This is a genomic window from Kitasatospora sp. NPDC034533 (genome assembly GCF_055575155.1).
Genome location: NZ_JBVITE010000066.1, coordinates 1 through 47004 on the forward strand (window position 1 = coordinate 1; position 47004 = coordinate 47004).

The 47004-nt window shown below is 74.6% G+C and carries 46 protein-coding genes and 1 riboswitch; of the genes, 19 read left to right on the forward strand and 27 right to left on the reverse strand.

The features are described from left to right. Positions 1-127: 127 nt before the first annotated feature. Both ACZ55U_RS32175 and ACZ55U_RS32180 read right to left on the reverse strand, forming a co-directional pair. Positions 128-577, reverse strand: a complete 450-nt coding sequence (locus ACZ55U_RS32175; RefSeq protein WP_465531827.1) for a CBS domain-containing protein — start codon at positions 575-577, stop codon at positions 128-130. Positions 578-656: 79 nt separating this feature from the next. Then, complete coding sequence (locus tag ACZ55U_RS32180; protein WP_465531829.1) at positions 657-1685, reverse strand: slipin family protein; 1029 nt, start codon at positions 1683-1685, stop codon at positions 657-659. A gap of 158 nt (positions 1686-1843) precedes the next feature. On the opposite strand from ACZ55U_RS32180, the gene ACZ55U_RS32185 reads away from it, so the two are divergent. Then, a complete protein-coding gene (locus ACZ55U_RS32185) occupies positions 1844-2656 on the forward strand; it encodes a uracil-DNA glycosylase (RefSeq protein ID WP_465531831.1) in 813 nt (270 codons plus the stop codon). A 643-nt stretch (positions 2657-3299) separates the two neighbouring features. Here ACZ55U_RS32185 and ACZ55U_RS32190 read toward each other — a convergent pair. After that, positions 3300-4178: a CHAD domain-containing protein gene (locus ACZ55U_RS32190; protein WP_465531833.1), complete on the reverse strand. Its 879-nt coding sequence runs from the start codon at positions 4176-4178 to the stop codon at positions 3300-3302. A 175-nt stretch (positions 4179-4353) separates the two neighbouring features. Here ACZ55U_RS32190 and ACZ55U_RS32195 point away from each other — a divergent pair, with 175 nt between their 5' ends. From ACZ55U_RS32195 to ACZ55U_RS32205, 3 genes are all read left to right on the forward strand, one after another. Further along, positions 4354-5028, forward strand: a complete 675-nt coding sequence (locus ACZ55U_RS32195) for a hypothetical protein (protein ID WP_465531835.1) — start codon at positions 4354-4356, stop codon at positions 5026-5028. Between the two features lie 220 nt (positions 5029-5248). Continuing rightward, positions 5249-6052, forward strand: a complete 804-nt coding sequence (locus ACZ55U_RS32200; RefSeq protein ID WP_465531837.1) for a DsbA family protein — start codon at positions 5249-5251, stop codon at positions 6050-6052. 89 nt (positions 6053-6141) lie between these two features. Then, positions 6142-6807 carry a vitamin K epoxide reductase family protein gene (locus tag ACZ55U_RS32205; protein ID WP_465531839.1) on the forward strand — a complete coding sequence of 222 codons (666 nt, stop codon included), beginning with the start codon at positions 6142-6144 and terminating at the stop codon, positions 6805-6807. 7 nt (positions 6808-6814) lie between these two features. Here ACZ55U_RS32205 and ACZ55U_RS32210 read toward each other — a convergent pair whose 3' ends face one another. The 4 genes from ACZ55U_RS32210 to ACZ55U_RS32225 all read right to left on the reverse strand — a co-directional run bounded on the left by ACZ55U_RS32210 (position 6815) and on the right by ACZ55U_RS32225 (position 9537). Further along, positions 6815-7315: an NUDIX domain-containing protein gene (locus ACZ55U_RS32210; RefSeq protein ID WP_465531841.1), complete on the reverse strand. Its 501-nt coding sequence runs from the start codon at positions 7313-7315 to the stop codon at positions 6815-6817. Positions 7316-7423: 108 nt separating this feature from the next. Further along, positions 7424-8497 carry a serine hydrolase domain-containing protein gene (locus ACZ55U_RS32215; protein WP_465531843.1) on the reverse strand — a complete coding sequence of 358 codons (1074 nt, stop codon included), beginning with the start codon at positions 8495-8497 and terminating at the stop codon, positions 7424-7426. A gap of 74 nt (positions 8498-8571) precedes the next feature. Then, positions 8572-9087 (reverse strand): GNAT family N-acetyltransferase, encoded by a 516-nt coding sequence (locus ACZ55U_RS32220; RefSeq protein WP_465531845.1) that lies wholly within the window; start codon positions 9085-9087, stop codon positions 8572-8574. A 24-nt stretch (positions 9088-9111) separates the two neighbouring features. Continuing rightward, positions 9112-9537, reverse strand: a complete 426-nt coding sequence (locus ACZ55U_RS32225) for an ankyrin repeat domain-containing protein (protein WP_465531847.1) — start codon at positions 9535-9537, stop codon at positions 9112-9114. Positions 9538-9934: 397 nt separating this feature from the next. On the opposite strand from ACZ55U_RS32225, the gene ACZ55U_RS32230 reads away from it, so the two are divergent. The 3 genes from ACZ55U_RS32230 (at position 9935) to ACZ55U_RS32240 (ending at position 12500) form a co-directional block, all read left to right on the forward strand. After that, positions 9935-10129 carry a hypothetical protein gene (locus tag ACZ55U_RS32230; protein ID WP_465531849.1) on the forward strand — a complete coding sequence of 65 codons (195 nt, stop codon included), beginning with the start codon at positions 9935-9937 and terminating at the stop codon, positions 10127-10129. 105 nt (positions 10130-10234) lie between these two features. Next, on the forward strand, positions 10235-11848 hold the full coding sequence (locus tag ACZ55U_RS32235; RefSeq protein WP_465531851.1) for a hypothetical protein: 1614 nt from the start codon (positions 10235-10237) through the stop codon (positions 11846-11848). Between the two features lie 277 nt (positions 11849-12125). Next, the gene (locus ACZ55U_RS32240; RefSeq protein WP_031071348.1) at positions 12126-12500 is read left to right on the forward strand and encodes an RNA polymerase-binding protein RbpA; all 375 of its coding nucleotides are present in this window, start codon (positions 12126-12128) and stop codon (positions 12498-12500) included. 162 nt (positions 12501-12662) lie between these two features. On the opposite strand, the gene fxsA is transcribed toward ACZ55U_RS32240, so the two are convergent. The 5 genes from fxsA to ACZ55U_RS32265 all read right to left on the reverse strand — a co-directional run bounded on the left by fxsA (position 12663) and on the right by ACZ55U_RS32265 (position 17616). Then, complete coding sequence (gene fxsA, locus ACZ55U_RS32245; RefSeq protein ID WP_465531853.1) at positions 12663-13241, reverse strand: FxsA family membrane protein; 579 nt, start codon at positions 13239-13241, stop codon at positions 12663-12665. Positions 13242-13296: 55 nt separating this feature from the next. After that, positions 13297-14946 carry an apolipoprotein N-acyltransferase gene (lnt, locus tag ACZ55U_RS32250; RefSeq protein ID WP_465531855.1) on the reverse strand — a complete coding sequence of 550 codons (1650 nt, stop codon included), beginning with the start codon at positions 14944-14946 and terminating at the stop codon, positions 13297-13299. A 95-nt stretch (positions 14947-15041) separates the two neighbouring features. Further along, complete coding sequence (locus tag ACZ55U_RS32255; protein WP_465531857.1) at positions 15042-15494, reverse strand: N-acetyltransferase; 453 nt, start codon at positions 15492-15494, stop codon at positions 15042-15044. A 42-nt stretch (positions 15495-15536) separates the two neighbouring features. After that, entirely contained in the window at positions 15537-17144 is a 1608-nt protein-coding gene (locus tag ACZ55U_RS32260; protein ID WP_465531859.1) for an amidohydrolase, read from the reverse strand. Between the two features lie 31 nt (positions 17145-17175). After that, positions 17176-17616 carry an Lrp/AsnC family transcriptional regulator gene (locus ACZ55U_RS32265; protein WP_045694655.1) on the reverse strand — a complete coding sequence of 147 codons (441 nt, stop codon included), beginning with the start codon at positions 17614-17616 and terminating at the stop codon, positions 17176-17178. 228 nt (positions 17617-17844) lie between these two features. On the opposite strand from ACZ55U_RS32265, the gene ACZ55U_RS32270 reads away from it, so the two are divergent. Continuing rightward, positions 17845-18381 (forward strand): hypothetical protein, encoded by a 537-nt coding sequence (locus tag ACZ55U_RS32270; protein ID WP_465531861.1) that lies wholly within the window; start codon positions 17845-17847, stop codon positions 18379-18381. A 75-nt stretch (positions 18382-18456) separates the two neighbouring features. Here the strand turns inward: ACZ55U_RS32270 and ACZ55U_RS32275 are convergent, their stop codons facing one another. Next, the gene (locus ACZ55U_RS32275) at positions 18457-19620 is read right to left on the reverse strand and encodes an acyl-CoA dehydrogenase family protein (protein WP_465531863.1); all 1164 of its coding nucleotides are present in this window, start codon (positions 19618-19620) and stop codon (positions 18457-18459) included. A 287-nt stretch (positions 19621-19907) separates the two neighbouring features. Here ACZ55U_RS32275 and ACZ55U_RS32280 point away from each other — a divergent pair, with 287 nt between their 5' ends. Beyond that, positions 19908-20510, forward strand: coding sequence for a uridine kinase family protein (locus tag ACZ55U_RS32280; RefSeq protein ID WP_465531909.1), 603 nt, complete (start codon positions 19908-19910; stop codon positions 20508-20510). 390 nt (positions 20511-20900) lie between these two features. Continuing rightward, a complete protein-coding gene (locus ACZ55U_RS32285; protein ID WP_465531911.1) occupies positions 20901-22988 on the forward strand; it encodes an AAA family ATPase in 2088 nt (695 codons plus the stop codon). 92 nt (positions 22989-23080) lie between these two features. Here the strand turns inward: ACZ55U_RS32285 and ACZ55U_RS32290 are convergent, their stop codons facing one another. The 11 genes from ACZ55U_RS32290 to ACZ55U_RS32340 all read right to left on the reverse strand — a co-directional run bounded on the left by ACZ55U_RS32290 (position 23081) and on the right by ACZ55U_RS32340 (position 32810). Next, positions 23081-24067: an NAD-dependent epimerase/dehydratase family protein gene (locus ACZ55U_RS32290; RefSeq protein ID WP_465531865.1), complete on the reverse strand. Its 987-nt coding sequence runs from the start codon at positions 24065-24067 to the stop codon at positions 23081-23083. Between the two features lie 164 nt (positions 24068-24231). Then, positions 24232-25278: a hemolysin family protein gene (locus tag ACZ55U_RS32295; protein WP_465531867.1), complete on the reverse strand. Its 1047-nt coding sequence runs from the start codon at positions 25276-25278 to the stop codon at positions 24232-24234. Beyond that, complete coding sequence (locus tag ACZ55U_RS32300; protein WP_465531869.1) at positions 25275-26618, reverse strand: hemolysin family protein; 1344 nt, start codon at positions 26616-26618, stop codon at positions 25275-25277. Before ACZ55U_RS32300 ends, ACZ55U_RS32295 begins: the two co-directional genes overlap by 4 nt. Before the next feature lie 241 nt (positions 26619-26859). After that, a complete protein-coding gene (locus ACZ55U_RS32305) occupies positions 26860-27300 on the reverse strand; it encodes a PH domain-containing protein (protein ID WP_465531871.1) in 441 nt (146 codons plus the stop codon). A gap of 156 nt (positions 27301-27456) precedes the next feature. Beyond that, entirely contained in the window at positions 27457-28305 is an 849-nt protein-coding gene (gene hisG / locus ACZ55U_RS32310; protein ID WP_465531873.1) for an ATP phosphoribosyltransferase, read from the reverse strand. A gap of 98 nt (positions 28306-28403) precedes the next feature. Continuing rightward, entirely contained in the window at positions 28404-28676 is a 273-nt protein-coding gene (locus ACZ55U_RS32315; protein ID WP_270148771.1) for a phosphoribosyl-ATP diphosphatase, read from the reverse strand. Between the two features lie 102 nt (positions 28677-28778). After that, positions 28779-29252, reverse strand: coding sequence for a 6,7-dimethyl-8-ribityllumazine synthase (ribH, locus tag ACZ55U_RS32320; RefSeq protein WP_465531875.1), 474 nt, complete (start codon positions 29250-29252; stop codon positions 28779-28781). A 110-nt stretch (positions 29253-29362) separates the two neighbouring features. Then, a complete protein-coding gene (locus ACZ55U_RS32325) occupies positions 29363-30637 on the reverse strand; it encodes a bifunctional 3,4-dihydroxy-2-butanone-4-phosphate synthase/GTP cyclohydrolase II (RefSeq protein WP_465531877.1) in 1275 nt (424 codons plus the stop codon). After that, positions 30634-31281 carry a nicotinamide mononucleotide transporter family protein gene (locus ACZ55U_RS32330; RefSeq protein WP_465531879.1) on the reverse strand — a complete coding sequence of 216 codons (648 nt, stop codon included), beginning with the start codon at positions 31279-31281 and terminating at the stop codon, positions 30634-30636. Before ACZ55U_RS32330 ends, ACZ55U_RS32325 begins: the two co-directional genes overlap by 4 nt. Next, positions 31278-32006 (reverse strand): riboflavin synthase, encoded by a 729-nt coding sequence (locus ACZ55U_RS32335; RefSeq protein ID WP_465531881.1) that lies wholly within the window; start codon positions 32004-32006, stop codon positions 31278-31280. Before ACZ55U_RS32335 ends, ACZ55U_RS32330 begins: the two co-directional genes overlap by 4 nt. Before the next feature lie 224 nt (positions 32007-32230). Then, positions 32231-32358: riboswitch (FMN riboswitch) on the reverse strand. A 137-nt stretch (positions 32359-32495) separates the two neighbouring features. Then, positions 32496-32810 (reverse strand): antibiotic biosynthesis monooxygenase family protein, encoded by a 315-nt coding sequence (locus ACZ55U_RS32340; protein WP_465531883.1) that lies wholly within the window; start codon positions 32808-32810, stop codon positions 32496-32498. A gap of 135 nt (positions 32811-32945) precedes the next feature. Between ACZ55U_RS32340 and ACZ55U_RS32345 the strand changes: the two genes are divergently transcribed. Continuing rightward, on the forward strand, positions 32946-33641 hold the full coding sequence (locus tag ACZ55U_RS32345) for an MSMEG_1061 family FMN-dependent PPOX-type flavoprotein (protein ID WP_465531885.1): 696 nt from the start codon (positions 32946-32948) through the stop codon (positions 33639-33641). A gap of 94 nt (positions 33642-33735) precedes the next feature. Here ACZ55U_RS32345 and ACZ55U_RS32350 read toward each other — a convergent pair whose 3' ends face one another. Further along, the gene (locus ACZ55U_RS32350; RefSeq protein WP_465531887.1) at positions 33736-33924 is read right to left on the reverse strand and encodes a YegP family protein; all 189 of its coding nucleotides are present in this window, start codon (positions 33922-33924) and stop codon (positions 33736-33738) included. Positions 33925-34107: 183 nt separating this feature from the next. Here ACZ55U_RS32350 and ACZ55U_RS32355 point away from each other — a divergent pair, with 183 nt between their 5' ends. The 3 genes from ACZ55U_RS32355 to ACZ55U_RS32365 all read left to right on the forward strand — a co-directional run bounded on the left by ACZ55U_RS32355 (position 34108) and on the right by ACZ55U_RS32365 (position 36949). Further along, positions 34108-34521 (forward strand): HIT family protein, encoded by a 414-nt coding sequence (locus tag ACZ55U_RS32355; RefSeq protein ID WP_465531889.1) that lies wholly within the window; start codon positions 34108-34110, stop codon positions 34519-34521. 180 nt (positions 34522-34701) lie between these two features. Further along, the gene (locus ACZ55U_RS32360; RefSeq protein WP_465531891.1) at positions 34702-35766 is read left to right on the forward strand and encodes a serine hydrolase domain-containing protein; all 1065 of its coding nucleotides are present in this window, start codon (positions 34702-34704) and stop codon (positions 35764-35766) included. Positions 35767-36166: 400 nt separating this feature from the next. Beyond that, positions 36167-36949, forward strand: a complete 783-nt coding sequence (locus tag ACZ55U_RS32365; RefSeq protein WP_465531893.1) for a hypothetical protein — start codon at positions 36167-36169, stop codon at positions 36947-36949. A 295-nt stretch (positions 36950-37244) separates the two neighbouring features. Here the strand turns inward: ACZ55U_RS32365 and ACZ55U_RS32370 are convergent, their stop codons facing one another. Further along, entirely contained in the window at positions 37245-37787 is a 543-nt protein-coding gene (locus ACZ55U_RS32370; RefSeq protein ID WP_465531895.1) for a winged helix-turn-helix transcriptional regulator, read from the reverse strand. Positions 37788-37908: 121 nt separating this feature from the next. Between ACZ55U_RS32370 and ACZ55U_RS32375 the strand changes: the two genes are divergently transcribed. The 4 genes from ACZ55U_RS32375 to ACZ55U_RS32390 all read left to right on the forward strand — a co-directional run bounded on the left by ACZ55U_RS32375 (position 37909) and on the right by ACZ55U_RS32390 (position 44550). Continuing rightward, positions 37909-39375 (forward strand): MFS transporter, encoded by a 1467-nt coding sequence (locus ACZ55U_RS32375; protein ID WP_465531897.1) that lies wholly within the window; start codon positions 37909-37911, stop codon positions 39373-39375. Positions 39376-39795: 420 nt separating this feature from the next. After that, complete coding sequence (locus ACZ55U_RS32380; RefSeq protein ID WP_465531899.1) at positions 39796-43470, forward strand: SpoIIE family protein phosphatase; 3675 nt, start codon at positions 39796-39798, stop codon at positions 43468-43470. A 167-nt stretch (positions 43471-43637) separates the two neighbouring features. Beyond that, complete coding sequence (locus ACZ55U_RS32385) at positions 43638-44042, forward strand: nuclear transport factor 2 family protein (protein ID WP_465531901.1); 405 nt, start codon at positions 43638-43640, stop codon at positions 44040-44042. A 100-nt stretch (positions 44043-44142) separates the two neighbouring features. After that, positions 44143-44550, forward strand: coding sequence for a VOC family protein (locus tag ACZ55U_RS32390; protein ID WP_465531903.1), 408 nt, complete (start codon positions 44143-44145; stop codon positions 44548-44550). A gap of 27 nt (positions 44551-44577) precedes the next feature. On the opposite strand, the gene ACZ55U_RS32395 is transcribed toward ACZ55U_RS32390, so the two are convergent. After that, entirely contained in the window at positions 44578-45537 is a 960-nt protein-coding gene (locus ACZ55U_RS32395; RefSeq protein WP_465531905.1) for a pseudouridine synthase, read from the reverse strand. 261 nt (positions 45538-45798) lie between these two features. Between ACZ55U_RS32395 and ACZ55U_RS32400 the strand changes: the two genes are divergently transcribed. Next, positions 45799-46890 (forward strand): PP2C family protein-serine/threonine phosphatase, encoded by a 1092-nt coding sequence (locus ACZ55U_RS32400; protein WP_465531907.1) that lies wholly within the window; start codon positions 45799-45801, stop codon positions 46888-46890. Positions 46891-47004 lie beyond the last annotated feature (114 nt).

A 47004-nucleotide genomic window follows, 5' to 3' on the forward strand; every position in this document is an offset into this window, starting at 1 on the left:
TAAGCCCCCCCCCGCCTCCCCCCCCCCCCCCCCCCCCCCCCCCCCCCCCCCCTCCCCCCCCCCCCCCCCCCCCCCCCCCCCCCCCCCCCCCCCCCCCCCCCCCCGGCCCGGGTGCGTCCGGGGACGGTCAGCCCTGGGCGGCGCCCGCCGGCGCGTCCTCCGCACAGACCGCCGAGACGAACTCTGCGACCCGCGCCTGCGGCAGGCCGCGCGCGATGTCCGCCTCGCTGATCATGCCGACCAGCTTGTGATCCGGGTGGTCGATCACCGGAAGACGGCGCACCTGGTACTGCTCCATCACCCGCAGCACCTGGTCGCAGTCCTCGTCCGCCTCCACCGTCATCGGCCGCCCCTGCGCCAGTTCACCGGCCGTCACCGCGGCCGGGTCGCGGCCCTCGGCGACGCAGCGCAGCACGATGTCCCGGTCGGTCACGATGCCCACCAGCTTGTCGCCCGGCCCGCAGATGGGCAGGGCGCCCACGTGGCGTTCCCGCATGATCCGGGCGGCCGCCGCGAGCGTCTCGTGCTCGCGGATGCACTCGGCGCCCGGGTGCATGATGTCGCTGGCTCTGGTCATGGTCGGCCTCCTGACCTGGCTTCCCTTCCCCTCGTCCATCGTGGTCCGGGCCGGTGGCCGTCGCCACCGGACCCCATGCTCAGACCTCCTCCTCCGGCTCGACCCGGCCGGCCTGCTCGCCCCGGCAGGCCTCCTCAGGCCGCCTGTCCGGCTCGGGCCGCCCGTCCGGCGACTGCGCACCGGCCAGCGGGGACTTGCCCAACACCTCGTCCAAGGGCGGGAGTTCGTGCCGTGGCTGGTCCTGTTCCAGCCCCTCCTCCGGGACCTCGCCGCTCTCCACCGCCTCCTCCACGGCCTTCGCCCCGGCCGCCGCGGCGGCGGCCGTCAGCAGGTTCCGCTGCTGGACCTCCGTCGCGCTGTCCAGGAAGCGCAGCAGCTCCACCGGGAAGGGCAGCACCAGCGTGGAGTTCTTCTCCGCCGCCACCTCCACCACGGTCTGCAACAGCCGCAGTTGCAGCGCCGCCGGGGTCGCGCTCATCACCGCCGCCGCCTCCGACAACCGCTCCGAGGCCTGGTACTCGCCGTCCGCCGTGATGATCCGGGCCCGCCGCTCCCGCTCGGCCTCCGCCTGCCGGGCGATCGAGCGCTTCATCGACTCCGGCAGCGCCACGTCCTTGATCTCCACCCGGTCGATCTCGATGCCCCAGCCCAGCGCCGGGCTGTCGATCATCAACTCCAGGCCCTGGTTGATCGGTTCGCGGTTGGCCAGCAGGTCGTCCAGCTCGCTCTTGCCGATGATCGAGCGCAGCGAGGTCTGCGCGACCTGGGAGATCGCGAAGTTGTAGTCCTGCACGTTGACCGTGGCCTTCACCGGGTCCAGCACCCGGAAGTAGACCACCGCGTCCACCCGTACGGTCACGTTGTCCCGGGTGATGCCCTCCTGCGCCGGGATCGGCATCGTCACGATCTGCACGTTCACCCTGCGCAGCCGGTCCGCGATCGGCATCAGCAGCACCAGCCCGGGATCGCGCACCTCCTCGCGCACCCTCCCGAAGCGGAACACCACGCCCTTCTGGAACTGCTGGACGACCCTGAGGCTCAGGCCCGCCACGACCGCCCCGAGCCCGACCAGCCCCCCGATGGCCCCCAGCACCGCATCGACGATCATCGCGGCCTCCTCGCGGCCTGCGCGCACACCTGCGAGTCCGGCCGCCGCCGACCCGGACCGGCCGGGGACCGCCGGAGCAACTGTTTCCACGCTACGCCTGCCCGGACGGCGCCGGAACGAACGTCCGCCGGCCGGCGGGAAACCCTAGGATCGTGGGCATGCCGAACGAGGCCGTGCCCTCCGCTCCTTCCGACGCCCCTTCCGCCGACCGCGCCGACGACCCGGACGACCCCCGCCACCCCGCCGAGGCCGCCGCCCGGGCCGGCGGCCTCCCCGCGCTGGACCGCGTCGTCACCGGCTGCCGGGCCTGCCCGCGCCTGGTCGAATGGCGCGAGCTGACCGCCCGCACCAAGCGCCGCGCCTACCAGGACTGGGACTACTGGGCCCGCCCCATCCCCGGCTTCGGCCCACCGGACGCCCCCCTCGTCCTGGTCGGCCTCGCGCCCGCCGCCCACGGCGCCAACCGCACCGGCCGGATCTTCACCGGCGACCCCTCCGGCGACCTCCTCTACGCCGCCCTGTACGATCTCGGGCTCGCCAACCGCCCCGAGTCCGTCCGCCACGGCGACGGCCTGGAGCTGTTCGGCGTCCGGATCACCGACCCGGTCCGCTGCGCTCCGCCCGACAACAAGCCCAGCACCGCCGAACGCGACACCTGCCGCCCCTGGATCACCCGCGAACTCCAGTTGCTGCGGCCCACCGTGCGCACCGTCGTCCCCCTCGGCGGCTTCGCCTGGCAGGCGATGCTGCCGGTGATCGCCGACGCCGGCTGGCAGGTCCCCCGCCCCCGCCCGGCCTTCGGCCACGCCGCCCACGTCACCCTCCCCGCCACCGACGGCGGCCCGCCGCTCCAGCTGTACGGCTGCTACCACGTGAGCCCGCGCAACACCAACACCGGCCGGCTCACCACCGCGATGCTCCGGGACCTCCTACGCGAGGCCGCCCTCTCGGCGGGCCTCCACCCGAAGTAGTCCGGCCCGCCCTGCCGGATACCACCCGGGCGCGCCCGCCTGTACAGGCACCACCAAGCCCTCCCGGCTGCGGCGGACGGCAGCCGCCGCAGAACGACTCCCCCGGACGCCACCCGAACACCAGCGGTAGGCACGCACCGAGCAGGCCGGTCGGTCCGCGAGCGACCTCCCGCCCGCCGTCTGCCGGGCAAGCCCTCGGCGCCCACCCCTCCCGGCTCCACCACCCCTACTGGCGCCAGCGCACGGGAACCGTCGCGAAACTGCTCACCACACCATCGGTAGACAAGGCGGTCTCGCCGCGAGCGGCGTCCCGGCGCCGACGCACGGCGGCCGTCACCGAACGAGTCCGCCCGGTACGACCGGTAAACACGCCGCGAACAGACTGCTCCGGCCCTGCGTGAGCCGCGTACCCGTCGGCCACCGGCAGGGCACGCCCACCCCGTAACGGGCCCCCGCCCGCCCCGCGCCGGCGGACGGCAGCCGTCGCTCAACGGCTCCCCGGACGCCACCGGCTGGACACACCGTGGACAGACCGATCGGTCCGAGAGCGGCGTCCGACGGGTACCGCGAAGGCCGCCGCGAGCGGCCGGACGGAAACCGTCCACCGGCAGCGGCGCGAGCCGCGCCGCGCGCGGGCGGCCCGCTACCCGAACCGGGGCAGCTTGCGTTTGCCCGCCCGCCGCCAGACGTCCGGCAGCCGCTCGCGGGCGGCCTCCCGGGTGGCCAGCTGGCGGGCGTACAGGACGCCGTAGCCGAAGGGCTCGCCGCCGGTCGCGGCGTTGGCGGCGAGCGAGCTCGCCGCCACCACGGCGTCCTGGTGCTCGCCCAGCACCTCCTGGACGGCCTTCATCCGCCGCGTGTAGCGGTCCGCCCGGGCGCCCGCCACCGGGGCGGCGGTCTCACCGGCGTAGCGGGCGCGCTTGGCCGCCTTGCGGGCGTCGTGGAGGGCCCGGTCCCGGTCCTCGGGGGCCGCGGCGAGGGCCGCGCGGACGCGCTTGGCCGTGCGGCGCTGCTCACGGGCGGCGATCCGGGAGAGTTCCGGGAGGGCGCTGCGGGCGGCACGCGGGCGTAGCGGCGGGTCGGCGAGCAGGGAGGCGAGGCCCTCGCCGAGGGCCCGGCGGCGGGGGTCGTCGAGGGCCGCGACCACCTCGGGCCGGACCTTGCGGTACTCGGCCTCGCCCCACCGCTCCAGCGCGTCGGCGAGCCGCCGCGGCTCGCACTCGGCGGGCAGCTCACGGGCCTCGGCGGCCAGCCGTTCGGCCAGCACCTCGCGGTCCCGCGCCCCGCCGAGGGCGGCGGCGAGCCAGCGCAGCTCGGCGACCAGTTCGTCGGTGGCACCGGGGGCGAACAGCCGCCGGAAGGTCCGCAGGGCGCTGCGCAGCCGCCGGCAGGCGACCCGCATCCGGTGCACGGCGTCCGGCTCGTCCGCCCGGACGGCGTCGTCGAGGCCGGCCAGCACCTCGGCCTGCGCCTCGATGCGGGCCAGCAGGACCTGCCCCACCGTGGTCTCGGACGTCACCATGTGCGCTCGCCCCCTCGTCGGGTCAGCGGGAACGCCTTCCGGCTTTCCAGGCTAGTGCGGGCCGGACCGCTGTCGACCGGGCGGGCGGACCGGCAGGTTACTGAGCGCGTGTCAGCCGGACCAGGGACCTACGGGCCCTCGTGCCGGACGCGAGGGCCATGGCATACTCCGGAGCGTGACGATCTCCTCCCACGCGACCAGGGCCCTGCGGGCCGCGGTGTTCACCGCGCTCGCCGTGCCGATGGCCGCGTTGGGCCAGGTGGTCATCACGGGCCGCCCGCTGCCGCTGTCGCTGGTGGCCACGGCCTGTGCCGTCGTCTTCCTGGTCGCGGCCGTGCTGGCCGGCGGGGAGCGGCGGTTGCTGCACATCTCCGGCGTCATGGTGCCGGTCGAACTGCTGCTCAACACCACGTTCAACCTGGGCCAGACCAGCTGTTCGCCGGTGCTGACCGGTCAGGTGCCGGCCCGCGGGGTGAACCTGCTGGTCTGTGGCGGCGGTTCGGTGGACGGGTCGCTGCTGGGCGGCCCGCTGGGCCACGCCGGGCAGTTGGCGCCCGCCGCGACCCAACTGCTGCTCCTGCTGGTGCACGTGGTGATCGCGCTGGCGGCCTCGGCCTGGCTGCGGATGGGCGATGCCGCCCTGTCCGGCCTGGCCCGGGCGCTGTGCGCGCTGCGCGAGTCGCTGGCCGGCCCGCTACGCGCCCTGGTCGTCCTGCTGCTCCCGGCCCCGGCGCGTCCGGTGCTGCGGGTGCCGCTGCCGGTGTCGGACCGTGTCCGGCCGCGCCGCGAGGACGTGGTGCTGAGCCCGGCGCCCCGGCGCGGCCCGCCGGTCCTCGCGCCTGCCTGCTGATCGCCCCTCCGGGCTGATCACCCTTCCCGGTTGATCGCTCCTCCCGGCTGGTCACCCTCCCCGGCCGATCGCTCCTCCCGGCCGATCACCCCGCGTACCCGGCCGGACGGCCCCGGTACGCCCGCAGGCAGCGCGCACGACTCCCGCGTTCACCGACCCCGCCGCACCAGGTGCGGCTCCCGCGCGCACCCGCGCGCCGCGTACAGGAGTTGACTTCCCCATGTCGCAGGACAAGAACAAGAAGCGCATCACCGCCCGTGAGCGGATCCAGGAGGCGCAGCGCCGCGAGCAGCAGGCCGCCAAGCGCCGTCAGCGGATCGTCGTGGCGGTCTCCGCCGTCGCCGTGCTGGCCCTCGCGGGCGGTGTCGCCGTCGCGGTCAACTCGGCTTCGGGCAAGGACGACAAGGCCTCCGCCGCCGCTTCGGCGCCGCTGGTCGTGCCCGCGAACGCCTCCGGTGAGAACGGCACGGTGATCACCTACGGCAAGGCCGACGCCCCGCACACGATGGAGATCTACGAGGACTTCCGCTGCCCGGTGTGCAAGCACTTCGAGGCGGCGAACGGCGAGACCGTCAAGAAGCTCACCGAGGACGGCCAGATCAAGGTGAACTTCCACCTGGCGGCCTTCCTGGACAAGAACCTCGGTGGCAAGGGCTCGCGCACCGCGCTGGCCGCCGTCGGCGCCGCGCTGAACGAGGGCGTCGACAAGTTCAAGGCGTTCCACGACGTGCTGTACGCCAACCAGCCGGACGAGCGCGAGGACGGCTTCGGCGACGTCAACCACATCCTCGACCTGGCCGGCCAGGTGCCCGGCCTGAAGACGGACGCCTTCGTGAAGGCGGTGACCGACCGGACCTACGCGCCGTGGGCGGCCAAGGTCGCCGACGCGTTCAACGACAGCGGGGTGACCGGCACTCCGACGGTCAAGGTGGACGGCAAGACCGTCACCCTGTTCGCCGGCAACGCCGTCGTCTCGCCCGAGCAGTTCACCGCACAGGTCAAGCAGGCGGCCGGCCTCCAGTAGGCCGCACCACCGGACCGCACGGCACCACCCGGCCCGGCCGACTCCCGGCCGGGCCGGCTCCTCCCAGCCAGCCATCGGAGTGTGCTGCCATGACCGCCGCTACCACCGGGACCGCGCTCCCGCACCCGTCCGCCTCCGGCGGCGCCGGCGACACCGGCCGGGCGCCGGTCGGCGCGAGCCGGGCGCTCGCCCTCCTGCTGTTCCTCGGCGGGCTGGTCGGGCTGGCCGCCTCGGCCGTCCTGACCTTCGACAAGCTCCGCATCCTGGAGAACCCCTCCTACATCCCCAGCTGCAACATCAACCCGGTGATCAGCTGCGGCTCGGTGATGCGCACCGAGCAGGCTGAGGTCTTCGGCTTCCCGAACCCGCTGCTCGGCCTGGCCGCCTTCGGCGCGCTGGCGGCGATCGGCGCGGGGCTGCTCGCCGGAGCCGCCTACCGGCGCTGGTTCTGGCTGGCCCTGAACGCGGGCACCGCGGTGGGCGTGGTGTTCGTGCACTGGCTGATCGACCAGGCGCTGTACGACATCGGTGCGCTGTGCCCGTACTGCATGGTGGTGTGGGCGACGGTGGTGGTGCTGTTCTGGTACACCACGCTGCACAACCTGCGTGCGGGTGTGATCCCGGCGGGCCCCCGGCTGCGGGTGGTCGCCGGGGAGGCGGCGCGGTACCACTGGGCGCTGCCGGTGCTGTGGGCCGCGGTGATCGGGCTGCTGGTCCTGAACCGGTTCTGGTACTACTGGAGCACCCTCCTCTGACCATCCGTCACCCCACGTAGCCGGCCGAGTGCAGCAGCGCGGCGGCGCCCGTCCGCCGCGCCTCCAGGGCCCCGGCGAGCCGGCGCGCCGCTCCTGGGTGCAGCAGGGCGGCTGCCCGCGCCGGGGTGAAGTACCCGTGGTCGGCGATCTCCTCGGCCTGCAACCGGACGGCCGCCCCGGCCGCGACCGTCCCGCCGTCGAACATGAACTGGACGGCGGGGTGGGCGTGTTCGCCCTGGTCGGGGATCGCGTCGCGCCACTCCACCACGAGCAGGCGCAGCGGCCCGGCCAACAGGCCCGTCTCCTCGTACAGTTCGCGGGCCGCGCACTCGGCGGGCCCCTCCCCCGGGTCCATCCCGCCGCCGGGGAACTGCCACTGGTCGCGGTAACCGGCCTTCAGCAGCAGGACCTTGCCCGCCTCGTCGGTCAGCAGCACGCTGCACCCGACGTAGGCGCGCACCAGCCCGGCGAGCCACTGCTCCTCCGTGAGTGCCCAGGTTTCCGTCATCGCGCCTCCTCCGCCGACCGCCGTCATCGCGGACAAACCTGCCGCGATCCCCGCCCGCCAAACGGCGGTCGGCGCCGATCCACCCGAACGAGTGGCAGCGGCCGCCCGCTACCCGAAGACGGCCCGCCGGAAGGCGTTGCGCAGCTCGGTGAGCCGCCGGATGTCCCGGTCGTAGTGCACCTTGTTGGTGAGCAGCAGGGCCCAGCGGCCGAGCCGGCGGGAGATCCAGAAGCCGGTGCCGGTGAAGCCGTAGTGGACGAAGGTGCCCTCGGCCGGTTCGGTGCCGGGGGCGTGCAGCCAGGACAGGCCCCGGGCGGGGGCGAGGCCGCCGGTCTGCTCGCGCAGCGACTCCTCGATCCACGGCCCGCCCCAGGGCAGTCCGGGCGGCGGGTCGAGCAGCGCGGTGAGGAAGCGGGCGAGGTCGCGGGCGGTGGAGAAGGCCCCGGCGTTGCCGGAGACCCCGCCGAGCAGCCGGGCGGAGGGGTCGTGGACGACGCCGCGCAGGTGGGTGCCCGCGCGCTCCTCGTACTCGGTGGGCGCGGTGCGGGCGGTGAGCGCGGCACCGAGCGGGCCGTACCGGGTGTCGGTCATGCCGAGCGGCCGCCAGGCCCAGCGCGCGGCGAGTTCGTCCAGCGGCCCGCCGCCGAGGTCCTCGACCAGGTGGGTGAGCAGCACCGCGGCCCGGTCGGTGTACTCCACGGCCGTGCCCGGCGGGCGGTGCAGCGGGGCGGCGAGGACCCCGCGCCGGATCGCCGCCGGATCCCGCCCGTAGAGCTGCTCGAAGCGGGTGTACGGGAGCATCCCGGCGGTGTGGGCCAGGAGTTGACGAACCGTCACCTCGCCCGAGGGGTGCCCGGCGGCCGGGTGCCACCAGCGGCCGAGCGGTTCGTCCAGCGGCAGCCGCCCGGCCTGGCGGAGCACCCCGGCACACGGCCAGAGCGCGACGACCTTGGTGAGGCTGGCGAGGTCGTACAGGGTGTCCGGCCCGGGCCGCAGCCGCGCGTACGGGCCCTGCCCGAGAACGCCGTGGCTGCCGCCGCCGAGCGTGCCGCGGGCCGTGCCGACGGCCCAGACGGCGCCCACTGCGGCGGTGCGCGCGCCCTCGCCGACGAGCCGGTCCAGCTCCCCGCCGGGCCCGGCCAGGGCGGGGAGCCGGTCGGCTCCGGGTGCTCGATGGCTCATCCGTCCGCCTCCCGGGGCCCTGCCGAGGCCCTTTTCCACCGGGCCGACGGGAGCCTTCCCCGCGCGGCGGCGGCTCAGACCGCCGGTGCCAGCTCCTTGCCGAGGCAGATGCTCTGCGGGTGGTCCTTGTAGATCCCGAACTTCCGGATCGCCTCGTAGCCCTCGGACTCGTACAGTCCGACGGCCTCGGGCTGCTCGGTGCCGGTCTCCAGGATCACCCGGGTGCGCCCGGCCTCGACGGCGGACCGCTCCAGGCGCCGCAGCATCGCGCGGGCCAGGCCCCGGCCGCGGGCCTCGGGGATCACAAACATCCGCTTCAGCTCGACGTCACCGTCCCGCAGGTCGTCCGGGCCGGCCTGCTTGGCCCGCCAGCCGCCGCAGGCGACCGGGCGGCCGTCCAGGTAGGCGATCACGAACAGGCCGGCCGGCGCCTCGAAGTCCTCGGGGTGCAGGACGGTCCCGTCCGGGTCGCCGTAGCGGCGCACGTACTCCTGCTGCACCTCCGCCGACAGGGCCTGGGCGTCGGGGTGGGCGTAGCCGGTTATACGGAACTCGACGGTGCCGGTGTCCCGGGTGGTGCTGGTGTTCATGGTGGAAGAGCCTACGGTCCCCGTTCAGCGGGCCTCGAACCGGGCGACCAGGTCCTCCTTGCCGAACATCCGGGCGGTGTCCACGGCGCTCGGGGTGCCGGCCAGCGGGTCGGCGCCGCCGGCCAGCAGGACGTCGAGCACGTCCCCGGCGCCCTTGAAGACGGCGCCGGCCAGCGGGGTCTGGCCCCGGTCGTTGGCGCGGTTCGGGTCGGCGCCGTGCCGGAGCAGCTCCGCGACGGCGGCGGCGTGGCCGTGGTAGGCGGCGAGCATCACCAGGGTGTCGCCGCGGTCGTTGGTGAGGTCGGCCGGGGCGCCGGCCGCCAGGTAGGCGGACAGGGCGTCGGTCTCACCGGCCCGGGCGGCGTCGAAGAGCTTCCCGGCGAGGGCGATCACCTCGGCGTCGGGGGCGTCGGGAGCGTCGGCGGGCTGCCGGCTGGCGGCGTCGGTCATGGCGGGAGGCCTTTCCGGTCGGATCGTCGGGCGGTCACGGAGCTGCGCAGGGGCACGGTAGCGGCCGGCGCCGAGGCGGACCAGCGGGCCTCCGGAAGCCGGATGACGACCCGCGCCCGTCGCGACGCGCGACCGCGCGCGTCGCGCAGCCATCCGAGCGAACTTCCCGGACCCCCCGGAAACTTCCCGCCCGCCGCCAGGGAATGCCTCGGCTTACCGATTCCGCACACCGCCCGGCCCGTACCCCGGCCGGTTCGCATGCCGCCGCCCGGTCACTCCAACGGTATTGAACGGCAGAACCACCCATTTGCGCCGTTCCATCATCTATTACTTTTTGTCACGATTAGTGCACTTTCCGTGCCATCCCCGCTTGTCCCCCCTTCCTGAGGAGCGGAACGTGATCCTCTCGATTTCCGGCATCGTCCTGTTCGGCACCATCGCCTTTCTCTTCTTCCGCCGCGACGGACTAAAGGTCTCCCACGCCATCGTCTGCGCCCTGTTCGGCTTCTACGTCGCCGGCTCCTCGATCGCGCCGAGCATCACCGCGGGCGGCGCGAGCCTCGCCAGCCTGCTCAGCGGCATCAGGTTCTGACCGCCCCACTCCCCCGCCACCGGCCCGGGCGCGGATCCCACCGCCCCGGGCCCCGTCGTACCCCAGCCGCGCACCCACCCGTCCCACCGCCCGGGGAGTCAAGGAATGCCGCTCCACCGCCACCTCAGCAAGGGCCGGGCGATCGCCCGGACCGCCGGGGACCACGCCTCCGACATGTTCGCCCCGCTGTCCGTCATCGGCCGCGGGCTGCGCCACCACGCCGACTGGGCCAGGGCCCGCTGGCAGGAGACCCCGAAGGAGCGCCGCGGCCCGACGCTGTTCCTGGCCGCCGCCATGGCGATCGGCGTCTACCTGATGCCGCACGGCCTGCTGTTCGCGCTGGTCGCCCTGATGGCCAGCGCCGCCTGGGCCGGCCGGTCCCCCAAGGCGCCGAGCGCGCCGGCCGCCCCGGACGTCGCCGACGTCAAGCTGGGCGCCCTCTACGCGGCGCTCACCCCGTACCTGTGCGGCCCCGAGGACGCCAACCCGCTGTACCACTTCGAGGGCAGCTACCGGAGCGCCTTCAGCGCGTGGGAGTTCGACGGCGAGGGCCGGCTCGCCCGGCTCGAACTGAGCTACCCCGCGTACTTCACCGACACCGAGCCGACCGCGCGGGCCCGGATCGAGCAGGTGGTCCAGGGCAAGGCGGGCCGGGCCCGGGAGTACCGCTTCGACTGGGACGAGGAGTCCAACCGGCTGCGGATCACCGCGCTGGCCCCGCTGCCCGCCGACATCGCCGCCCAGCGCTTCGTGGCCGCCCCCGGCGAGATCGTGCTGGGCTTCACCGACGAGGACGGCACCGCCCGCACCATCCCGGTCGTCCGGGGCGGCACCACCGTCCAGCAGCCGCCGGTGGTCTGGCGCACCGGCCCGCGCTCCTCCGAGCCCCACCTGCTGGCACTGGGCGTCACCGGCTACGGCACCTCCAGCCTGCTGCGCTCGATCGCCCTCCAGGCCCTCCCGTACGCCGACCTGGTGGTGGTCGACGGCGCCGGCACCGGGGAGCACGCCTGCCTGGTGAACCGGCCCGGCGTGCACACCGTGGAGACCAGCCTCCACGGCGCGCTGGCCGCCCTGGAGTGGGCGGCCGACGAGACCGGGCGGCGGCTCGCCGCGCTCAACGCCGCCCGGTACGCCGGCACCGCTCCTCCCGAGGACGTCACCCGGCCGCTGTGGCTCCTGCTGGACCACCCGACCGAGCTGAGCGAGCTCGCCCAGGCCGAGGGCCGGACCGACCCCCAGGACCTGCTGGAACTCCCGCTGCGGCACGGCCGGGCCGCCCGGGTCACCGTGGTGGTCGCCGACGACCTGGAGGCCCTGGACCGGCTCACCCCCACCGTCCGCGCCACCACCCGGGCCCGCGTGGTGCTCGGCCCGGCCGGCCCGGACGAGGGCCGCGCCGTGCTCGGCGCTCCGCTGGACATCGCGCCCGCCGCGCACGCCCCGGTCGGCCGCGGCTACGCCCGGATCGGCAACGGCGCCCCGGTCCGGCTCCAGGTGCCCGCCACCGTCGACCCGCTGGACGACGAGGCCCCGGCCCCGCTGCGGGACGCGGTGATCGCGCTGCTGCCGCACCGGGACAGCCGGACCGAGGCGGCCGCCGTCCCGCCCCGGCCGGAGCACCCGCCGACCATCCCGCCGGCCGAGCCGCCCGCGCCCGCCCGGCCGGTCGACCTGGCCAAGGGCGAGCCGATGATCCGTTCACGCCCGATCTCCTGACCCCCGGCGCGGTGGGGCCGGACGCCGCCGCCGAATGCCCTCCCGGTACGCTCGTCACAGAAAGTCCGCACCATCACCAGATGTGAAATAGGTGACACCTGGGGTGATATCACCGGCCAGATGTGACAAATCGGGCGCTGATGGGTACAAACAGGGGCGGCACGACAGACGACGCATGTCCCGGGACGGGAATCTTCGTCGGAAGCCGAGCGTTGACCGAACGACGAAGAACAGCGACCACTAGTCCTGTGGGCCATAAGCCCGGGAGGCACGATTCATGAGCGAGCGAGCTCTCCGCGGCACGCGACTCGGGGCAACTAGCTACGAGACCGACCGTGGTATCGATCTGGCTCCCCGCCAGACCGTCGAGTACGCATGTCAGAACGGACACCGTTTCGAGGTTCCTTTCTCGGTCGAGGCGGAGATCCCCGCGACCTGGGAATGCCGCTTCTGTGGCCAGGAGGCGGCGCTTCTCGACGGTGACGAGCCGGAGGAGAAGAAGACCAAGCCGACGCGCACCCACTGGGACATGCTGATGGAGCGCCGGACGCGCGAGGAGCTGGAGGAGGTGCTGGCCGAGCGGCTGGCCGTGCTCCGCTCCGGCGGGATGAACCTCGCGGTGCACCCGCGGGACACCCGCAAGAGCGCCTGACACCTCGCTCCCGCCGCGAGCGGGAGGACGCGAAAAGGGACCCTGGTCACCAGGGTCCCTTTCGCGTTGTCCGCGTTGCGTCGTCCGCGCGGCATTCCCTCGTCCGTACGCGCGGCGGACCCTCGGGGACGGGCTGAACGCGCCGCCCCCGAGGGCCCGCCGTCAGCCGGCCAGCGGCGGGCGGTACCCCGTGTCCGGGCCCTGCGGGCCGCGCGGCCCGGCCTCCGGGTCCACCACCTCGCCCTGGATCACCTTGCCGTCAGGGCGGTGGATGCGCAGCTGCTCCTGGAGCCGCATCGCGTCCGCCAGCGGGTCGGTGCCGACGGCGGAGGTGCGGCGCAGCACCTGGGCGGCCGCCCGCCGCCCGGCCAGCCGCCACAGCGCCCGGGTGGGCGGCAGGAGCAGGGTCAGGGCGAGCACGTCCGACAGGAAGCCGGGAACGATCAGCAGCAGGCCGGCCAGCACCGTCATGCTGGTGCCGGTCTGCGGCTGCTGGGACTGCGGGTTCTTGCTCTGCTCGATCGCCGCCGACAGCGCCTTCAGCCCGGCCCGCTTGATCAGCGAGCCGCCGATCAGGGCGCCCGCGATGAGCAGCAGCACGACGGTGAGGCCGCCCAGCCACGAGCCGACCTGGACCAGCAGCCAGATCTCCAGCACCAGCCAGGCGGTGATCAGCAGCGGCAGCACCCTGCGGAGCCTGCTACGCGGGGCCGGACGGGTGGGGGTAGCTTGCTGGGTCACGGTACGAATCCACTCCAAGCGGTGCTCTGCGCGCCGCACGGGAGGTCCGGGCCGGCTACGGCACCACCTGGTCCAACGATCCCGGTTCGACCGGTGTTCCGTTCGAGGCCTTCTTCCGGCGGCCGATCAGGACGGCGGCGGCGCAGGCCAGCAGGCCTCCGACGGCCAGCGTCCACTCCGGGGCGGCGCCGACCCGGTCGGCCACCGTGGTGCCGTCGCGCAGCGGGACGGTGGCCGACAGCTCGGCCGCGGTCAGCTCCTCGGTGCGCCGCTGGACGCCGCCGTCCGGGGTGATCACCGCGCTGATGCCGCTGGTGGCGGCGATCAGCACCGCCCGGCCGTGCTCGACGGCCCGCAGCCGGCTCATCGCGAGCTGCTGCTCGGGCTGGCCGGTCCTGGCGTAGGTCGCGTTGTTGGTCTGGACGACCAGGACCCGGGCGCCGCTGTCCACGGTGTCGCGGACGATCTCGTCGTACGCCACCTCGAAGCAGATCACGTCGCCGATCCGGGCCGGGCCGAGCTGCATCACGCCGTTGTGGTCACCGGGGTAGAAGTCCCGGGCGACCCGCTGGAGGCGGGTGATCACCTTCATCAGCTGGGCGCGGAAGGGCACGTACTCGCCGAACGGGACGGGGTGCTGCTTGGTGTAGGAGGCGCCGGGGCCGGTGACCGGGTCCCAGACGATGCCCTCGTTCTGGACGTGCTGGGCGTCCGGGCCGTCCACCAGGGTGCCGACCAGGGTCGGCACGCCGACCGCCTTCACGGCCTCGTCGATCCGTTGCCGGGCCAGCGGATCGCTGAACGGGTCGAGGTCGGAGGAGTTCTCCGGCCAGATCACGATGTCCGGGCGCTCGACCCGGCCGGCCTCGATGTCGGCGGCGAGGCGCTCGGTGGCCGAGGCGTGGTTGTTGAGGACCATCATCGGGCGGCCGAGGAAGTCCATGCCCGGGTTGGGCACGTTGCCCTGGACGATCGCCACCTTGACGGTGTCCGCCGCGGCGGTGGGCACCGGGACGAGGTAGCCGGCCAGCAGCGAGGCCACCGCGGCGAGCGCCGCCAGCGCGGCCGCCTTCGGGGCCCGGCCCGGCCCGCGCAGGCGCGGCGCGGCCCAGGCCAGCAGGGTGCCGGAGAGCGCGACCGCGAAGGTGACCAGCGGTGCGCCGCCGAGGGCCGCCAGCGGGGTGTACGGGGTGGCGGTGTTGGCGAAGGCGAGCCGGCCCCAGGGGAAGCCCCCGAGCGGCAGGCGGTCCCGGGCCCACTCCTGGGTGATCCACAGGCAGGCCGCCCAGAGCGGCCCGCCCGGCAGCCGGGAGGTGACGGCCAGCGCGCCGCCGAGCAGGGCGAGGAACAGCGCCTCGATGACGGACAGGCCGACCGTGGCGTCCCAGCCGACCACCCGCAGCCAGCTGAGCAGCATCAGGAAGAACGGCAGGCCGAAGGCGAAGCCCGTCCACAGCCCCTGGCGGAAGGTGCGGCCCCGGGTGAGCAGCGAGAGCGCGGCGACGCCGAGCAGCGACAGCGGCCACAGGTCGTACGGCGGGAAGGCGAAGGCCAGCAGCAGACCGGACAGGGCGGCGAGGCCGGTGCCGGGCAGTCCGGCGCGGATCCTGGCGAGCGCGCGGGCCGCCCGGCTCGGCCGGGGCGCTCGCGGCTCCTGGGGCTCGGGCGCGGTCCCGGACCGATCCTGGGTGACGGGAGTGGCCACCGGCGCACCATCTTCCTGGGGCTTGCTGTTCGGACGCTGTGCGAAGAAGGTACCCCGGAACGTCGACGGCCCGTGAAGTGAGGGTGACGGCAGGGTCAGCGCGGGGCGTAGCGGATCTCCCGCACCGGCCAGTGGTCGGTGAGCCAGGCGGTGACGGCGTGGTGGAGCGGGGCGTCGAGGTGGGCGCGGTCGGCCCGGACCCAGGAGCTGACCGAGACCACGGACGGGTCCTCGCGGTCCGGGTGGATGTAGACGCAGCCGATCACCTCGTCGCGGTCCGGCTCCAGGACGGTGTAGGTGAAGCCGGTGCGGGCCTCGAAGTCGGCGGCGTGCCGGCGCAGGTCGGCCAGGTTCCGCTCCACGGACATGCCCTCGGCGGGCGGCCAGGCGCGGCCGGCCCAGCCGGGGGTGGCGCGGATGTGGGCCACGCTGCTCGTCCAGGCAGCGTGGTCGGAGGCGTTGTGCCGCTCGCCCAGGGGTTCCAGGCGGAACTCCGGGGCGAGCAGCTCGCGCGGGACGGTGAAGTCGGCGGGTACCGGTTCGGTCACGGTGCTCAACCTAGGCCGTGGCGCCCCGCCGCCGCACGGCGCTTACCGCTGGTACACCGTGCGGCCGCGGACCACGGTGCGCAGGCAGGTCGGCAGCGGGTGGCCGGGGGTGAGGTCGGGCAGGCCGGGGGTGCCGGAGCGCGGGTCGGTGGACCAGCCGGCCACCCGGGAGTCCGGGGCCTGGACGACCAGGTCGCCGGCCGCCCAGATCGCGTAGCTGGCGACCGCGCCGGGCACCAGCACGCCGTCCTGGTCGCGGCCGATGGCGCGCCAGCCGCCGCGGGTGTGGGCGGTGAAGGCGGCGCGCACCGAGATCCGGTGCTCCGGGGTCTGGTGGAAGGCGGCCGCGCGGACGGTGCCCCAGGGGTCGAGCGGGGTGACCGGGGCGTCCGAGCCGAAGGCCAGCGGGACGCCGGCCCGCAGCAGGGCGGCGAAGGGGTTGAGGGCGGCCGCCCGCTCGGCTCCCAGGCGCTGGACGTACATGCCCTCGGGGCCGCCCCAGGCGGCGTCGAAGGCGGGCTGGACGGAGGCGGTCAGGCCGAGCTCGGTGAAGGCGGCGACGGCCTTGTCGTCCAGGGCCTCGGCGTGCTCCACGCGGTGGCGCAGGGCCTTGACCCGGTCGGCGCCGACCCGCTCGCCGGCCGCCCGGACACCGTCGATGACCGCGGTGAGGGCCGCGTCGCCGATGGCGTGGAAGCCGGCCTGGAGCCCGGCCTCGGTGCAGGCGGCGACGTGGTCGGCGACCTGCTCGGCGGTCAGGTAGGCGGTGCCGGTGTGCTCGGCGTCGGCGTACGGGGTGTGCAGGCAGGCGGTGTGCGAGCCGAGCGCGCCGTCCACGAAGAGGTCGCCGCCGGCGCCCACCGCGCCGAGCCTGCGGGCGGTCTCGACGCCACCCAACTCGCCCCAGTAGCCGAAGACTTCGGGCCCCTCGCCGTCGGCGGCCAGGGCCAGCAGGTCGGTCAGGTCGGCCTCGGAGGAGATCTCCGGCCCGGCGCACTCGTGCAGCGCGCCGATGCCCAGTTCGGCGGCGCGGGCCAGGGTGGCGCGCTGGGCGCGGCGGCGCTGGCCGGGGGTGAGGCGGGTGAGCGCGGTCTGCCGGACGGCGTGGTGGGCGCCCTTGGTGAGCGGGCCCTCGGGGTCGAAGCCGGGTGCCTCGGCCAGGCCCTCGGTGAGGGTGCGCAGCGCGGTGGTGGCGAGCGCGGAGTGGACGTCGGTGCGGGAGAGGTAGAGCGCGGCGCCGCGGGCGGCGGCGTCGAGTTCGGCGAGCGTGGGCGGGCGGCCCTCGGGCCAGCCGCTCTCGTCCCAGCCGTGGCCGATCAGCACCCCGCCGGCCTCGGGCTGGGCGTCGACGAAGGCGGTGACGGCGGCCAGGGCGGCGGCCAGCGAGGGGCTGCCGGTGAGGTCGAGGCCGGTGAGCGCCAGCCCGGTGGCGGTGGCGTGCACGTGGGCGTCCACGAAGGCGGGGGTGACCAGGGCGCCGTCCAGCTCGACGATCTCGTCGGCGGTCGCGGCGTACGCCTCGGCGGCGCCGTCGCTGCCGACCCAGGCGACGTGCCCGCCTTCCACGAGCATCGCGGTGGCGAACGGGTCGGCGGGGCTGTAGACGGCGCCGCCGCGCAGCAGGACGGTCCGGGAAGTGCGTTCGGTCATGCCGCCAAGTCTGCACCCCACCGCTTCGCGGTCAGAGCTTCGGGGGTCGCGCCTCGTACGGGGTGGACAGGACGACGGTGGTGCGGGTCGAGACGCCGGCCGCGCTGCGGATGCGGGCGAGCAGGTCCTCCAGGTCGCCGGGGGCGCCGACGCGGACCTTGAGGATGTAGTTCTCGTCGCCGGCGACGCTGTGGCAGGCCTCGATCTCGGGCAGGCCGGCCAGGCGCTCGGGGGTGTCGTCGGGGGCGCTGGGGTCGAAGGGTTTGACCGAGATGAACGCGGTCAGCGCCAGGTCGACGGCGTCGGGGTCGATGATCGCGGTGTAGCCGCGGATCACCCCGCGCTGTTCGAGGCGGCGCACCCGCTGGTGCACCGCCGAGGTGGACAGGCCGGTGGCCTTGCCCAGGTCCGTGTAGCTCATCCGGCCGTCTTCGAGGAGCAGCTGGACGATGCGTTGGTCGAGATCCTCCACAGTGCGCAAACCTACCCGGTCGGGAGCACGGGGGGCGCACGCGGTGGCACGGCGAAGGAGCGCAGGTGCCAAGGGGCACATGCCACACGAATGTGGCAGCGGATGTGACCAAGGGCACACCCGGTGCATCACGGTGCACGGGACCGCAGGGTTATGAGTCCGGATCGCAGGGAAGTGCTGGTTGTGGCCCTGGACGACCATGCCGGGCCCGATCCTAGGGGGATCCTCATGCCTGCTACTGACCAGCGCGTGCTGGGCGCCGACGAGACCGACGATATGACCGACCGCGAGGACCTCGCGGTCGACCACGTGCCGGGGACGGATCCCGGCGAGGCGGACACCTGGGACGTCGTCCGGGTCCACTGCCCCGAGTGCCGCCGTCCGATCGCGCTGCCGGCGGACGAGGAGCGGCTGCCGCAGCACGCGCTGCTGCCGACCGCCTGGAACCCCTTCGCCCCCGCCATCTGCCCGGGTTCGGGCGCGCCGACCGACGACCTGGCCGAGGTCGAGGCCCCCGAGGACGCCGAACCGGCCGGGTTCGACGCGCTGTCCAAGCTCCCGACCGGGCTGGACTGGCGCACCCAGCCGTTCTCGCACGCCGTGGCGCACCGCCCGGTGCGGCTCGCCGCCGTCGGCCAGGAGACGCCCGCCGCGCCCGCCGTACCGACCGTCGCGGCGCTCCGCGCCGGGATCCCGGAGCAGCGCCGCCGGGCCGCGATGAACGCCCGCAACGCCCGTACCGCCCGTACCGCGAAGGCGAGTTGACGCCCACGTCGGAACGCCTCCGGCCGCCACTCCGCACCCTGGAGTGACGGCCGGAGGCCGTACGGGGGGAAGGCGTCAGGCCTTCGTGAGGTGGCGGCCGATCACCAGGCGCTGGATCTGGTTGGTGCCCTCGACGATCTGGAGCACCTTGGCCTCGCGCATGTAGCGCTCGGCCGGGAAGTCCTGGGTGTAGCCGTAGCCGCCGAGCACCTGGACGGCGTCGGTGGTCACCCGCATCGCCGTGTCGGTGCAGAACAGCTTGGCCATCGCCGCCTCCTTGGAGAACGGCCGGCCGGCGTCCTTCAGGCGCGCCGCGGTGAGGTAGAGCGAGCGCCCGGCCTCGATCTGGGTGGCCATGTCGGCGAGCAGGAAGGACAGGCCCTGGAACTCGGCGATCGCGCGGCCGAACTGGTGGCGGGTGCGGGCGTAGTCGACGGCGAGGTCGAGCGCGGCCTGGGCGACGCCGATCGCGCAGGCGGCGATGCCGAGCCGCCCGGAGTCCAGGGCGGCGAGCGCGATCTGGAAGCCCTGCCCCTCCTCGCCGATCAGCCGCTCGCGGGGCACCCTGGCGCCGTCGAAGTGCAGCTGCGCGGTCGGCGACGAGCGCATGCCCATCTTGTGCTCCGGCGGGGCCGCGGACAGGCCCTGCTGGGTGCCGGGGACCAGCAGGCAGCTGATGCCCTTGGGGCCGTCGACGCCGGTGCGCACCATGGCGCTGTAGAAGTCGGCCTGGCCGCCGTGGGTGATCCAGGCCTTGGTGCCGTTCACCACGTACGCGTCGCCGTCGAGGTCGGCGCGGGTGCGCAGCGCGGCCGCGTCGGAGCCGGACTGCGGCTCGGAGAGGCAGTAGGCGCCGAGCTGTTCGCCGGAGAGCATGCCGGGCAGCCACCGGTCGCGCTGCTCGTCGGTGCCGAAGGTGGCCAGCGCGTGGCAGGACAGGGTGTGCACGCTGACGCCGAGGCCTATGGCGAGCCAGCCGGCCGCGAGTTCCTCCAGCACCTGGAGGTACACCTCGTAGGGCTGTTCGCCGCCGCCGTACCGCTCGTCGTACGGGAGGGAGAGCAGGCCGGCCTCCCCGAGGGTGCGGAAGACCTCCCGAGGGAAGCGGCCGTCGGCCTCGTCCTGCGCCGCGCGCGGCTGGAGCTCGCGCTGGACCAGGTCCCGGGTGAGGCCCAGCAGCTCGCGGGCCTCCTCGCTGGGCAGCTGGCGCTCCACGGCTTTCACAGGGGAGGGGGTCATGGCGGTGGTCGCCTCCTCGATCGGGCGCCGGGCACAGGTGTCGGCCCGGTCCGGCGCGGGTGTGGCAGATCGGCCCGACCGGCACCGGGTCGCGGTGAACGGTCGTTCACAGTCGTGGCGAAGGCGAGTATGCCCCAAACCCGTCCCGGCGTCACGACCTGCACAAATGTTCTGTCCGCAGTGGCGGGCTACGGCACCGTAGGGTTGACGTTGTGGCTGCATACGAACCCCTCCCGCCTCCGCTCCGGCCCGTCCCGAGCCCGTTCCGGCCCGCTCACGCGGACCGGCTGACGGCGCTCGCGGCGGAGTTGCGCGCGCTGCCGCCGTCCTGCGGGCCGGTGCGGCTGGTCGCGGTGGACGGGCACGCGGGCTCCGGCAAGACGACCTTCGCCGGGCGGCTGGCGGCGGCGCTCGGCGGCGCCCCGGTGGTGCACCTCGACGACCTGGCCACCCACCGCGAGCCGTTCGGCTGGACCGGGCGGCTGCGCGAGCAGGTGCTGGAGCCGCTGGCGGCCGGGCGGGACGCCGAGTACCGGGTGTACGACTGGACGCTGCGGCGCTTCGCGGGCACGGCGGCGGTGCCGGTCGCCCCGGTGGTCCTGGTGGAGGGGGTGGGCGCGGGGCGGCGGGCGGTGCGGCCGTGGCTGGCCCGGCTGGTCTGGATGGAACTGGACGCCGCCTCGGCCCGGCGGCGCGGCGAGGAACGGGACGGTCCGGAACTGGCCGAGTTCTGGGCGGGGTGGGCCCGGGCCGAATCGGCGCATTTCGCCGCCGATCCGAGCCGTCCGTACGCCGCGACCCGGGTCGACGGGGTGACCGGGCGGATCGCACCGGGCACGGTGGGTGAATCTTCAACCAGTTCCTTGACCTGCGACGTCGCCAGGACCTAGGTTCGAGCCGGCCGCCGGAACGAACGGTTCCGGCCACCTCGGACCCGGCGCCCCCGGCTTGTTCCCCCGTGAGTCAGGGGCGCCGTCCGGTCCCCTTCCGAAACTCGCTCCCCCGCCGCCCGTTTCGCCACCCGACCGCTCAACGGCCGCTCACACCGTCGCATTTGACCCTGTACGGCACCCTTACGGATCAGCCCCGCGCCGGTACGATTCCTGGCAAGGCGCAGTTGCGCCGCAGGGGGTCGACGACCACCGGCCAGGCAAGGCGCAGGCGACTCGCCGGCCGAGCCCCGGGCCGCACCGCGGGGGGCGTGAGTGACGACGGCGGACAGTTCCGACAGCACGGAAGGCGGGCCGGACCGGCTCGCCGACCGTGCCTGGCTGCGTGCCATGGACGCCTACACGGCCGGCGCCTACGCCCGGGCCGAGGAGGAGTTCCGGGCGGCCGTCCGGCTGGACCCGGGGATGGCCGACGCCTGGCTCGGCCTGCACGCGCTGCGCAGCGACACCTCGGCGGCACTGCTGGCCATGTACCGCCACCGGAACCGCTTCGGCGAGCAGCGGCGGCTCCACCGACGACCCCTCAGTTCCTGGTACTGGCTGGGCTGGTGGGTGCAGCCCGTGCTGGAGGACGCCCGCGACCTCGCGCTCGCGCACGCCTCGCACTGGCTGGACGGACGCCATCTCGCCGAGCTGGACCGGGCGTTGGAGCAGTGCCCGGCACCGGCCGAGGACCCCTGCGCCCGCTTCCTGTACGCCTGCCGTGCCTACCTGCTGAAGGACTGGGAGCAGCTGATCCGGGACACCGACCGGCTGCTGGACGACCCGCTGCTCGGCATCGAGGCCGGGCTGTTCGCCGGCATGGCTCGGGTCCGGCTGGACATGTGCGCCCAGGCGCAGGCCCCGCTGGCCGCCTCGCTGGCCCGCTGCCGCTCCGAGCAGCCGCAGCGCAAGGAGCTGCGGTACTGGCTGGCCCGGGCGTACGAGGGTGCCGGGCGCAGCGCGGCGGCGCTGCCGCTCTACCGGGCGGTGCACCGGGCGGACCCGGCGTTCATGGACACCGCGACGCGGCTGGCGGCCATCGCCGCCGAGGACCTGCTCGCGGACGGGCTCACGGAGGGACTGCCGTCGGGCGGGCAGCTCGGGGGCGGGCAGCCGGCGGGCGGACGCTCGGGCGTCGCCGACGGCGCCGGCGCGGCGGGCGGACCGGGCCCCGACCCCGACGCCGGGTACCCGGAGGACGGTGGGTTCGCCGGAATGCCGGAGTACGGCGAGGAGTTCGAGGGCGCGGGCGGGCCGAGCGGCACGCCGGCCTCCGGCGACGGGGTGGCCGCCGGCGGGCTGTCCGGTGCGGCACCTCCGGGCGGCGGCCCCTCGGTGGGGGCCGGGTCCGCGAACCAGGGCCCGGCGGACGGCGGTTCGGCGGACCTAGGCCTGGTGGATCCGGGCCTGGCGGACGCCGGCCTGACGGACGCCGCACCGGCCGACGGCGCCCCGCAGCCGGCCGGGGAGCGCTCCGGCTGGGGCGCCCCGACCGGCCCCGCCGCACCGGCCCCGCCGCCCGGACGCGGAGCGGCACAGCCCCGGGCGGCCACCGCGCCCGAACCCCGGAACGACGGTGACGAACGGGAGCTGGACGCGGCGCTGGCCGAACTCTCCCTGATGGTCGGCCTGGAGCCGGTCAAGCGCCAAGTGCGGGCTCTTTCCGCCCAGTTGAGAATGTCACGGCTGCGGGCCGAGCAGGGGCTGCCGGTCCAGCCGCCGAAGCGCCACTTCGTCTTCTCCGGCCCCTCGGGCACCGGGAAGACCACCGTGGCCCGCATCCTCGGCCGGGTCTTCCACGCCCTCGGCCTGCTCTCCGGCGACCATCTGGTCGAGGCCCAACGGGCCGACCTGGTCGGCGAGTTCCTCGGCCAGACCGCTGTGAAGGCGAACGAGCTGATCGACTCCGCGCTGGACGGCGTGCTGTTCATCGACGAGGCGTACAGCCTGTCCAACTCCGGCTACACCAAGGGCGACGCGTACGGCGACGAGGCGCTCCAGGTGCTGCTCAAGCGCGCCGAGGACAACCGGGACCGGCTGGTGGTGATCCTGGCCGGCTACCCCGAGGGGATGAACCGGCTGCTCGCCACCAACCCCGGCCTCAACTCCCGCTTCACCACCAGGGTCGACTTCCCCAGCTACCGCCCCGGCGAGCTGACCGCGATCGGCGCCGCGCTGGCCGGCCGGGACGGCGACGGCTGGGACGAGGACGCCGCCGAGGAGCTGGCCAGCATCTGCACCCACGTGGTCCACGAGGGCTGGATCGACGAACTGGGCAACGGCCGCTTCATCCGCACCCTGTACGAGAAGTCCTGCGCCTACCGGGACCTGCGGCTGTCGCTGCTGCGCGAGCCGCCGGGCCGGGAGGACCTCGCCACCCTGCGGCTGCCGGACCTGGTACAGGCCTACGGGGAGCTGATCGACGGCCGGGGCTGAGCCCCCACCGGAGCCGATCGCGGGGCAGGGGCTGAGCCACCACCGAGCTGATCGCGGGGCAGAGGCTGTCGGCCACCCCGGCCCCGGCGCGGTCAGCCGTTGAGCACGGCGTTCTCCCGCTCCCGGTCCAGCCCGACCCTGGGTCGGTCCGCCCGCCGCGGCGCCCTGCCGCCGATCGACCGCAGCCAGGCCCAGGTGTCCTCGACCGTCTCGGCGACCGGGCGGCAGCGCAGCCCGGCGCCGAGCGCGCGCTCGACCGAGCCGACGTGCAGGAAGTCGTACAGCTCGCCGGGCGCCAGCCAGATCGGCAGTTCGGTCCACGCCTCGATGCCCGCCGCGAGGATCCGCTCCGGCGCCGTCCAGCGCAGCTCGGCGTCCGAGCCGGTGGCCCGCACGCAGGCCTCCAGCAGCTCGCCCATGGTCGCGTGGCCGGACGGGCCGACCAGGTTGTACGGCCCACCGAGCCGGGCCGCCACGGCGTCCAGGGTCCAGACCGCGAGGTCGCGCACGTCGATGTACTGGAGGGCCAGCTCGCGCGGCCCCGGGGCGAGCACCGGGCCGCCCTCGGCGATCCGGTCGAGCCACCAGGGCAGCCGGCCGACGTCCTCGTACGGACCGAGGATCAGCCCCGCCCGGGCCAGCAGCGCCCGCCCGCCGAACTCCGCCTCCAGGGCCAGTTCCGCGCCGCGCTTGGCCTCGGCGTACGGCACCTCGCCGGTGAGCTCCGGGGAGGAGGCGACCACCGGCGCGGTCTCGTCGGCCCCGGCCACCAGCGGGTGGCCGTACACCGAGCGGCTGGAGACGTACGCGTAGTGGCCGACCCGGCCGTTGAGGAGGCGGGCGCTGTCGCGCACCGCCGCGGGCGCCCAGGACCAGGTGTCCACCACCGCGTCCCACTCCCCCGTGCCCAGCGCCGCGAGCCCGTCCTCGGTGGTGCGGTCGCCCGACAGCGCCCGTACGCCCTCGGGCGCGGGCCGGGTGCCGCGGTTGAGGGCCGTCACCTCCCAGCCCCTGGCCAGCGCCTCCTCGGCGACGGCACGTCCGACGAACTTGGTCCCACCCAGCAGGAGAAGTCTCATGCCCACCACCCTGCGGCCAGGGTGGTGGGCATGGAACGGCTGCCTGCTCTCGGCAGAATCGCCGTGGGCGAACGCCGGGGCCCGCCCGGCCGCGGACCGATGCCGCGGCGCGGGTCAGGCCGCCGCACCGGTCCGACCGTGCGCGGGTCGGACCGCGGCGCGGGTCAGGCCGTGGCGCGGTGGTCCGGGTCGTGCATCTCGCCGACCAGCTCCTCCAGCACGTCCTCCAGCATGACCACACCGAGCGTGCGCCCGTCCTGGTCCAGCACCGCCGCCAGGTGGCAGGCGGCCCGGCGCATCGCGCCGAGGGCGTCGTCCAGCGGGAGGCTGCCGCGCAGCACCGTGATCGGCCGCCACAGGCGGGCCGGGACGGGCGCCGAGGCGTCCTCCACGTCGAGGATGTCCTTGAGGTGGAGGTAGCCGAGGTAGCCGTGGCCGGCCGGGTCGCCGTCGGTGACCGGGAAGCGCGAGAAGCCGGTGCGCAGCGCCAGCTGCTCGACCTCGGCGGCGGTCGCCTTGGTGTCCACGGTGACCAGCTGCTCGGGCTTGAGCAGCACCTCGGTGATCGGGCGGCGGCCCAGCTCCAGGGCGTCCTCCAGGCGCTCCTGGCGGTCCTCGTCGAGCAGGCCCGCGTCCCGGGAGTCGACCAGCAGGTACATCAGCTGCTCGGTGGTGAAGACCGACTCGACCTCGTCCTTGGCGTCCACCCGGAACAGCTTCAGGACGCCGTTGGCGAAGGCGTTCAGCACCCGGATGACCGGGGCGAGCCAGCGGGCCAGCCGGTCCAGCGGCGGGCCGAGCCAGAGCGCGGCCTTCTCCGGGCCGGCCATGGCCATGTTCTTCGGCACCATCTCGCCCATCACCATGTGGAGGAAGACCACCACGGCGAGCGAGATCCCGTAGGACAGCGGGTGCATCAGGCCGGACGGGACGCCGATCGCGTGGAAGGGGCCCTCCAGCAGCGAGGCGATCGTCGGCTCGGCGAGGGCACCGAGGCCCAGCGAGCAGACGGTGATGCCGAGCTGGGCGGCGGCCAGCATCGCGGAGACGTTGGACAGCGCGTGCAGCACGGTGCGGGCGCGCTTGTGCCCGGCCTCGGCGAGCGGCTCGATCTGGCTGCGGCGCACCGACACCACGGCGAACTCGGCGCCGACGAAGAAGGCGTTGCCGAGCAGGAGCAGCAGCGCGACGGCCAGTTGCAGGGCGGTCATCGGCCCTCCTCCCCGTGCTCGTCGAACTGCGCGGGCGCGCTGGTGCGCTCCACCCGGACCTCCGTGGTGCGGTGCCGGTCGACCCCGGTGACGGTCAGGCGCCAGCCGGGCAGCTCGGCCCGCTCGCCCACCTCGGGGAGCTTGCCGAGCAGGTCGGCGACCAGCCCGGCGAGGGTCTCGTACGGGCCGTCCGGGGCGTTCAGGCCGATCCGCTCCAGCTGGTCGATCCGGGCGCGGCCGTCGGCCTCCCAGACCGGCAGGCCGTCGACCGGCGGCAGCGGGAGCAGCTCGGGGTGGTCGTCGGGGTCGTGCTCGTCCTGCACGTCGCCGACTATCTCCTCGACGATGTCCTCGACGGTGACGACGCCGGCGGTGCCGCCGTACTCGTCGACCACGATGGCCATCGGCTGGAGGCGGCGCAGCTGGTCGAGCAGCCGCTCGGCGGGCAGCGTCTCGGGCACCAGCAGCGGCGGCGAGGCCAGCTCGCCGACCTTCACCAGGCCGCGCCGGGCGGCCGGGACGGCCAGGGCGTCCTTGAGCGTGACGATGCCGGTGACCTCGTCCAGGCTGTCGGTGTAGACCGGGAAGCGGGACAGGCCGGTGGCCCGGGTCAGGTTGATGACGTCGGAGGCGGTGGCGTCGCGCTGGAGCGCGGCCACGTCGACCCGCGGGGTCATCACGGACTCGGCGGTCAGCTCGCCCAGGCCCAGGGTGCGGACGAACAGGGCCGCCGACTCCTCGTCTATCGCCCCGGCCTTCGCCGAGTGACGGGCCAGTGAGACCAGCTCGTCCGGGGTCCGGGCGTGTCCCAGCTCCTCCTGCGGCTCGATGCCGAAGGCCCGGACGGTCCGGTCGGCGGCGCCGTTGAGGAAGCTGATCAGCGGACGGCAGACGAAGGAGAACGCCATGTGCGGGGCGGCGACCGCGCGGGCCACCTGGAGCGGGCGGGAGATCGCCCAGTTCTTGGGCACCAGCTCGCCGATCACCATCTGGACGACGGTGGCCAGCACCATGCCGACGACCACGGAGACGCCGCGGGCGGCCGAGTCGGGCACGCCGATGCCGGACATCACGGGTTCGAGCAGGGTGGACAGGGCCGGCTCGGCGAGCATGCCGACCACCAGCGAGGTGACGGTGATGCCGAGCTGGGCGCCGGACAGTTCGAAGGAGAGGTGCCGCAGGGCCCTGGCGACGCGACGGGCCTTGGCGTCGCCCGCCTCGGCGGCGCGCTCCACCGCGCCGCGCTCGGCGGTCACGAAGGCGAACTCGGCGGCCACGAACAGGCCGTTGGCGAGGATCAGGAGAACGGCTGCGAGCAACAGCAGCCAGGCGGTGATCACAGTGCCGCCTGCCTTCCGGGGGCCGGAACGGAGGCGGCGCAGGTACTACCGGACGGATCGTCCATCGAGGGGGAGTGTCACTCCTCAGGTCGGTATTTCGGGCACACGTTCGGGCAGGGCACGCTTTGCCCTGCTTTTACCAGCGTAGACCATACCCGGATGGGCGTAAGGAGCCCGTTCGGCCCGCCGGGGCCGGGCAGTCCGGAGTGCCGGGGAGCCCGGGGTGGGGCGGCGCCCGGGTTCAGACCCGGGCGTGCCGCTCGACCAGGTCGCGCAGCGCGCGGGCGTCCGCGATGGCCTGGGCCTTGCCCACACCGGACTGGATGCCGACCGCGGCGAGCGAGGTGCCGTCGGCGAGGTCGAGGGTCGCCCACGGGTCGCCCTGACGGAAGTTGACCCGGACGATCTCGGCCCAGGCGAGCCGGCGGCTGCGGACGAAGTTGACCACCGTCACGCCCTCCGCGTCGGCGCTCACCCGGGGGCGGGCCAGCATCAGGCCGACGGCCGCGAACAGGATGCCGCTGGCCGTCATCATGATCCGGTCGTTGAGCTGCCAGTTCTCCGGGAGGAGCACGGCCATCACGGCGAACAGCACCACCAGCAGCGCGCAGACCGGCAGCAGCACGGCTCGGGTGCGGCGCGGCGCCCAGGTGACGGGGATCTCGACGGACGGCGTGGACACGTGGGTCTCCGGGGGTGGTTCTGGTGGCGGCGGCACGGCTCCGGCGGCAGCGGCCTGGTGGCGGCAGCGCGAGGGGCGGGGACGCGGTCGGCGTCCCCGCCCCATTGAACCGTTCCTTACTCGCGGGCGGGCGAGCAGGTCGCCCGCGTGGCGGGGTCAGAGGCGGCAGGCGTGGATGTTGGTGACCAGGATGGCCCGGGCGCCGATGGCCCACAGGTCGTCCATGATCTGCTGCGCCTCCTTGCGCAGCACCATCGAACGCACCGCGACCCAGCCCTCGGTGTGCAGCGGCGAGACGGTCGGCGACTCCAGGCCCGGGGTGAGCGCGACGGCGGCGCTGACCTTCTCGGCCCGGATGTCGTAGTCCATCAGCACGTAGCGGCGGGCCACCAGCACGCCCTGGAGGCGGCGCAGGAACTGCTCGACCCGAGCGTCCTCACCGGCGCCCTTGGGCCGGATCACCACGGCGTCGGAGACCAGGATCGGCTCGCCGAACACCTCCAGGCCCGCGTTGCGCAGGCTGGTGCCGGTCTCCACCACGTCGGCGATCACGTCGGCGACGCCGAGCTGCACGGCGGTCTCGACCGCGCCGTCCAGCTTGGTGACCGTCGCCTTCACCCCGTGGTCGGCCAGGTGCTGCTCCACCAGGCCGGTGTAGGAGGTGGCGATCCGCAGGCCCTCCAGGCCCTTGACGTCCTCGACGTCCACGCCCTCGGGGCGGGCGAAGCGGAAGGTCGACCCGGCGAAGCCGAGGGCGAGCACCTCCTCGGCGTTGGAGTGCGAGTCCAGCAGCAGGTCACGGCCGGTGATGCCGACGTCCAGGCGGCCGGAGCCGACGTAGACGGCGATGTCCCGCGGGCGGAGGAAGAAGAACTCCACCTCGTTGTTGGGGTCGACGAGGACGAGCTCCTTGGGGTCCTTCCGCTGGCGGTAGCCGGCCTCATGGAGCATCTCCGCCGCGGGACCCGAGAGAGAACCCTTGTTGGGGACGGCGATGCGCAGCATGGGAGGTTGCTTCCTTACCTGTTGGGAGGGGTGTGCTCGGTGTTGCTCGGTGTGCTCGTGCCCGCGCTCGGGAGTGCGTGGCGCGCGCGTTCGGGTCTTCAGAGGTACTTGTAGACGTCGTCGAGCGTCAGACCGCGGGCGATCATCATCACCTGGAGGTGGTAGAGGAGCTGCGAGATCTCCTCGGCCGTCTGCTCGTCCGACTGGAACTCGGCGGCCATCCAGACCTCGGCGGCCTCCTCGACGACCTTCTTGCCGATCGAATGGACGCCCTGCTGCACGAGCTGGGCGGTGCGGGAGGACGCGGGGTCGCCGGTGGCGGCCTTCTGCTGGAGCTCGGCGAAGAGCTCCTCGAATGTCTTCGAAGCCATGATGGGAGCCACCTTACGGCGTGCGGGCTGACGGACGGTAAACGGTCCCGGAGGGTGGACAGTCCGTGGACGTCCACCCTCCGGGACCGGGAGGGCCGCCCGTCAGAGGGCGGTGCCCAGCGCCGCGGCGGTGGCGACGGCCGCGGTGACGGCCTCGTGGCCCTTGTCCTCGGCGGAGCCCGGCAGGCCCGCGCGGTCGATCGCCTGCTCCTCGTTGTCGCAGGTCAGCACGCCGAAGCCGACCGGGACGCCGGTGTCGACGCTGACCTGGGTGAGGCCGGCGGTCGCAGCCTGGCAGACGTAGTCGAAGTGCGGCGTGCCGCCCCGGATCACCACGCCGAGGGCCACCACGGCGTCGTAGCCGCGCTCGGCGAGGCGCTTGGCGGCGACCGGCAGTTCGAAGGTGCCGGGCACCCGCAGGACGGTCGGGTCGGCGACGCCCAGCTCCTTGAGGGCGCGGTGGGCGCCGTCCAGCAGGCCGTTCATCACCTTGTCGTGCCACTGGGCGGCGACGACGGCGACCTTCAGGTCGGCGGCGCCTTCGATGGTCAGCTCGGGGGCTCCGTGGCCGCTCATGTTCCTGTTCCGTTCTCTGGGGTCGGGCGTGTCTCTGGGGGGCGTGTGGCTGCGGTCGGGCGCGCTCCCCGCGCCGGGGCGTGCAGCCGCTGTCGGGCGCGCCTCGGGGCTCAGGAGCCGAGGCCGGGCAGGTCGTGGCCCATCCGGTCGCGCTTGGTGCGCAGGTAGCGCAGGTTGTGCTCGCTGGGCGCGATCTCGACCGCCTCGCGCCCCTTGACCTTGAGCCCGTGCTCGGTGAGCGCGGTCAGCTTCTGCGGGTTGTTGGTGATCAGGCTGAGCGAGCGGACCCCGAGGTCCACCAGCATCTGGGCCGCGATGCTGTAGTCGCGGGCGTCGGCGGGCAGGCCGAGGTCCAGGTTGGCGTCGACGGTGTCCCGGCCCCGCTCCTGGAGCTCGTACGCGCGCAGCTTGTGGGCCAGGCCGATGCCCCGCCCCTCGTGGCCGCGCAGGTACAGCACCACGCCGCGCCCGGCCTCGGCGACCCGCCGCAGCGAGGCCTCCAGCTGCGGGCCGCAGTCGCACCGCAACGAGCCGAAGACGTCGCCGGTCAGGCACTCGGAGTGGACCCGCACCAGGACGTCCTCGCCGTCCGGCAGCCGGCCCTCCGCGTCCAGGCCGCCCGCGACCAGCGCGAGGTGCTCGACGCCGTCGATGGTGCCCTGGTAGCCGACGGCGGTGAACTCCCCGTGCGCGGTGGGCAGCGCGGTGACGGCGGCCCGGTCGACGTGCAGCTCGGTGCGGCGGCGGTAGGCGATCAGGTCCTCGATGGAGATGATCGCCAGGCCGTGCTCACGGGCGAAGGCGACCAGCTCGGGCAGCCGGGCCATGGTGCCGTCGTCGTTGACCACCTCGGCGATCGCGCCGGCCGGCGCCAGCCCGGCGAGCCGGGCCAGGTCGACGGCGGCCTCGGTGTGGCCGGGGCGGACCAGCACGCCGCCCTCGACGGCGCGCAGCGGGAAGACGTGCCCGGGGCGGGTGAGGTCGCCGGGCTCGGTGCCCGGCGAGGAGAGCAGCCGGACGGTGCGGGCGCGGTCGGCGGCGGAGATGCCGGTGTCGATCCCCTCCCGGGCGTCCACCGACACGGTGTACGCGGTGCCCTTGCGGTCCTCGTTGACCTGGGTCATCGGCGGGAGCTTGAGGCGGTCCAGCTCCTCGCCGGTCATCGGGGCGCAGATCACGCCGGAGCTGTAGCGGATGGTGAAGGCCATCAGCTCGGGGGTGGCGGCGGAGGCGGCGAAGACGAGGTCCCCCTCGTTCTCGCGGTGCTCGTCGTCGACGACGACCACGGCGCGGCCGAGGGCGATGTCGGCGATCGCCCGCTCGACCGGATCGAGGACGAGTTCGAGGTCCTCGGACTCGGCGGCGCGGGTCTGGTTCTCGGTCATGCCGTGACTCCCTGCGGGACGGTGGCGGACTTGACGCGCGACTCACGGGTGCTCAGCCACCAGGAACGCATGCCGAGCAGCACCAGGACGAAGTAGACGGAGTAGGTGAGGCCGGAGAAGGTGTAGCCGCTGTTGAAGGCGAACGGCACGCCGACCGCGTCGACCGCGATCCAGGCGAACCAGAACTCCACCCAGCCGCGGGCCTGGGCGACCATCGCGGCCAGCGTGCCGACGAAGATGTAGGCGTCCGACCAGGGGCTCCAGGACAGGCTGGGGAAGGACGTGAAGAGCAGCGCGAGCCCGACCGTGCCGGCCGCGGTGCCCGCCGCCAGCACGAGCCGCTCGCGCGGGCTCGCGAACCGGACGGCGATCGTGCCGCTGTCGCGGCGCCCGCGCCGCCACTGCGCCCAGCCCCAGGAGGCGGTGGCGATCACGATCAGCTGCTTGCCGATCAGGCCGGGCACGTGGCCGCCGAGGTAGGCGGCGATCAGCACCGCGCCGGACAGCAGCTGGACCGGCCAGCTCCAGACCGAGCGCCGCCAGCCGAGCGCGAGCCCGCCGAGGCCGAGGATGTTGCCGATCATGTCGGCCCACTTGACGTGTTCGCCGAGGACGGTGAACGCCTCGCCGCTGAGCCAGCTCACTGGGACTCCCCCGGGGTTCCGTCGGTCGGCAGGCCGGACGGGGCGGACAGTTCGGACGGGCCGGACGGCGCCGCCGGGTTCGGCAGGGCGGGGAGCGCGCGGGACTCCAGGAGGCGCTCGACGTACTTCGCGAGCACGTCCACCTCCAGGTTGACGCTCTCGCCGACGGCCTTGGCACCCAGCGTGGTCAGCGCGAGGGTGGTCGGGATGAGGCTGACGGTGAAGCTGTCCCGGGCGGCCTCCACCACGGTCAGGCTGACGCCGTCGACCGTGATCGAGCCCTTCTCCACCAGGTAGCGGGAGACGGTCTGGGGCAGCGAGAACCGCAGTACCTCCCAGCGCGGTTCACCGGCCGCGTCGCGCTCGCCGGGCTCGCGGCTCAACAGCCGCCCGGTGGCGTCGACATGCCCCTGGACGAGGTGGCCGCCCAGTCGGGCGCCGAGCGCCATGGCGCGTTCCAGGTTGACCCGGGCGCCGGGCTTCAACTCGCCGAGGCTGGACCGGTTCAGCGTCTCGGCCATCACGTCGGCGCTGAACTCGCCGGTGCCGGCGGCCAGTTCCTCCGGGCCGTCGACGACGGTCAGGCAGACGCCGTTGACCGCGATGGAGTCGCCGTGGCGGGCACCGGTACAGACCACCGGGCCGCGCAGGCGGATGCGCGAGGAGTCGCCGATCTCCTCGATCGACACGACCTCGCCGAGCTCTTCGATGATGCCGGTGAACACCCGGGTTCTCCTCGCGCTTGGGGCGCGGACTCCGGGGCGGCAGGGGAGATGACACGGACGGGCACCGGCGTACGGGCGGAGGGCGACACCCGTCACCGGGGTGCCCGAAGCCACCGGGAGATCGCTCGCCCGGCTCGGGAGACACCGCTCCCGCCGTTGCGCCTGACCGAGGTCCGGGGAGGCTGCGCCTGCCGGTGGACCACGGGTACTGCTCTTCGTCCGCCCGCGCACGCCTCCCATCCGGACTTTAACCGTCGGTCCAGGAATTTCACCTGGTCAACCGGCCGCTGGCTGCGGACGGGTCGCGGACTGTAACCGCCGGTTCGGATTTTCACCGACCCCGGAGTGCGCTGAACGTCACTGCTTGATGCCGACATTGTGCCACGGACGGCGCAAGGCGGGGAGGGCTTGTGGCTGTGCTCTGTTTCACGGGTTCGCCGGGAATGCGCGACGCGCCTCGGGGGCGGGGCTCGCGGGCGGCGCGTCGGGTCAGGGAACGGCGGGGGCCGTCATCGACGTGAAGTGGGTGACCACCGGGGGGTGGGCGAGGTAGCTCAGCTCGCCCTCCGACCAGACCGGCCGGATCCGCCACATCGGCCCGGCGTACCCGCGCAGGGCCTCCTCGTCGCGCCAGCGGCTCACCACGAGCACCCGGTGGCCGTCCTCGCTCACCGACCGCAGCAGTTCACCGCCGAAGCAGCCGTCCGTACGCCCCAGCTGCGGGATCACCTGGCCGGCCAGGTGCGCGCAGAACTCCTCGATGCGACCAGCCAGGACCTGCCCGGCCCAGATTCTCACGATCACGACCACCACCTCCGGCTGCGGCTGGCGTCCCTGGCCCCATTATGAGCGGAAAACCGCTGGTGGGGAGGGGTGGGGGCGGGGATTTTCCGAGCGGGCCCGGCGGGCCTTCCGACCGCTCTCCGCTACATTCCCGGTATGACGACCACACCGGAATCTGCCGTTCCGTCAGCCCGTGTGCCCGACCGGCCGAGCGGGCTGTTCGACGCCCTGCGGGCGGGCGCGCTCAGCGACGCCGACCAGCTGCGCGAGGTCTACGAGCAGCCCGGCGACCATGCGCGCCGCAAGCAGGTCGACCGCCTCCACGAGGTCGCCCAGCGACTGATCGCCTGCTCCCCACTGGTCTTCGTCGCCAGCGCGGACGCCGCCGGACGCTGCGACGTCTCCCCGCGCGGCGGCCCGGCCGGGCTGGTCTCGGTGCTCGACGAGTACACCCTGGCCATTCCGGACGCCACCGGCAACAAGCGGCTGGACACCCTGCACAACATCCTGGAGACCGGTCGGGTCGGACTGCTCTTCGTCGTGCCGGGCCGGGACACCACGCTGCGGGTCAACGGGCGGGCCTGCGTCTCGACCGACCCGGAGCTGTTGCGGCAGCTGACCGCCGTCGGCAAGCCGCCCCGCAGCGCGATCGTGGTCGCGGTCGAGGAGGTGTACGGGCACTGCCCGAAGGCCTTCCTGCGGGCCTCGGCGTGGAAGCCGGAGAACTGGCTCGCCAAGGACGCGCAGCCGAGTTCGGCGGAGGTCACGCTCTCGCACCTGCGGGACGAGTCGCTGACCGTGGAGATGATCGAGCAGACCGAGCGGGAGGCGCTGCTGTACCGGTACGAGTGAGGTGCCGGGGGGCGCCGGGGGGCGCCGGGGTCCTCGGGGTGCTCGGGGTGCCCGGCGGCCGGCTGGGGTGGGCCGGGCTCCGCGCACCGCACGGTCAGGCGGCCTTGGGGACGTCCACCACCGCCGCGCCGTCGGCGGCCCGCCGGACCGCTTCGACGCCCCTGTGGGCGGCGGCCTTGCTCGCGTAGCCCCGTCCGGTGGCGACGATCTCGCCGTTGCCCGCCTTGAGCCGGAACCGGTACTTGCCGCCGGCGTCCCGATGGACCTCGAACCCGCCCGCCATCCGGGCCACCTCCTCGCGGGGTCCCCGGGCCGGGCGCTCGACGCACCCGTGGCCCGGCCCCCGGCAGCACCGTGCGCCCGGCCCCGGGGTGCGCGCACCCGGTCGGCGGCCGGACGGGTGAAGCCCGGTCCCCGGGGTTCCACCGGGGTGCCGGGACGGCCCGCCGCTGGCTTCAATGGGCGGATGGACTGCGTCTTCTGTGCGGTGGTGGCGGGCGACGAGCCGGCGCACCGGGTGCTGGACGACGAGGTGGCGGTCGCCTTCCTGGACCGCCGGCCGCTGTTCCCCGGACACGTCCTGGTCGTGCCGCGCGCCCACCACCCGACGCTGGCCGACCTGCCGATGGCCGAGGTCGGGCCGTTCTTCCTGCGGGTGCAACGGGTGGCGAAGGCCGTGGAGCACGGCCTGGAGGCGGCGGGCAGTTTCGTGGCCGCCAACAACCGGATCAGCCAGTCGGTGCCGCACCTGCACGTCCACGTCGTGCCGCGCAATCCGAAGGACGGGCTGCGCGGGTTCTTCTGGCCGCGCCGGCGGTACCCGGACGAGGCGGGGGCGGCGGAGGTCGCGGCACGGCTGCGGGCGGCGCTGGAGGCCTGAGCGGGCCCGGGGCCCGGACCCGGGACTCCTGCCCGCGCCCGCCGTTCGTACGGTGCGAGGCGTAGCCGGGCCTACCGCGCGGGGCGCAGCGGGGACGTACCGCCCTCGGATCATCGGAGGGGATCGAAATCGTTTTCCGGGCTGACGATCCGGCCACCGGGGACACCTAGGCTCGCAAGCATGAACGAACTCGCCTGCCTGGTGCAGCAGACGGCCGACCGGCTCGCGGGCCGACGCGTCGGGGCGGTGGTCGCCGGGCTGGCCGGCGGTGGCGTGGAGATCCGCGGATCGGGACGGACCGGGCCGGGCGGCGGCACGCCCGGCCCGCACACGCTGTTCGAAATAGGCTCCGTCACCAAGGTGTTCACCTCGCTCGCGCTCGCCCGGCTGGCCCTCGACGGGCGGGTCCGGCTGGACGAGCCGCTCGCCGAGGTGCTCACGGGGCCCGGGGGCGAGCGTGCCGTCGTCCCGGTCAAGGGCGCGCAGCCGATCACCCTGCGGCACCTCGCCACCCACACCTCGGGGCTCCCCCGCCTGCCCCGGGGCATGCTGGCGACCTCCCTGCTGAGGCCCAACAGCCCCGATCCGTACGCGGGTTGCACGGTCGAGCGGGTGCTCGACGGCCTCTCCCGGACCCGGCTTCGGGCCGCGCCCGGGCGCAGCTTCCGCTACTCCAACCTCGGCGCGGGGCTGCTCGGCCTGGCCCTCGCGCAGCGGTCCGGCACCGGGTACGAGGAGTTGGTGGCCCGCGAGGTCTGCGCACCGCTGGGCCTGGTGGACACCTGTGTGCGCTCGGACGCCGAGCAGTCCGCGCGGCTGGCGCACGGGCACACCCAGGGCGGTCGGCCGGTGCCGTACTGGGACCTGGCGGCCATCCCCGGGATGGGCGGGCTCCGGTCGACGGCCGCCGACCTCGCGGTGTTCCTGCGGGCCCAACTGGCCGCCGGGGGTGAGCCGCAGGGGCCGCTGGCGTCCGCGATCGCCCTCACCCGGGAGACCCGCCACCGCGTCAACCCGTTCGCCTGGACGCACCTGGGCTGGCTGGGCCACCGGCTGCACACCCAGCAGGGCGGGCACCTCCAGATCTGGCACAACGGGGGCACCGGCGGGTTCCGGTCGTTCGTGGCCTTCGACCCGGAGAAGCAGGTGGGCGTGGTGGTGCTGACCAACTCCCGCCGCACAGCCGATCCGGCGGGCACGGCGCTGCTGCGCAGGCTGCAGAACGAGTTCGCGTGCACGGGGTGAGGCCGGGCGCCGCTCCACCTCGGCGGCACGGCCGGCGCCCGTGCCGCAGCCGGGACGAGCGTGCCGAACTCCTTTCGCACCGAGGGCCCTCGCGGAGGCCTCCAGCGTCGGCTGCCGAGGGTCGGCTGCCGGACGCCGAGGGCCGGCTCTTCGCGGTCTTTCCGTGCGTCCCGCCGCCAGGCCGCCGCCCTCGGCGAACTCGCCGGTCACGCCCGCGTCGTCCCGTGTCACCGGCATCCACCCCGGTGGCGAAGGGCTTCGGCGGGGGCGCGATGATGGCGGGGGCGCTTCAGGCCAGTATGTGCCGATTGGCACTGTCGGCCGAGGCTCCGAGCGGTCGATGCTGGGTCCGGCAGTCGCGGTTCCCACGGGGGAGTCCGCCGAGAGGAAGGGAGCCGACATGGCGGTGACGTGGTCGTCGACACACGTGCGGTCGGTCGGTCCGGTCGGTCCGGTCGGCCCGGCCGGTCGACTCGGCCCGGTGGTGCGGGTGCACCGGCGGTTCCGGCCGCTGTCCCGGCGGGCCCGGGTGTGGCTGCACTCCTGCGGGGTGGCGCTCTCCCTGGTGGTCTGCCTGACGCTCGGCGAGTGGTGGCCCGCGCCCGTACTGGCCGCCGCCGCGGTGGTGGCGGTGAGCGGGTACGAGCGGCTGCGTCCGTCGCCCGGGCTGCGGTCCGTACGGGTCCATGAGGGCGGGCTGGTGCTGGTGTCGGCGGACGGGGGCGAGGAGCCGCTGCCCTGGAGCGCGGTGGAGGCCACCGAGTACTCCCCCTGCGGGCCGCGCGGGGTGCACGAGCACGGGCGAATATGGCCGACGGGGGCGGACGAGCCCCTGGCGCTGGCGCACCTGCGCGGGCTGGGCGGGCTGTTCCGGGAGTCGGACGAGCGCCTCTCCCCCCGGCTCCGCGCCGCCCTGCACGAGACGCTGCGCACCGAGGGTGGTGTCCGCTTCGCGCGTGGGCGGCTGACGGTGACGGCCGGCGGGCTAGTGTACCGGCCGCCGCACCCGCTGGCCGCGACGGAAACCTACCCGTGGACGGAGGTGCACTCGGCGCGGGCCTGCGGACTCGGCGAGTTGGAGATCCGGACGCGCTCGGCAGGCCTCCCGCTCACCTTCCCGGTGCTCAACGCCCGTGCGGCGGCGGGCTTCCTGGAGGACCTGCGAACGGCCGCCGTCGGGTGACCGCCATCGGGTGACGAGGTCACGAGCGACGTCCGGCCGGGCGGCTGGAGGCGCCCGTCGACCGTCGGCGGCCCCGACCACGGCGGACTCACCGGCCTTCCGCCCTTCTTCGACGGGCTCGACATCCCCCAGGCGCCCTCCGCCACCCTCGGGAGCCGGCGTGCCGGCGCCGTCACGAGGCGGTACGTCGGGGTGTTCCTCGGCCTCCGGCTGAAGGGCATCCCCAGCCCCTGCTCGACGGGGCCCAGCGCCGCCCACCCCGAAGTGCGGTTCTCCTGCGCCACGGGGGCGGTGGTCAGCCCGGCACTGCCGCCGAGGCGATCGGTTCGAGCAGTGGCCGGGGGCCGGCCAAGGCGCGGGAGACCGGGTCCTCGCGGTGGCTGCCGGCCCGGGCGGGGTTGGGCCGCATCACGATCTCGGCCGGCGGGACGGGCGCGCCGCCACAGGCCGGACAGGATCCCACGGCGTCCAGGTCGGTGCCGCAGGCGGCGTGGGCGAAGAGGTGGTGCGGGCCGCCCTCCATGGCGTGCCGACCTCCCCAGCGGCTCAACTGGTAGAGCGGTCCCCAGAGTTCGAGGCCGGTCTCGGTGAGCAGGTAGCCGTGGCGCAGCGGCGACCGCTGGTACGGCTCCTTGCGCAGCACCCCGGCCGCGACCAGGGCGTTCAGGCGCGAGGTGAGGACGGCGCGCGGGATGCCGAGGTGGGTGAGGAAGTCGTTGAAGCGCTGCACTCCGTAGAACGCGTCACGCAGGATCAGCAGGCTCCAGCGCTCGCCGACCACCTCCAGCGCGCGGGCGAGCGCGCACTCCTGCAACTCGTAGTCGGTTCCCATGGCCATGAGCGCCAGCGTAGTCCACCATCCCAATGGGTTCAATGAACAGACCAACGGTGGTAGCGTGCCGCCCGAGAAGAAGGTTCATTCACCAGACCAATTGGTCCGGCCTCCGGAGGGAACACCCATGCCCCCCGCACTACCCGGCTCCTCCCCCAGCTCCGCCGACCGGCGCGTCCGCCCCGGTGCCACCCTGGCGGTCACCGCCACCGCGACCGCCCTGGGCACCGTCGCCTACACCGCCCCGACCGCCTCGCTCGTCGCCACCGCCCAGGCCGCCCACCTGGGCGCCTCCGGCCGGACCTGGATCCTCACCGGCACCCTGGTCGGCATCTCCGCGCTGCTGCTCACCGCCGGGAGCGCCGCCGACGACCACGGCCGCAAACGGGTCTTCACCTCCGGCGTGCTGCTGTTCGCCGCCGCCGAGGCGCTGGCCGCGCTCGCCCCCGGGGGCGCGGTCTACCTGGCCTCCCGGGTGCTCCTCGGGATCGCCTCGGCGGCCGTCCTGGCACCGGCCCTCGGGCTGATCAGCCACGCCCACCCGCCCGGTCCCGGGCGCATCCGGGCGCTCGGCATCTGGGGCGCGGCGGTCGGCCTCGGCATCGCGGTCGGACCGCTGTACGGCGCATTAGTCCAGCAGTGGGCCGGATGGCGCGCGGTCAGCGGCGGGATCACGGTGGCCTCGGCCGTCCTGGCCGCCTTCGCCTCCGCCGTCCTCACCGAATCGCGCGCCGAGCGGCCGCGCGCCCTCGACCCGTACGGGGTGCTCACCCTCGCCGCCGGGACGTCCGGCCTGATCGCCGGGCTGGCCGAGGCCCGCACCGGCTGGGGGCGCCCGACGGTGCTGGTCCTGCTGGCGGGCGGGGTGCTGCTGCTGGCGGCGTTCGCGGTCGTCGAGGCGAAGGTCCGGGAGCCGATGCTGGACCTCGCCCTGTTCCGCGACCCCGGCTTCATCGCCGCCACCGGCGGGGCCCTGTTCACCGGGCTGTCGCTGGTCGGCTTCATGAGCTACCTGCCCACCCTGCTCCAGGGCGTGCTCGGCCTGTCCGGGCCCGCCGCGGCCGGTGTGCTGGCGCTGTGGTCGGGCCTCTCGGTGCTCTCCGCGCTCCAGGCCCGCCGCCTCGCCGACCGTCTGCCGGCCACCAGCCAGGTCGCCCTCGGCCTGCTGGTCTGCGGCGTCGGGGAGGCCGGGTTGTACGGGCTCACCCCCGACTCGTCCTGGCTGCGGCTGGCCCCGGGGCTGGCGGTCGCCGGCATCGGCAGCGGGGTGCTGAACGCCGCGCTGGCCCGGCTCGCGGTCAGCAGCGTCCCCGCCCACCGGGCGGCCATGGGCTCGGGCGCCAACAACACCGCCCGCTACCTGGGCTCGGCCCTCGGCGTCGCCATCGCGATCACCGCCGCCGGCTCCGCCCACCCGACCACCCGCGCCCTCGCAGCGGGCACCGACCGGGCGGTCCTGGTCGCCACCGTCCTCTGCTTCCTGGGCGCCCTCCTCACCTTCGCCACCAAGTCCCGCCCGAAGCCGCAACCGGCCTCCGAACCGGCGGGCTCCGCAGCGCCCGGAGAGCCCGCGACCGCCACCACGAAGGCGTGAGAAGTCGGCCCGGCCGACTTCTCACGTCCACCGCCACAGCCAGCACACCGGTGCCGGCCCCGCCCGGCCACCAGGCACAGAGAGCCAGCGCAAAGGGACCACGCCAAAAGTCGGACCGGCCGACTTCCCACGTCCGCCCACCCCAACCGCCACACCAACGCCGGTCACCCCGGCCACCACCGCACGGCCAAACCCGGCGCGAAGAGCGGGCAGGACCACACGAGAAGTCGGCCCGGTCGACTTCTCACGTCCACCCACCACAACCACCGCACCGACCCGCGCCGGAAGCCGGTCCCGCCCGGGCCCTCGGTGGGCGGCGGCCCGTGGTGGGCACGGGAAGCGGGCGTGCAGGGCCGCGTGCGAAGATGGCAGGGCTGGTGGGAACGATCTCCGGACGGTTTCTGGGACGGTTCTCTGGCCATGGTGGACGACTATCTGAAGCGCCCGGGGCAGTCGCGGCAGGACGCCCTGTCGATGGTGCCGATCGCCACGGCGCTGATCGACGCCGACGGACGGATCCTGCACTGGAGCAGTGACGCCGAGGCATTGCTCGGGCACCGCGTGCGGGACGCGGTGGGTGCGCGGGCGGCGACGCTGCTGGCCTCGGACGAGGACCTGCCGGCGGTGCTCGAACTGTTCCAGGAGATCCTCGCCGGCCGGTCGTGGTCCGGGGTGTTCCCGGTGCGGCACCGGGACGGGCACCTGGTGAACCTGGAGTTCCGCACCCACCCGATCCGCGGCCCCGGCGGCGCCCGGATGGTGCTGGCGGTGGCCTCCGAGGTGACCACGCTGCACCGGCTCCAGGCGGACCTGGCACTCCTCGACGGGTTCTTCACCCAGTCCCCGGTGGGCATGGCGGTGTTCGACACCGATCTGCGCTTCGTCCGGCTGAACCAGGCGCTGGCCGAGCTGAACGGCCTGGGCACCGAGGAGCCGCTGGGCCGCCGGCTCCCCGAGGCGCTGCCGGGGATCAACGGCCCCGAGTCCGAGGCGGTGATGCGCCGGGTGCTGGCGACCGGTGTGCCGGTGGTGGACGACCTGTCGCACGGCCGCACCCCGGCCGATCCGCACCACGACCACGCCTGGTCGGCCTCCTACTTCCGGTTGAAGGACCGCGGCGGCCGGGTGCTCGGGGTGTGCGCCACCGTCATCGACATCACCGAGCGCTTCCACGCCGACGCCCGGGCGGCCCGCGCCCAGGAGCGGCTGTCCCTGCTGGTCGACGCGACCGCCTCGATCGGCACCACGCTGGACCTGCGGCAGACCGCCCGGGAGCTGGTGGACGCCATGGTGCCCAGGGTCTCCGACATCAGCGCGGTGTTCGGGCTGGAGGAGCCGATGGCCGGCCGGGACGTCGAGCCGGGCGCGCCGGACGCCCCGCTGCGGGTGCGCCGCCTGGCGATCGCCTCCTCCGACGCGCTCTACCCGGCCGAGGCACTGCCGGTGGACGCCGTCTACGAGCTGCCGCCGGACTCCCCCTACGCCAGGGCGATGATCAGCGGGCGGACGGTGGTGGTGCCGTCCTGGGAGCTGGAGATGCTGAGCGAGGGCTTCAACGACAGCCGCCGCCAGGCCTACCTCGGCGACCGGCCGCGCTCGGTGCGGATCACGCCGCTGGTGGCGCGCGGCACGACGCTCGGGATGATGGTCTACTCCCGGCGCGGCTCGCGCGAGTCCTTCGCGGAGGCCGACATCACGCTCGGCGACGAACTGGCCTCGCGCGCCGCCGTCGCGATCGACAACGCCCGGCTGTACCTGCGCCAGCACCAGACCGTACTGGACCGGCAGCAGGCGCTGCGCGAGGCGAAGGCCGCGCAGGAGCGGCTGGCGCTGGTGAACGTGGCCTCCGCCCGGATCGGCACCACGCTCGATCTCGCCCAGACCGCCAAGGAGTTGGCGGAGGTGGCGACCCCCAGGCTGGCCGACTCCGTGGTGGTGGAGGTGCTGGAGGACCTGGTCCGCGGCGAGCGCGAGGCGACCGCCCCGGCGGACGGCTCGGCCCTGCTGCGGCGGATGGCCTTCCACTCGGTGGACGGCTCGACGCTGGCGCCGATCGCCCGCACTGGCAACCTGCACCGCTTCCTGCCCGGCTCTCCGTACGCGTGGTGCCTGGCCCACCGCGAGCCGGTGGTGGTGCCGCGGATGGACGAGAAGGGCATGGCCTGGTTCGCCGACGACCCGGTGCGCACCGCCGCCGTACGGGAGCAGAACGTGCTGTCGTTCATGGTGGTCCCGCTGATCGCCCGCGGCACCCCGGTCGGCGTCGCGGGCTTCTACCGGACGCTGGCCGATCGCCCGTACGAGGACGACGACGTGGCGCTGGCAGGGGAGTTGGCGCTGCGGGCGGCCGTCTCGATCGACAACGCCCTGCTGTTCACCCGCGAGCGCGACGCGGCCGCCGCCCGACAGCGGGCACTGGACGAGGCCCGGGCCGCCCAGCAGCGGCTGTCGCTGCTGAACGAGGCCAGCAACCGGATCGGCACCACCCTCGATCTGCACCGCACCGCACGGGAGTTGGTGGAGGTGGTGATCCCCCGCTTCGCCGACTTCGTCACCGTGGACCTGCGCGACGCGGTGCTCAGCGGTGAGGAACCCGGTCCGGTCCCGGCGGAGGGCGGGGTGCTGATGCGGGCGGTGGCGGTCGGGGACACGGTCTCGGGCACCGGCATGCAGGGGGCGGCCGACCTGGTCGGCGAGGCCTCGCAGTCCGCCCAGCTGTACGCGCAGAGCCTGCGCACCCGGCGCTCGATCCTGGTCTCCGAGGTCACCGAGGAGGATCTGCGCGTGATCGTCGCCTCGCCCGACCGGGTGCAGCCGAGCCTGGAGGCCGGGGTGCACTCCTACCTGATGGTGCCGCTGGTGGCGCGCGGACAGGTGCTGGGCGGCGCGGAGTTCGTCCGCAGCGACAACCCGGCGCCGTTCGGCCCGGCGGACCGCTCGCTGGCCGAGGAGCTGGCCGCCCGCACCGCGCTCGCGATGGACAACGGCCGGCTCTACCGCCGCGAGCGGGACACCGCCCTCACCCTCCAGCGCAGCCTGCTGCCGCAGGAGGTGCACCGCACCCCCGGGCTGGACCTCGCCTACCGCTACCTGCCCAGCAGCGTGGTCAGCGAGGTCGGCGGCGACTGGTTCGACGTGGTGCCGCTGTCCTCCGGGCGGGTCGCGCTGATCGTCGGCGACGTGATGGGCCACGGCATCCGCGCCGCCGCCACCATGGGCCAACTCCGCACCGCTGCGCGGACGTTGATCACCCTGGACCTGGACCCGGCGCGGGTGCTGTACCGGCTGGACGAAGCCACCGGGACGGTCGGCGAGGGCCAGTTCGCCACCTGCGTCTGCGTGGTGTACGACCCGGTGGACCGCTGCTGCACCGCCGCCAGCGCCGGCCACCTGCCACCCGTGGTCGCCGACAGGGAGGGGAACGTCCGCCTGATCGAGCTGCCCTCCGGCACCCCGCTGGGCGTCGGCGGAGTCCCGTTCGAGAGCGCCGAGTTCACCCTCCCCGAGGAGGGCATCCTGACGCTCTACACGGACGGACTGGTCGAGCGCCGCGGCCAGGACCTGGACGAGGGGCTGCGGTTGCTGTGCCGCATGGTCGCCGACCGGCGCGGCTCGCTGGAGCAGACCTGCGACGCCGTCCTGAGCAGGCTCACCGAGACCACCGGCGAGGACGACATCGCCGTCATCATGGCGCAGGTCCGCCCGAAGGGGGCGGACCGGATCGCCATCCTGCCGCTCACCGGCGACCACGCGATGGTCGCCCACTCCCGCCGCTTCACCCGCGAGACCCTGGCCGCCTGGGGCCTCGACGCGCTCACCGACTGGGCCGAGCTGCTCACCAGCGAGCTGATCACCAACGCCCTGGTGCACGCCGGCTCGCCCACCGAACTCAGGCTGTTCTGCAACCGGGTGCTCACCGTCGAGGTCGCCGACCAGGAGTCCGAGGTGCCCCGGATCCGCCGCGCCCGCAGCGAGGACGAGGGCGGGCGCGGCATCCACCTGGTCAACGAGCTCGCGCACCGCTGGGGCAGCCGCCGGACCCAGGACGGCAAGGTGGTCTGGTTCGAGCTGGAGCTGCCCCCGGGGTTCGTGTAGCGCTTCCCACGGGCTTCGTGCGGGGCACCGGACTCCCCCTGGCCTGCGGCGACAACGGTCGGTTGTCCATCCGGTGCCGCGGTTGTTGGCCGCTGCCGGGGCCGCGGGGCTTTGCTGGTGCCCCGGCGGGACAGTCCCGGCCGGACGCACCAGAGGAGCCCGTCACCATGCCGCACGCCGACGCCCGTACCGTCGTCACCGACTACGTCACCCTCCTCGCGGCGGGCGAGCGCGAGGCCGCGATCGCGCTGTTCGCCGAGGACGCCACCTGGAGCTACCCGGGCGGCCTGGCGCTCTCCCGCGTCTGGCGCGGGAAGCAGGAGATCTTCGGCGAGTTCCTCGGCCGGGTCGGCGCCCTGTTCGCCCCCGATGGCCTGCCGGTCATCACCCTCACCGGCGTCCTGGCCGACGGCCCGCGGGCGGTGGCGGAGTGGACCACCGTCGGCACGGCCGCCAACGGCGCCGCGTACCGGAACCACTGCCTCGGGGTGTTCACCGTGACGGACGGGCTGATCACCGACGTCCGCGAGTACCTGGACACCGACCACGTCGCCCGTACCCTGCTCGTCTGAGCCGCGCCCCACGGCCGGCGCGTAGCGGCTCGCGGGTAGCGGATAGCGGGTAGCGGGTAGCGGGTAGCGGACCGGACCGCGCTCGGGCAGGATCACCCGCATGATCTCGGTGGTGCAGAACGTGGCGATCGACTGTTCGGATGCCTACGGGCTGGCGCGGTTCTGGAGCGAGGTGACCGGCTGTCCGCTGGGCCCGCAGGACCGGCCGGGTGACCGGGAGACGCAGGTGGTGCTCCCGGAGGGCCCGGTGCTGTACTTCAACCAGGTGCCGGAGCCGAAGACGGCCAAGAACCGGGTCCACCTGTGCCTGCGCCCGTCGACCTCGCGCGAGCCGGAGGTCGAACGGCTGCTGGCCCTCGGGGCCACCATGGTCGCCGACCGCCGGGAGCCCGACGGTGCGGGCTGGGCAGTCCTGGCGGACCCGGAGGGAAACGAATTCTGCGTCCTGCGCAGCGCGTCCGACCGCGCGGCCGCCGGGTCGCCGGCCGCGCCCGGCGAGGATCTCTGAGACCCGTCCGGAGGACGATCCCGATCCCTACGGCCCGCCGCCGGTGCCGTCCTCCCAGCCCTGCGGGTCGGTCCAGGCGGCCAGTGTGCGGCGGGTCTCGAAGCGGCGCTCGCGGCCGGTCAGCGGGTCGGTGAACTCGACGGCGGAGGCGAGCAGTTGCAGCGGGCGGCGGAAGTCGTCCGGGGCCGGTTCCGGCAGCACGTCCGGGTAGACCGGGTCGCCGAGGATCGGCAGGCCCAGCCCGCACATGTGCAGTCGCAGCTGGTGGGTGCGCCCGCTCAGCGGCCGCAGCCGGTAGCGGGCCAGGCCGTCGCGGCGCTCCAGCAGGTCGATCCGGCTCTCGCTGTTCGGCGGCGCGTCGACCTCCCGGGCGGCGATCACCCCGCGCTCCTTGACGATGTGGCTGCGCACGGTGCGCGGCAGGCTCAGCTCCGGGTCGTACCCCGCGACCGCCTGGTACTCCTTGCGCACCAGGCGGTCGCGGAACAGCGTCTGGTAGGCGCCGCGGTCCTCCGGGCGGACGACGAACATCGCCAGGCCGGCCGTGAGCCGGTCCAGCCGGTGCGCGGGGCTGAGCGCGGGCAGGTCGAGGGCGTGCCGCAACCGGGAGAGCGCCGTCTCGGTGACGTGCCGGCCGCGCGGGGTGGTGGCCAGGAAGTGCGGCTTGTCGACCACCACCAGGTGCTCGTCGTGGTGCAGGACCACCAGGTCGAAGGGGACGGGCGCCTCCTGCGGCAGGTCCCGGTAGAACCACAGGTGCGCACCGGGCCGAAACGGTTCCGCCGGGGCGATCGGGCCGTGTTCGCCGACGATCTCGCCGTCCCGCAGGGCCGCGTCGATCCGCTCGGCCGGGACGGCCGGCAACCGCTCCACCAGGTGGTCCCGCACCGTCGGCCAGGCGCCTTCCAGCGGCAACCGGAGGTGCACCGGGTCCACGCCGCGGCGCTGCGGGAGGGGGGAGGCCGGGCGGCGGCTCTTGCGTCTCATCTCCCGGCCCAGCGTAGTGGGCGCCGGCGCGCGGGCCGCGGCCGAGGTGCCGACCCGGGGCGGGACGGGGAGAGTGGACCGGAGGCCCTCGTTCCGCCGGGGGCCTCCGGCCGTCCCCGGACACCCGGCGGACGGCCTTCCGGCACACCGGCTCCCGGCCGCGCGCCGGAGACCACGAGCCGGAACCCGGCGGACGGGCCCTCCGTCCGCACCCGGCTGCCGCACACCTGTCGGATCATCCGACGGACCCCAGGAGGACGCGTGACCGCCGACGGCCCGGACGGGGTGCCGCCGCTGCACCTGCCGAGACGGACCCGGCTGCTCCTTTACGGCGCGCTCGTGCTGCTGGTCGCCGCCGTGGTGACCGCGCTGGCCATCGGGCCCGGGACCACCCTGGCGCCGCTGCTCGCGGTGGCCCCGGTGCTGGCCGGGGCGACCACCCGCAAGCCCCGGGTGCCGCTCCTGGTCGGCGCGGTGGCGCTGCTCTCCGTCGGGCTGCTGGACTCCACCAACGCGCAGCTGCCGCTCTCGGTGCGGATCAGCGTGCCGGTCACCGTCCTGGCCTCGACGCTGGCCAGCGCCGCCAGCGTCGTCCTGGTGGCGGCCCGCGAACGGGAGCTGTTCCAGGTCCGGACGGTCGCCGAGGCGGCCCAGCGGGCCCTGCTGCGCCCGCCGCCGGAGCGGATCGGCCCGCTGCGTCTGGCGGTGCGCTACGTCGCGGCGGCGGCCGAGGCCCGGATCGGCGGGGACCTGTACGCCGTGGTGGAGACCCGCTTCGGGCTGCGCATCCTGCTCGCGGACGTCCAGGGACACGGGCTCCCGGCGGTGGAGACGGCGGCGGACGTCCTCGGGGTGTTCCGGGAGGCCGCGCGGACCGAGCCCGACCCCGGGCGGCTCGCACGCCGGCTGGACGCGGCGCTGGCCGCCCGGCACCCGGACGAGGGGCGGTTCGCCACCGCGCTGCTGCTCGACGTGGCGCCCGACCGAGGGCCGGTCCGGCTGGTGAACTGCGGCCACCCGCCCCCGCTGCTGCGCCGGGCGGGCCGGGTGAGCGAGCTGGAGCCGCCGTTCCCGGCGCCGCCGCTGGGGCTGCTCGGGCTCACCGGCGGCACGTACCCGGACCGGCGCTTCGACCCGGAGCCGGGCGACCTGCTGCTCCTGCACACCGACGGCGTGTCGGAGGCCCGGGACGCCGAGGGCGGGTTCTACCCGATCGCCGACCGGCTGCCCGGCCTGCACGGCGGCACCCCGGCGGACCTGCTGGACGCCGTGCTGACGGACGTCGACGGCTGGGTCGGGGACGCCGGGCTGGCCGACGACGCGGCGGTGCTGGCGATCCGCTGGGACCCGTGACCGGCGGCTCCGGGCTCGATTGATGCTCCTATGGGTTGTCAAGCGGTGGTGAGCCAGTCTCGGTAGGCGTTGGCGAGGTCGTCGTCTCGTCGGATTCCGCGTTCGAGGGTGGAG

Excerpts from the sequence above, each read along its gene's own strand:
- ACZ55U_RS32175 (WP_465531827.1), bottom strand. The coding sequence starts at position 577 with ATGACCAGAGCCAGCGACATCATGCACCCGGGCGCCGAGTGCATCCGC.
- ACZ55U_RS32180 (WP_465531829.1), bottom strand. The coding sequence starts at position 1,685 with ATGATCGTCGATGCGGTGCTGGGGGCCATCGGGGGGCTGGTCGGGCTC.
- ACZ55U_RS32185 (WP_465531831.1), top strand. The coding sequence starts at position 1,844 with ATGCCGAACGAGGCCGTGCCCTCCGCTCCTTCCGACGCCCCTTCCGCC.
- ACZ55U_RS32190 (WP_465531833.1), bottom strand. The coding sequence starts at position 4,178 with ATGGTGACGTCCGAGACCACGGTGGGGCAGGTCCTGCTGGCCCGCATC.
- ACZ55U_RS32200 (WP_465531837.1), top strand. The coding sequence starts at position 5,249 with ATGTCGCAGGACAAGAACAAGAAGCGCATCACCGCCCGTGAGCGGATC.
- ACZ55U_RS32205 (WP_465531839.1), top strand. The coding sequence starts at position 6,142 with ATGACCGCCGCTACCACCGGGACCGCGCTCCCGCACCCGTCCGCCTCC.
- ACZ55U_RS32210 (WP_465531841.1), bottom strand. The coding sequence starts at position 7,315 with ATGACGGAAACCTGGGCACTCACGGAGGAGCAGTGGCTCGCCGGGCTG.
- ACZ55U_RS32215 (WP_465531843.1), bottom strand. The coding sequence starts at position 8,497 with ATGAGCCATCGAGCACCCGGAGCCGACCGGCTCCCCGCCCTGGCCGGG.
- ACZ55U_RS32220 (WP_465531845.1), bottom strand. The coding sequence starts at position 9,087 with ATGAACACCAGCACCACCCGGGACACCGGCACCGTCGAGTTCCGTATA.
- ACZ55U_RS32225 (WP_465531847.1), bottom strand. The coding sequence starts at position 9,537 with ATGACCGACGCCGCCAGCCGGCAGCCCGCCGACGCTCCCGACGCCCCC.
- ACZ55U_RS32235 (WP_465531851.1), top strand. The coding sequence starts at position 10,235 with ATGCCGCTCCACCGCCACCTCAGCAAGGGCCGGGCGATCGCCCGGACC.
- ACZ55U_RS32240 (WP_031071348.1), top strand. The coding sequence starts at position 12,126 with ATGAGCGAGCGAGCTCTCCGCGGCACGCGACTCGGGGCAACTAGCTAC.
- ACZ55U_RS32260 (WP_465531859.1), bottom strand. The coding sequence starts at position 17,144 with ATGACCGAACGCACTTCCCGGACCGTCCTGCTGCGCGGCGGCGCCGTC.
- ACZ55U_RS32270 (WP_465531861.1), top strand. The coding sequence starts at position 17,845 with ATGCCTGCTACTGACCAGCGCGTGCTGGGCGCCGACGAGACCGACGAT.
- ACZ55U_RS32275 (WP_465531863.1), bottom strand. The coding sequence starts at position 19,620 with ATGACCCCCTCCCCTGTGAAAGCCGTGGAGCGCCAGCTGCCCAGCGAG.
- ACZ55U_RS32285 (WP_465531911.1), top strand. The coding sequence starts at position 20,901 with ATGGACGCCTACACGGCCGGCGCCTACGCCCGGGCCGAGGAGGAGTTC.
- ACZ55U_RS32290 (WP_465531865.1), bottom strand. The coding sequence starts at position 24,067 with ATGAGACTTCTCCTGCTGGGTGGGACCAAGTTCGTCGGACGTGCCGTC.
- ACZ55U_RS32295 (WP_465531867.1), bottom strand. The coding sequence starts at position 25,278 with ATGACCGCCCTGCAACTGGCCGTCGCGCTGCTGCTCCTGCTCGGCAAC.
- hisG (WP_465531873.1), bottom strand. The coding sequence starts at position 28,305 with ATGCTGCGCATCGCCGTCCCCAACAAGGGTTCTCTCTCGGGTCCCGCG.
- ACZ55U_RS32315 (WP_270148771.1), bottom strand. The coding sequence starts at position 28,676 with ATGGCTTCGAAGACATTCGAGGAGCTCTTCGCCGAGCTCCAGCAGAAG.
- ribH (WP_465531875.1), bottom strand. The coding sequence starts at position 29,252 with ATGAGCGGCCACGGAGCCCCCGAGCTGACCATCGAAGGCGCCGCCGAC.
- ACZ55U_RS32325 (WP_465531877.1), bottom strand. The coding sequence starts at position 30,637 with ATGACCGAGAACCAGACCCGCGCCGCCGAGTCCGAGGACCTCGAACTC.
- ACZ55U_RS32345 (WP_465531885.1), top strand. The coding sequence starts at position 32,946 with ATGACGACCACACCGGAATCTGCCGTTCCGTCAGCCCGTGTGCCCGAC.
- ACZ55U_RS32350 (WP_465531887.1), bottom strand. The coding sequence starts at position 33,924 with ATGGCGGGCGGGTTCGAGGTCCATCGGGACGCCGGCGGCAAGTACCGG.
- ACZ55U_RS32355 (WP_465531889.1), top strand. The coding sequence starts at position 34,108 with ATGGACTGCGTCTTCTGTGCGGTGGTGGCGGGCGACGAGCCGGCGCAC.
- ACZ55U_RS32360 (WP_465531891.1), top strand. The coding sequence starts at position 34,702 with ATGAACGAACTCGCCTGCCTGGTGCAGCAGACGGCCGACCGGCTCGCG.
- ACZ55U_RS32365 (WP_465531893.1), top strand. The coding sequence starts at position 36,167 with ATGGCGGTGACGTGGTCGTCGACACACGTGCGGTCGGTCGGTCCGGTC.
- ACZ55U_RS32370 (WP_465531895.1), bottom strand. The coding sequence starts at position 37,787 with ATGGCCATGGGAACCGACTACGAGTTGCAGGAGTGCGCGCTCGCCCGC.
- ACZ55U_RS32375 (WP_465531897.1), top strand. The coding sequence starts at position 37,909 with ATGCCCCCCGCACTACCCGGCTCCTCCCCCAGCTCCGCCGACCGGCGC.
- ACZ55U_RS32380 (WP_465531899.1), top strand. The coding sequence starts at position 39,796 with ATGGTGGACGACTATCTGAAGCGCCCGGGGCAGTCGCGGCAGGACGCC.
- ACZ55U_RS32385 (WP_465531901.1), top strand. The coding sequence starts at position 43,638 with ATGCCGCACGCCGACGCCCGTACCGTCGTCACCGACTACGTCACCCTC.
- ACZ55U_RS32390 (WP_465531903.1), top strand. The coding sequence starts at position 44,143 with ATGATCTCGGTGGTGCAGAACGTGGCGATCGACTGTTCGGATGCCTAC.
- ACZ55U_RS32395 (WP_465531905.1), bottom strand. The coding sequence starts at position 45,537 with ATGAGACGCAAGAGCCGCCGCCCGGCCTCCCCCCTCCCGCAGCGCCGC.